We start from the raw sequence: 56,519 nt of genomic DNA, 5'->3' as shown, positions 1-56,519 counted from the left end.
GACACCCGCGCTGCGCCAGGCGATGGGCGATGCGGCGGTCAAGGCCGCGGCGTCGGTCAGCTACGTCGGCGCCGGCACCGTGGAGTTTCTCCTGGACGCAAACGGCGAATTCTTCTTCCTGGAGATGAACACGCGGCTGCAGGTCGAGCACCCGGTCACCGAACTGGTCACCGGCCAGGACCTGGTGGCCTGGCAGATCAAGGTCGCCGAGGGCCAGCCGCTGCCGCTGCGCCAGGAGCAGATCCAGCTCAGCGGCCACGCCATGGAGGTGCGCCTGTACGCCGAGGACCCGGCGCACGGCTTCCTGCCACAGACCGGCGAGGTGCTGCGCTGGGAGCCGGCCGAGCGCGAGGGCATCCGCATCGACCACGGCCTGCGCGAAGGCCAGCGCATCAGCCCTTTCTACGACCCGATGCTGGCCAAGGTGATCGCCTACGGCGCGACCCGCGACGAGGCGCGGCGCAAGCTGATCCGCGCGGTCGAGGACTGCGTGCTGCTGGGCGTGAACGGCAACCAGCGTTTCCTCGCCAATCTGCTCAGGCACCCGCAGTTCGCCGCCGGACGCGCCAGCACCGCCTTCATCGCCGAGCATTTCGCCGACGATGCCAGCCTGTTTCCGCAACGCGCTGCTACCGGCGAGCTGGCCTGCGCCGCCGCCCTGCTCTACCAGTCCCACGCGCAGGCGAACCGCCAGCGTACGGGCTGGCGCAATGCGGCGCAGGCGACAGCGTGCTTCCAGCTCGGGCAGGCCGAGCAGCGTCATCGGGTGGAGCTGCGCGTGATCGAACCCGGCGCGCAGCCGCAGCTCCTCGCCCAGGTTGGCGAAGCGCGTATCGCGCTGCGGCTGCTCGATGGCGACGGCCGCTGGGCGACCCTGGAAATCGATGGAGTCCGCCGGCGCCAGGCCTACCACCTGGCCGGCGACAAACTCTGGCTATACGGCGCATCCGGCAATCTGGAACTGGTCGATCTGACCCAGGCCGCGGCCGACCCTTCACAGGCGGAAGGCTCGACCACGCTCAAGGCGCCCATGGACGGCGCCATCGTCGAGGTCCTGGTGAGCGAGGGCGAGCGCGTCGCCAAGGGGCAACTGCTCGTCGTGCTGGAAGCCATGAAGATGGAGCACTCGCTCAAGGCCGGCCTCGACGGCATCGTCGTCCGGGTCCAGGCGAACAAGGGCGAGCAGGTGAAGAATCGCCAGATGCTGGTGGAGATCGAACCATCCGAAGCCTGACAAGGGCTTGCATAACAACAATGAGCGGAGAGCAACCATGTCCCTGTACGGCAAAACGCTATTCATCACGGGAGCCAGCCGCGGCATCGGCCGGGAGATCGCCCTGCGCGCGGCCCGTGACGGCGCCAACATCGTCGTCGCGGCAAAGAGCGCCGAGCCCCACGCCAAGCTGCCCGGCACCATCTTCAGCGTCGCCGAGGAAGTGGAGGAAGCCGGCGGCAGGGCCCTGCCGCTGCAACTCGACGTGCGCGACGAGAGCGCGGTGTCTGCCGCCATGGCGCAGGCGGCCGAACACTTCGGCGGGCTGGATGCGCTGGTCAACAATGCCGGCGCGATCAAGCTGCTCGGCGTCGAGAAGCTCGAACCCAAACGCTTCGACCTGATGTTCCAGATAAATACCCGCGCAGTGATGGTCTGCAGCCAGGCGGCGCTGCCCTACCTGAAGCAAAGCGCCAACGGGCACATCCTCAGCCTTTGCCCGCCGCTGAACCTGGCGGGCAAGTGGTTCGCCCAGCACGGGCCCTACACGGTGACCAAGTACGGCATGAGCATGCTCAGCCTGGGGATGCACGGGGAGTTCGGCCACTATGGCATCAGCGTCAACGCGCTCTGGCCGAAAACGATGATCGCCACCGCGGCGATCGAGTTCGAGCTGGGCAGCCGCGACGCCTTCCGGCGCGCCCGAACGCCGGCGATCATGGCCGACGCTGCCCACGCCATCCTCTGCACGGAAGGCCGGCAGCTCAGCGGGCGTTTGCTGATCGACGAGGAAATTCTGCGTGAACAGGGACAGAGCGAATTCGAGCAGTACCGCTTCGACCCCGAAGGCGGCAGCCTGATAAGCGATCTGTTTCTCGACTGACCGCAAGGCAGAACGGTCGGGGTGACGCGGGCGACTTACTGGCGGAAATGGAACTGCAGCTCGGCGCCTTCGATGCCGCTGTTGCGCTCCAGCTCATTGGAGATGACCCGCCCGCTGAGCTGGAACGGCTGCTGCACGTTCTCCTTCTCGGCGAACATCGGCGGCAGCAGGCCACTTTCCGACTTGGTGGTGGCCTTCTGCTTGGCTTCGGGCTCGAGGCTTTGCACCAGTTCGCGGGGCAGGCTCAGGTCCAGCTTGGGTTTGGCCAGCGTGACTTCCTCGACGGGCGTGTCTGCGGGCGTACCCTTCGCCTTGCCTTTGGATTTGACCACCGGCGCGGCCGGTGCAGGTGCCTGCGGCGCCGGCTTGGCTGCGGAGCTGTCGGCCACCACGGGCTTGGTCGCCACCGGCGGCGGCAGTTCCTTGCGCGGCGCGGCAGGTTCGACCTGGGTGACGGGCTTCGGCCTGGCAGGCTCGTTCGGCGGCCCGGCCGGCTTGTCGCCGCTGTCACAGGCGGCGAGCAGAAGCGCCAGGCAAAGGGTGGTCATTCGCGAAATCATGGCATCTATTCTATAGCGCTGAGGCCAGCCCAAGGGTTGACCCGATGGACAATTTCCTACAACAGGCTCACGGCATCCTGGCACAGCTGAGTCGCTAGCAGGCCCAAGGTTATGAACGCCCGCTCGGCCTCGCGGTTCCACGGAATTCCGCAGTTCAGACGGACGCAATGGTTGAACTGCTCGGTGTTGCTGAAGATCAACCCGGGCGCGATGCTGATGCCCTGCTGCAATGCCCGGACCTGCAGTTCCTTGGTATTCACCCGCGCCGGCAGACTGACCCAGAGGATGAAGCCGCCGTTGGGCCGGGTGATCTGCGTACCCTCCGGGAAATGCTGCTGCACCGCGAGCTGGAACGCACTGAGGTTCTTTCGGTACTCCTGGCGTATGTAACGCAGATGACGGTCATAGCCGCCGTTTTCAAGGTAGGCGGCGACCGCCATCTGCGTGACGCTGCAGGCCGAATGGGTGGTGAACGTCTGCAGCCGCTGGATATCGTTCTGGTATTTGCCGGCGACTATCCAGCCGATTCGCACGCCCGGCGACAGGGTCTTGGAAAAGCTCGAACAGTAGATCACCCGCCCGTGCCGGTCATGGGCCTTGAGTGCCTTCACCCCGCCCTGCTCGAACATCAGCTCGCCGTAGATATCGTCTTCGATGATTTGGATATCGAACTCGTTGGCCAAGCGCAGCAGTTGCTTCTGGCGGTCCTCCGGAATCGTTCCGCCCAGCGGATTGCTCAACCGCGCGGTGAGCACCAGCGCCTTGATCGGCCACTGGTTGGCGGCCAGTTGCAATGCCTCGAGACTGATCCCGGTGGTCGGATCGCTGGGGATCTCGATGACCTTGAGGCCGAGCAGGTCGGCCAGTTGCAGCAGGCCGTAATAGGTCGGCGACTCGGTAGCGATCAGGTCGCCCGGCTGGGTCAGCACGCGCAGCGACATCTGCAGGGCATCGACGCAGCCGTGGGTGATCACCACTTCCGACGGGTCGACCACCACGCCGGCATCGCGCATGCGGATCGCTACCTGCCGGCGCAGCGGCTCGAAGCCCGGGCTGAACATGTAGCTGAATGCCCGCGGGCTCTGGAACCGGGTGACCTTGGCCAACTGCTGGTGCAACGCGCGCACGGGCAGGTAATCCACGTGCGGCACCGCCGCTCCGAATGGAAACACGCCTTCGCGGCGCGACTCGGTGAGTACCTGGTTGATGATGCTCGCCCGCGTGACCAGCCCGGGCAACTCGACGCGGGCGATGTCCGGCGTCGGCGCGGTCAGCGCCGGCGTCTGGTGCACGTAGTACCCGGACTGCGGACGCGCGCGGATCAGTCCCTGGTCTTCCAGATTGGCATAGGCCTGCAGGACGGTCGCGTGGCTGACGCTGAGCTGCGAACTCATCTTGCGCACCGAGGGCACACGCTCGCCTGGCTGGTAGACACCACGGCGGATGTCCTCGGCCAGTTGCTGGGCGATGCGCTGGTAAAGCAGGAGGTTGGTCATGGCGGCGGTCCGTAGCGTGCGTAACAGTGTCGTGATAGTCCGATGTGCACCGGCACAGTTACCTCATTCTGCTGTCCGTTTCACAATTGCGCCAGCCTGCTGGTTCGTTAGCCCATAAAAAAACCCGGCGCTCGAGATGAACGCCGGGTTGGGCTCCGCGGCCACTCAGCGTTCGTCGCTGAGGTGCCCCTGCTCGTCGGAGAAGACGATCTCCACGCGGCGGTTCTGCGCGCGGCCGATGGAGGACGCATTCTCCGCGACCGGGTACGCCTCGCCGAGCGCCTGCACCCGCATGCGCTTGGCATCCACACCGAGGTCTTCGAGCATGTCGGCCACCGACTGGGCCCGCGCGCGGGAAAGCTCCAGGTTCATCTTGGCATCGCCGCGGGCATCGCTGTAGCCCTCGATGCGCACGATCCGACGCGGGTTGAGTTGCAGGAACTGCGCGAGCTTGAGCACGGTGCGGTTGGCCGAAGCCTTCAGCTCCGAGTGGCCGGTGTCGAACAGCACGTCGCCCAGCGTCATCACCAGCCCACGGTCGGTGTTGCTGGTCAGGACGCTGGCCATCTGCGCATCGAGCAGCGCGCCCTGCTGCTGCACGCTGAGCAACTTGGCCTCGCGCAGCGTCAGTTGCAGGCGTTGACGCTCGAGCTCCAGGGCGGCCAGGCGCTCGTTGTTCTGGGTCAGCTTGCCGTGCTCGGTGGCGATCGCGCTGTAGCGCTGGCTCAGGTAGGCGAAGTGAACGACATCGTCGTCGCTCCCCGAATAGCTGGACAACCGGTCGGCACGCGCCAGCGACTCGCCTGCGCGAATCACATCCTTGGGCGCCGCGTGCAACACCTCGGCGTTGTCCTTCACCGCATCGAACGCGGCATGCGCCTGTTCCAGCGACTGCTGTGCCTGTGGCGAAGTGGCGCAACCGGCAAGGGCAAGAAGGCAGACACCTCCCGCCACGGCGAGAAAACGGCTCATTGCTGCTCTCCCAGTTGCTTGCGCAGGCGGTTCAGTTTGCCGTGCAGGTCGGCCAACTGAGCCTCGCTCTTGCTGGTCAGCACCCGCGCCTCGGCGAGCCGTGCGTCCAGTTCGGCCTGCTCGGCCAGAACCCGCGCGCGCTTGTAGTCCTGGTCGGCGATGGCGCTCTGGGCGTCGGCCAGCTTGGTCTCGGCAAGCACCAGCTCGTCCATCTGTTCGACGGCACCGACGGCCTTGGCCTGGGCCACGGCTTGTTCGGTCAGGCGAATCTGTTCGGCGGGGATGGGATCGGTGGCGCAACCGGCGAGAAACATGAACGCCACGCCGGCGGCGAATAAGCGATTACTCAAAACGGATTCCTATGGAGTCGATTCACTGGCCGTCTGGGCGTTTTCCTGCTCCCAGCGCTCGAGATTGCTCTGCAGCAGGGTCTGCGGCAGACCGGCAGCGCTCAATTCTGTCATTTTCTTCGCCAGTTGTCCGCGCAACCAGGGCTCGTTGCAGGCCGAATCGTGGGACAGCGTGAGAAACAGCCCCTCGCTGGAAACCGGTGGAGAGAGCACTTCGAGCTGGTCGGCGATGTTCATCTTGCGCGCCAGCGCGAGCCCTGGGTACTGCTCGTAGATCACGTAATCGCTGCGCTCGAGCAGGAGCATCTGGAAGGCCTGGTTCAGGCTCGGCACCGTTTCCAGCTGCAGGTTTTCCTGGGCGAAGGTATCGAATGCCTGGCCGAAGCTGTTATTCACCAGGGTTCGCCCGCTGTGGCCACGCAGGTCGTCCCAGGCACTGTAGGGGAACGTCTCGCCCTGACGAATCCACACCACGCTGGGGGTCTCGTAAATGGCCGGATGGATGTAGTCCATGCTGTCCAGCCGCGCCGAGGTCAGGAAAGCTCCGGCGAGGAGATCGACGCGTCCGGTACGCACTTCATCCTGAGCACGTGACCAAGGGCCGGTGTAGATCACATCGATCGTGACCCCGAGTTCCTTGCCAATGTGCTTGAGCAGATCGGCGTTGGCACCGACCAATTGCTTGGGGTTCTTCGGGTCGCGCCACAGGTAAGGCGGATATTCGGGGTTGCCGGTAGCGACCAGACGCTCGCATTTGCCGGCGGCCATGAGCCAATTTGGAACAAGAGCGAATCCCAACAGCAACGATGTAAACCAGGCGTATCTGCCCATGCTGGATCTCGGCCGATAGTCAAAAACGGTCTTTCGTAGCAGGACGCCCTACCGCCTGTCCCCCGCTACGCTATCCGTCCTTGTACAAAATCCGCGGCGCCATGAACAGGAAATAATGACAATTCGGTGATCTGGGCACATTCCGCGCCCACAAAAAAGCCCGCTCGAAAGCGGGCTTTTTCAGGTCGGGCGTCGGATCAGAGCTGCTTTTCCAGCTCCGGCACGGCCTCGAACAGATCCGCCACCAGGCCGTAATCGGCCACCTGGAAGATCGGTGCTTCTTCATCCTTGTTGATCGCGACGATCACCTTGGAGTCCTTCATGCCGGCCAGGTGCTGGATCGCACCGGAGATACCGACGGCGATGTACAGCTGCGGCGCGACGATCTTGCCGGTCTGGCCGACCTGCATGTCGTTCGGCACGAAGCCGGCGTCGACCGCGGCGCGCGATGCACCCACGGCGGCGCCGAGCTTGTCGGCCAGCGAGTACAGGTGGCTGAAGTTGTCGCCGTTTTGCATGCCGCGACCGCCAGATACGACGATCTTCGCGGCCGTCAGCTCAGGACGGTCGGATTTGGCGAGTTCCTCACCGACGAAGGACGAAACGCCTGCATCGTGGGCAGCACCGACAGCCTCGACGCTGGCCGAACCGCCTTCTGCGGCGACGGCGTCGAAACCGGTGGCACGTACTGTGATGACCTTCACCGAGGCGTTCGATTGCACGGTGGCGATGGCGTTGCCGGCATAGATCGGGCGCTTGAAGGTGTCGGCCGACTCGACCGAGACGATCTCGGAGATCTGGTCGACGTCCAGCTTGGCGGCGACGCGCGGCATGATGTTCTTGCCGTTGGCGGTGGCCGCGCTGAGCACGTGGCTGTAGCCACTCGCCAGCTCGACGACCAGCGGGGCGACGTTTTCCGGCAGTTGATGCGCGTAGGCCGCGTTGTCGGCAGCCAGCACCTTGCTCACACCGGCGATCTTCGCGGCGGCAGCCGCCACGTCGGCAACGCCGTCGCCGGCGACCAGCACGTGGATGTCGCCACCGATCTTGGCGGCGGCGGCAACGGTATTCAGGGTCGAGGGCGCAACTGCGGTGTTGGCCTGCCCGACGGTGACGTAGTCAGCGATTACCAGGATCGTCATTTAGATTACCTTCGCTTCGTTCTTCAGTTTTTCGACCAGTTCAGCCACCGATTTGACCTTGATACCGGCGCTGCGTACGGCCGGTGCTTCGACTTTCAGGGTCTTGTTGGTGGAAACAACGGATACACCCAGCGCATCGGGCGTCAGGGTTTCCAGCGGCTTCTTCTTGGCTTTCATGATGTTCGGCAACGAGGCGTAACGCGGCTCGTTGAGGCGCAGGTCAGTGGTGACGATCGCCGGCAGGTTCAGCGCGACGGTCTGCAGGCCGTCGTCGATCTCGCGGGTGACGTTGACCTTGTCGCCGGAAACTTCGACCTTGGAGGCGAAAGTGCCCTGACCGTAGCCGGTCAGCGCCGCCAGCATCTGGCCGGTCTGGTTGTTGTCGCTGTCGATCGCCTGCTTGCCGAGGATCACCAGTTGCGGCTGCTCCTTGTCGACCACGGCCTTGAGCAGCTTGGCCACGCCCAGCGAGGTCAGTTCTTCGCTCGATTCGACCAGCACGGCGCGGTCGGCACCCAGTGCCAGTGCAGTGCGCAGCTGTTCCTGTGCGGCGCTCGGGCCGATGCTGACGACCACGATCTCGGTGGCCACGCCCTTCTCCTTCAGGCGAACCGCTTCTTCCACGGCAATTTCGCAGAAGGGGTTCATCGACATCTTCACGTTCGCAAGGTCAACGCCGGAGTTGTCCGCTTTGACGCGAACCTTGACGTTGTAGTCAACCACTCGTTTGACAGCTACAAGAACCTTCATGGATTCCTCGTTGTTCTCCGGTGAAAAAGAAACCCGTCAGACAGGCCTGATGGGCATTGCATGTCGGCCGGGACCGACCGTCGAACTGTACGTTAAGCGCAAAATGGCTCGTATCTTGACCGTATCGCCCAATCGGGTCAATACGAGGAAAAGATCCCAAAACAGCCGCCAAAGCCGATTCTATCAGGCTTTGCGCAGATTCAAACAAACGTTTGTATTGGACCCGCACGAGGGTGTGGATATAATGCGCGCAGCTCTGGTCAGGGAAAGACCGGCACCATCATAAAACCGAAGAGCCTTGATTAGGAGATAGCTGTGGAACGCGAATACATGGAATTCGACGTCGTCATCGTAGGCGCTGGCCCTGCTGGTCTGTCCGCCGCCTGTCGATTGAAACAAAAGGCCGCCGAAGCGGGCCAGGAAATCAGCGTCTGCGTGGTCGAGAAAGGTTCCGAGGTCGGCGCCCACATTCTATCTGGCGCCGTGTTCGAGCCGCGCGCCCTGAACGAACTCTTTCCCGACTGGAAAGCGCTCGGCGCCCCGCTCAACACGCCGGTGAAGCGCGACGACATCTATCTGCTGAATAGCGCGGACAAAGCCACCAAGGTCCCGAACTTCTTCGTGCCCAAACCGATGCACAACGAAGGCAACTACATCATTTCCCTCGGCAACCTGTGCCGCTGGCTGGCCCAGCAGGCGGAGAACCTCGGCGTCGAAATCTATCCGGGCTTCGCCGCCCAGGAAGCGCTGATCGACGAGAGCGGCATCGTCCGCGGCATCGTCACCGGCGATCTCGGTGTCGATCGCGAAGGCCACCCGAAAGAAGGCGTGTTCACCCCCGGCATGGAGCTGCGCGGCAAGTACACGCTGTTCGCCGAGGGCTGCCGCGGTCATATCGGCAAACAGCTGGGCAAGCGCTACAACCTGGCCAAGGATGCCGACCCGCAGCACTACGGTATCGGCATCAAGGAACTCTGGGAAATCGACCCGGCCAAGCACGAGCAAGGCCTGGTGGTACACACCTCCGGCTGGCCGCTGAACAAGGAAAACCCGGGCGGTTCGTTCCTCTATCACCTGGAGAACAACCAGGTCGTCGTCGGGCTGATCGTCGACCTCGCCTACAGCAACCCGCACCTGTCGCCGTTCGACGAGTTCCAGCGCTACAAGCACCACCCGGTGATCAAGCAGTACCTGGAAGGCGGCAAGCGTATTTCCTACGGCGCACGCGCGCTGGTCAAGGGCGGCTACAACTCGCTGCCGAAGATGGTCTTCCCGGGCGGCGCACTGATCGGCTGCGACCTCGGTACGCTCAACGCGGCCAAGATCAAGGGCAGCCACACCGCGATGAAGTCCGGCATGCTCGCCGCCGAAGCCATCGCCGAGGCGCTCGCCGCCGGTCGCGAGGCCGATGAACTGAACAACTACGTGGACGGCTTCAAGGCCAGCTGGCTGCATGACGAGCTGTACCAGACCCGCAACTTCGGCCCGGCGATGCACAAGTTCGGCCCGCTGCTCGGCCCGGCGTTCAGCTTCGTCGAGTACAACCTGCTCGGTGGCAAGTTGCCGTTGACCCTGCACGACACGCGCATGGACCACACCTGCCTGAAGAAAGCCTCCGAAGCGGAGAAGATCAGCTACCCGAAACCGGACGGCAAGATCAGCTTCGACAAGCTCTCCTCGGTGTTCCTCTCCAGCACCAACCACGAAGAGGATCAGCCGATCCACCTTAAACTGACCGATCCGAGCATTCCGATCGGCCAGAACCTCCCGCTGTACGACGAACCGGCCCAGCGTTACTGCCCGGCAGGCGTCTATGAGGTGGTGACTCAGGAAGATGGCGAGAAGCGCTTCCAGATCAACGCGCAGAACTGCGTCCACTGCAAGACCTGCGATATCAAGGACCCGGCGCAGAACATCACCTGGGTCGCCCCGGAAGGCACCGGCGGGCCAAACTACCCCAACATGTGAGTAATGAAAAAGGCCCCTCGGGGCCTTTTTTGTGGGTGCGAAAAGCGCAGGCATCAAGCCGGCAGCGGTCCGATGGGGAAGAAAACGCCGCTGCTCCAGACACCCAGCCAGCACTCGCCATCCTGATCGCGCGGCACCGCCAGCTCGACCATCTGGTAGAAGACATTGCGGTGAATCAGCGCATCCAGGTTGCCGCGCACCCGCAGATAAGGCGCAGGTTCCGCGGTGTCCTTGTCGAGCATCACCCGGATCGGATGCGCTTCACCGGCTACGATCTCCTCATCGACGTTGGTCATGAAGCGCAGCACCTGCCGCTCGCCCTCGCCTTCCACCTGCAACGTCAGCGCCACGAACGGCGCGTCGTCCACCGTGATGCCGACCTTTTCCACGGGCGTGATCAGAAAATAATCGTCGCCATCGCGCCGAATGATGGTGGAGAAGAGCTTGACCATCGGCTTTCGCCCGATCGGTGTTCCCAGGTAGTACCACGTGCCGTCCCGGGCGATACGCATGTCGATGTCGCCGCAGAAGTCGGGGTTCCACAAGTGCACGGGCGGCAGGCCTTTCTTTTCCCCCTTGGGGATCTGCGCCAGAAGATCGTTGGCCTTGCCTGATTCGCTCATGTTCACCTCGTGTTCAGGCCCAGCAGACGCTGGGCGTAATCGCGCAGTGGCGGCGCCAGCAAATCCTCCGGGCGTTGATCGTAGAACGTCAGAAAACCGCCCCGGTTGCGGATGCGTGCAGTGTCCACCAGGAAATTGGTGCTGGTTTCGACCAGCATCAGCTGGATCACCCCGCGGTCGATGCCCAGGCGGTCCAGCGCTTCCTGGTCCTCCCACTCTTCCACCGTGCCTATGCGGTCGTCGGCACTGGCGAAGCGGGCGTACAGCAGGTAATGCGCGCCGAAGCCGCGTGCCTCGGCCATCGCCTCGTCCAGCCCGAGCGGGCCGCGGGCGCGGCGAACCATCGGAAAATACTCGACGAAACCGTTGAAGGCTTCCTCGGCGACGACGTTAGGTCGCGGGTAGGCGCTACCGGGCGGAATGAAATGCCCCTGGGCGATGTAGATGAAGGAGTCGGGCTGCAGGCGCCGGTTATTGGCCCGCTCGGTGGCACTGTGATCGAGAATGCCGGCGTCGGCCAGCTGATAGCGGGTGCCCTCGGCCATGTCGCTGACCTTCATGCAGCCACTCAGGCAAAGCAGCACCAACCACGGAATCATGCGTCGCATCGAATCTTCTCCTGGCGCCGGCGACGGGAAACCGGCGGATGGGCGGTCAATGCAGCTTCCGCGCCATCACTACAACGGACCGAACATGCGGGGAGAAATTCAGCGAGCGAGTGGCCGCGCTACCCGCAGGAAGCGCCCGAAGTCTTCAGGCGGCAGGTGTATCGCCGTCGCGCTTGCGCTTGTTGCCCATGCGCACGCCGATGTCCATGAGGAACTGGAAGAAGCCTTCCTGATCCTCCAGCACATTGCTCCAGAACGGCGAGTGGTAGAGCGCGACGGCGCCGTGCACCAGCGCCCAGGCGGCGCAATAGTGAAAATACGGCGGCACGTTCTCCAGCTTGCCCTCGGCGATACGGCCTTCGATCAGACGGGTCAGACGCTGGAAGTTCGAGGCACGAATCTTGTGCAGCTCCTCGATCATTTCCGGCACCTGGTTGCCCTTGACGACCTTCTCCTCGAGCCGGTCGAACAGCCGGTAGCGCTGCGGATCGCGCATGCGGAACTCGAAGTAGGCGCGCGAAAGCGCTTCCTTGTCGTTGTCGAGTTTGTCCGAGTGGAACAGCTCGTTGAGGTCGCGCTCATAGTCGAGCATCAGGCGCAGGTAAATCTCCGCCTTCGACTTGAAGTGCTTGTAGATCGTGCCTTTGCCGATACCGACTGCGTCAGCGATCATCTCGACAGTGACGCTGTCTTCACCTTGCTCGAGGAACAGCTTGAGCGCGGTGTCGAGGATCTCCTGCTCACGGCGGCGGAATTCTCGGACCTTACGGGGTTCTTTCTGCATAGGAAGACTAAGGTGAAAATCGAAGCGGGATATTATGCCCAACCGGCCGCAAATTGCACGGAACATCCATCATGTATGCCTTTCAAGACGAGTTCCCGCAGGCTTCCGGCCTGCGTTATCTGAATCACGCTGCGGTCGCCCCCTGGCCAAAACGCGCGAGCCTGGCGATAAGCGCCTTCGCCGAAGAGAACGCCACGCACGGCGCGCGTGACTACCCGCAATGGCTGGACGTGGAACACCGTTTGCGCGAACGCCTGCGACGCCTGCTCAACGCGCCCGGCATCGCGGATATCGCGCTGGTGAAGAACACTTCCGAGGCGCTGTCCTTCGTGGCCTTCGGCCTCGACTGGCGCAGCGGCGATCAGGTGATCATCAGCGACGAGGAATTCCCATCCAACCGTGTCGTCTGGGAAGCGCTCAAGCCGCAAGGTGTCGAGGTGATCCAGGTCAGACTGGCCGGCAAGGACCCCGAAGCCGCGCTGCTCGCCGCCTGCGGACCACGAACGCGACTGATGGCCATCAGCGCGGTGCAATACGCCAGCGGGCTGCGCCTTGACCTGCCGCGCCTGGGCCAGGGCTGCCAGCAGAACGGCGTACTCCTGTGCATCGACGCTATCCAGCAACTGGGCGCCCTACCCTTCGATGTCCAGTCCAGCCACTGCGCCTTCGCCATGGCTGACGGACACAAGTGGATGCTCGGTCCGGAAGGCCTCGGCGTGTTCTATTGCCGCCGTGATCTGCGCGACCAGCTGAAGCTGCACGAATACGGCTGGCACATGCTGGAGCACGCCGGCGACTACGACCGCGTCGACTGGGAACCGGCACGCAGCGCTCGCCGCTTCGAATGCGGCAGCCCGAACATGCTCGGCGCCATGGGCCTGGAAGCCAGTCTGTCGCTGCTCGAAGAGATCGGCATGGACGCGGTGGGCAAGGCGCTGGAAGAGCGCGTGCAATGGCTGCAGGAAGGGCTGCAGGCAATTCCCGGCGTCCGCCTGCACAGCCCGCTGAACCCGGCCCGCCGCGCCGGAATCCTGACCTTCAGCCTGAACGGCTGCGACAACGCCGGGCTTTTCGCCCATCTGAAGGATCATCAGGTGGTCTGCGCCCAGCGAGGCGCCGGCATTCGCTTGTCGCCGCACTTTTACACCGAAACGCGGGTAATCGAGGAGACCCTGAACGTGCTGCGTCAGAAGGTAGAGGGGTGAGTGCTCAGCAAACGCAGCGGTATTCCAAATCTGTTTAAAAAACGATCAGCATTCGCTGGACGCCACGCCGACCTGGTCAATAATCCAATCACCGGATGCAGCGTTTTCCCCCGAACGCCGAACGGGCAGGCGCCGTGGACCGCGCGTCCTGATGCAACTCCTAAATGGTCTTGACCCGGATTCACCCCCAGAACCCGGGTTTTTTTTGCCTGCTCAGAACCGCGCGAGCGGGAACAGCCGCTTGAAGTTGGCCGTGGTCTGCTCGGCCAGCGTGTCAAAGCCGACCCCGCGCAGCTCGGCGAGGAACTCCGCCACCTCACGTACGTATTGCGGCAGGTTGGGCTTGCCGCGATGGGGGATCGGTGCGAGGTACGGCGAATCGGTTTCCACCAGTAGGCGATCCGCCGGCACCTGCCGCGCCACTTCGCGCAGTGCGTCGGCGTTGCGGAAGGTGACGATGCCCGACAGCGAGATGTAGAAGCCGATATCCAGCGCCGCCTTGGCCATTTCCCAGTCCTCGGTGAAGCAGTGCAGCACGCCGGCCTGGGGCAGCGCCGCCTCGCGCAGCAGCGCGAGGGTGTCCGCCCGCGCTTCGCGGGTATGCACGATGACGGGCTTGCCGGTGATCTGGGCCGCCTGCAGGTGCAGACGGAATGCCTGCTGCTGCAGCTCGGCCGCCTCCGGTTCGTAGTGATAGTCCAGACCGGTCTCGCCGATGGCGGCGACGCGCGGATGCTCGAGTTCGGCCAGCAGCCAGTCGAGAGCCGGCGCGGCGCCGGGCTGAAGGTCCAGCGGATGCACGCCAACCGAACAGTGCACATCGGCATAACGCTCGGCCAGCGCCTTCACGGCCGCGGCGTTGTCCGCGCTCACGCCGATGCAGAGGAAATGTCCGACACCGCGCGCGCGCGCCGCCTCCAGCGCGGCATCGAGAGAGCCGCCGTGGGCAGCCAGATCGAGGCGGTCGAGGTGGCAATGAGAGTCGACGAGCATGGCAAATCTACGAGGATGAGGAAGGTATGGCGGGCGCCAGCGGGTTGGTTTACATCGTGTGGGTCGGGCGATCGGACTTCAACGCGCCGGCGAGGTAGGTCTCGATCTTGTTGCGGGCGGTGTTGTCACCCTCGTTGAACTGCACACCTACACCGGCGGCACGGTTGCCCTGGGCCCCCTTCGGCGTGATCCAGACCACCTTGCCGGCCACCGGAATCTTCTCCGGCTCGTCCATCAGGTTCAGCAGCATGAACACTTCGTCACCGAGCTTGTAGCTCTTGTTGGTGGGGATGAACAGACCGCCGTTCCGGATGAAGGGCATGTAGGCGGCATACAACACGGATTTGTCCTTGATGGTCAGGGACAGGATTCCGTTACGCGGACCCAGGTTCGGTGGCAGGCTCATGCGGTATCCCAATGCGGTAGTTGACGCGATTCTAGCCCGGCCCAGGCAGGCTTGCCCACTGCACGAGGAGAGCCTCGAGAAGCAGCACACGGTTCAGGTTGGCTTTGCCGAGAACCTTCTGCCGCTGCGCCAACAGCCAGTCCTGCATCGACAACAGTTTGCCCTGCGGAGTTTTGTCCGCCAGATACTGAACGACCTTGCGCATGTCCGCCGGCCCGAGCCCGTCTTCATCACGGGTCAGTTGGTAGCGCAGCATCAGCTGCGCCCACTGATGGAACCAGTCGAACAGCAGTTGCAGCGGTACGGCATTCCAACCCTCGGCCAACTGGCTGGCGCCCTGCTGCTGCTTGAGCAGCTTCTTCACCCCGTCGACGACCTGCGCACGCAGCTCGAGCACACCCTGCCCATGCAGGCGCTTGGCCGCCAGCGGCGAGCCGCCGGCCAGCTCGAGCAGCTCGGCGAGCATCTCCGACGTCGCCTCCGGAAGGTTGGCAGAGAGCCAGGCCAGACTCTGCCCGGCACTCGGCAGCGGGCAGGCCTGCTGTACGCAGCGACTCCTGACCGTGGGCAGCAGGCGGCTGGGCTGATGGCTGATCAGCAGCAGCACGGTGTTTCCCGAGGGCTCCTCGAGGCTCTTGAGCAGCGCGTTGGCGGCGTTGAGGTTCATCGCCTCGACGGGCTCGACGAGGATCACCTTGCGCCCGCCGAGTTGCGCCGTCTGCACCACGAAGGACACCAGTTCACGCACCTGGTCGACCTTGATCGGCTTGTCGGCCTCTTCGGGCTCCAGCACGAAATTGTCCGGATGGGTGCCTGCCGCCAACAGATGGCAGGCCTTGCATTGACCACAGGCATCGGCGCCCTGCGGTTGCAGGCAGAGCAGCCGCGCCATCAGCCGCTCGGCGAAGGCGCGCTTGCCGATTCCGGCCGGGCCGTGCAGCAGATAGGCGTGCGCATGCTGGCTGCGCGTGGCCATCTGCTGCCAGAGCGCGGCCTGCCACGCAAAGGCTTCAGCCACGGGCGAACTCCAGCAGCTCGGGCAGCAGCCCATCGAGCGCGCGCTGTACGGCGTCCAGCGGCTGCGCCGCATCGACGATGCGGTAGCGCGCCGGCACGGCGGCGGCGCGGGTGAGATAGGCCTGGCGCACCGCTTCGAAGAAGCCACGGCCCTCCTGCTCGAAGCGATCGAGACGGCCACGCGCGGCGGCGCGCGACAGGCCTATTTCCACCGGCAGGTCGAAGATCAGCGTCAGTTGCGGGCGCAGGTCGCCCTGGACGAATGCCTCGAGTTCGGCAATACGCGCCGTGGACAAGCCGCGACCGCCGCCCTGGTAGGCGTAGGTGGCATCGGTGAATCGATCGCAGAGCACCACGCAACCGCGCGCCAGCGCCGGGCGGATGACCTCGGCCAGATGCTGCGCGCGAGCGGCGAACACCAGCAGCAGCTCGGTATCGGCCGCCATGGGCTCGTCGCTGGGTGCCAGCAACAGCTCGCGGATGCGCTCGGCCAGCGGTGTGCCGCCCGGCTCGCGGGTCAGCAGCACCTCGACGCCGCTCGTCCGCAGGCGCTCGGCGAGGTACTCGCGATTGGTGCTCTTGCCGGCGCCTTCCGGGCCTTCCAGGGTAACGAACAGGCCGCTCACGGGGCTTCCTTTTGCTGGGATTGCGGGGGAACGGGAATCGGCGCCGGACTGGAACGGTAATCGGCGCGGCGCTTTAACTGGTACTCGCGCACCGCACGGTTGTGCGACTCCAGGTCGTCGGAGAAAAGATGGCTGCCATCGCCCCGGGCGACGAAGTACAGGCTGCTACCGGGTTCCGGATGCAGGGCGGCGTGGATCGCCTCGCGGCCGACCAAAGAGATCGGTGTCGGCGGCAGCCCGGCGACCATGTAGGTGTTGTAGGGGTTGGCCTCGCGCAGGTGGGCGCGCGTCAGCTTGCCGTTGTAGCGCTCGCCCAGGCCGTAGATCACGGTCGGATCGGTCTGCAGCAGCATGCCCAGACCCAGGCGGCGGATGAACACGCCGGCGATCTGCCCGCGCTCGGACGGCACGCCGGTTTCCTTCTCCACCAGCGAGGCCATGATCAGCGCCTGGTAGGCGTCGGCGTACGGCAAGCCTTCGGCGCGCTGCGCCCATTCCTCGTCGAGCACCTGTTGCAGGCGCTGCCTGGCCTGCTTCAGCAGGTCGATGTCCTTGGTGCCGCGCACATAGCGATAGGTGTCCGGGAAGAAGCGCCCTTCAGGATGTGCGCCGGATTCGCCCAGGCGCGCCATCAGCTCGCGGTCGTCCATGCCGGCGAGGGTCTGCTCCAGCTTGGTCTGTTTTTCCAGCGCCTGGCGCACCTGATGGAAATTCCAGCCCTCCACCAGCGTCAGGCTGTACTGAACGACCTCACCATGCTGCCAAAGGCGAAGCAGATCCGCGGCGCTCATGCCCGGCGTGAGACGGTACTCGCCGCTGTGCAGGCTCTGCCCGGACAGATTGAAACGCCAGTAGAGGCGAAGCCAGAACGAATCGCGCAACACCGCTTCGCTCTCCAGCTCACCCAGCAGGCCACCTGGCGTACTGCCGCCGGGCACCTCGAGCAGGCGCTCCTCGGCGAGGGCCAGCGGCTGCTGCAGCGCCTCGCGTTGTCGCCAGGCGCAGAAACCCAGCGCAAGACCGCCCAGCAATACGCCAACCTCGAGCAGAATCAACAATTTGCGTATCACGAATCAGAAATCCAGAAGCGTGCGGAGGATGCCCTGCAGTTTACGGGTGAGCGCTCCGGCGGGCCAGACATGTCCCTCCAGACGGCACACGGGCCAGATCCCATAAAGGCTGTTGCAGAGAAACACTTCGTCGGCAGCGAGCAACTCGCCGTAATCGACATCCCGGATCTCGACTACGATCTGCTGTTCCGCCGCCCGCTCCAGCAGCCAGGCGCGCATCACCCCGGCGACACCGCAGCGGCTCAGCTCGGCGGTAATCAATCGGTCCTCACGGACCAGGAACAGGTTGCTGAAAACCCCCTCCACCACCCGTCCCGACATGTCCCGCATCAGCCCCTCGGCATAGCGCGGCTCCTGCCACTCGCCACGGGCGATGACCTGCTCGAGCCGGTTCAGGTGCTTCATACCGGCCAGCAACGGCTGCTCGGCCAGGCGCGTGCGACAGGGAAACAGTTCAACGCCCTGAGTGACGTTGGCTGGCGGATAGGAGGGCCAGGGACTGCCGAACAACAACCGGCGCGGCGTGGGCGCGGCAGGCGGCGCATAACCGCGGGCACCGTCGCCGCGGGTGACGACCAGCTTGGCGACTCCCTCGCCCAACTGCGTGGAGAAAGCCAACAGCTCGGCGCGCAGCAACGCCTGGTCGAGGGGGATGGACAGCCGTCGGCAGCCGTCGGCCAGCCGCGCGAGATGATGTTCGAGCAGCCGTGGGCGGGCGCTGCGCACGGCGATGGTCTCGAAAAGCCCATCGCCGTAGGCGAGGCCGCGATCCAGGCTGGACAGCGTCTCGCTGGGTCGACCGTCGACCCAGCGGAGCATCAGTCGGCGAACCGGCTGAACACCAGCGAGCCGTTGGTGCCGCCAAAGCCGAAGGAGTTGGTCAGTACGACGTCGATCGGCCGTGCCTTGGCCTGGTTCGCCACGAAATCGAGGTCGCAGCCCTCGTCCGGTTCGTCCAGGTTGATGGTCGGCGGCGCAACCTGGTCACGGATCGCCAGCACGCTGAAGATCGCCTCGACCGCGCCCGCCGCACCCAGCAGGTGACCGGTCATGGACTTGGTCGAACTGACCGAGAGCGCGTAGGCGTGATCGCCGAAGACGCTCTTGATCGCCATCGCCTCGGCGAGATCGCCAGCCGGCGTGGAAGTGCCGTGGGCGTTGATGTACTGCACCTGCTCCGGATTCAGCGAAGCGTCGCGCAGCGCGTTGCGGATGCAGCGGGCGGCACCGGCGCCGTCGTCGGGCGGCGAAGTCATGTGGTAGGCGTCGCCGCTCATGCCGAAGCCGACCAGCTCGGCATAGATGGTCGCGCCGCGCGCCTTAGCATGCTCGAGTTCTTCCAGCACCAGCGCGCCGGCGCCGTCGGACAGCACGAAGCCGTCCCGGCCCTTGTCCCAGGGACGGCTGGCGCGCTGCGGATCGTCATTGCGCGTGGACAGCGCCCGTGCGGCGGCGAACCCGCCGATGCCGAGGCCGCTGGCGGCCATCTCCGAGCCGCCGGCGATCATCACGTCGGCTTCGCCATAGGCGATGTTCCGCGCGGCCATGCCGATGCAATGGGTGCCGGTGGTACAAGCGGTGGCGATGGCGTAGTTCGGCCCCTGGATACCCAGATGAATGGACAGGAAGCCGGACACCATGTTGATGATCGAACCGGGCACGAAGAACGGCGAAATGCGCCGCGGTCCCTGTTCGATCAGCGATTTGCAGTTGTTCTCGATGTTGGTCAGGCCGCCGATACCGGAGCCCATGGCCACGCCGATGCGCTCACGGTTGGCATCGGTGACCTCCAGCCCGGAATCGCGAACCGCCTGGAAGCTGGCGGCCAGTCCGTACTGGATGAACAGGTCGATCTTGCGAGCTTCCTTGGCCGAGAGGTATTCCTCGACATTGAAATTCCTCACCGAGCCCCCGAAGCGGGTGCTGTAGGCGGAAAGGTCCATGTGCTCGATGGGAGCGATGCCACTGCGGCCGGCGAGAATTCCTTCCCAGCTGCTCGGCACATCGGTCCCCAGCGGTGACAACATACCCACACCGGTGACCACGACGCGTCTGCGCGACACTGCTATATCCTCTTCTTATCGTGCGCCCTGGAATGGCGCTTAAAGAAAAGCCGCACGCCCCGAAAGGCAGTGCGGCTTTTCCCAGTCGGAAAGTCGACGATTACGAGATCACTGCGCGTGCGCGTTGATGTAATCGATGGCTTCCTGAACAGTGGTGATCTTCTCAGCTTGCTCGTCCGGGATCTCGGTCTCGAATTCCTCTTCCAGAGCCATCACCAGCTCGACGGTGTCAAGAGAGTCCGCGCCCAAGTCTTCGACGAAGGAAGCACTGTTGGTCACTTCCTCTTCTTTGACGCCGAGTTGCTCAGCGACGATTTTCTTGACGCGTTCTTCGATGGTGCTCATGTTTTGTTTTCACTCCTAGTGGACAAGTCCCGGCAGCTGGGCTGCGGGTAAGTGTATAGAAAGGGTTTTCCGCTTTTCAAGCTGAACGCCACCGACCTTCCCTGAGCCGCACGACGCCGCCTATTCTACCAGCGATAATTGGGAGCGGATTCTAGACCGTTCCTGTGACAGATTCCTTAAGGATTCCGTCACATTAGCTCATGTACATGCCGCCGTTGACAGGAATGGTCGCACCGGTGACATAGGACGCGCCATCCGACGCAAGGAAAGCCACGACGTTGGCGATTTCCTCAGCCTGTCCCAGACGACCCAGCGGAATCTGCCCAAGCAACGCATCACGTTGCGCTTCCGGCAATTCACGGGTCATGTCGGTATCGATGAAACCCGGCGCTACCGCATTGACGGTAATCGCCCGCGAACCGACTTCACGCGCCAGCGCGCGACCAAACCCCTCGAGACCGGCTTTGGCTGCGGCATAGTTGGCCTGGCCACCGTTGCCCATGGCGCCGACGACTGAACCGATGTTGATGATACGGCCCCAGCGCGCCTTGGTCATGCCGCGCAGAACAGCCTTGGACAGGCGAAACAGGCTGTTGAGGTTGGTATTGATGACGTCGAACCACTCATCGTCCTTCATGCGCAACATCAGATTATCACGCGTGATCCCTGCATTATTGACGAGGATCGATGGCTGACCGAGATGCTGCTGGATGTGTTCCAGGGTGCTCGATACCGACTCGCTGTCGGTTACGTCGAGGACCAGACCGGCGCCTTCGATGCCGTTCTGCTTGAGGGTTTCAGCGATGCGTTCGGCGCCGGCGGGCGACGTGGCAGTGCCGATCACGATCGCACCCTGGCGACCCAATTCGAGTGCGATGGCCTGGCCGATACCGCGACTCGCGCCGGTAACCAGCGCCACCTTACCTTGCAAACTCATACTCTTCTCCATGCTCAGGCCAGCGCCGCGCGTGTCGCGGCGAAGGCTTCGGGGGTATCCAGATTGTGCGTGCGGAGGTCTTTCACGCAGCGCTTGTTCAGGCCGCTCAACACCTTGCCAGGACCGCACTCGACGAGATCGGTCACACCCTGTTCGCTCAAGCGAACGATTGACTCGACCCAGCGGACCGGGCTGTACAGCTGCGCCAGCAGGTCGCGCTGAAGCGCTTCCAGATCGGCAGGCACCGCCGCGCTGACGTTCTGCACCAGCGGAATGCTCGGCGCCTGCCAGGCAATCGCCTGAACCGACTCGGCAAAGCGCTCGGCAGCCGGCCGCATCAGTTCGCAGTGTGACGGCACGCTCACCGGCAGAGGCAGCGCGCGCTTCGCGCCGCGGGCCTTACAGGCCTCCATGGCACGCGCCACGGCAGCCGCACCGCCTGCGATCACGACCTGGCCGGGGGCATTGAAATTCACCGCGCTGACCACTTCGCCCTGAGCCGCCTCGGCACAGGCAGCCAGAACGTCGGCGTCATCGAGCCCGATGATCGCCGCCATCCCGCCCTGCCCGGCCGGCACTGCCTGCTGCATCAACTGTCCACGACGCTCGACCAGCTTCACCGCTGCGGCGAACGGCAGGCTGCCGGCAGCCACCAGGGCGGAATACTCGCCGAGGCTGTGCCCGGCAACGAAGGCGGGCGTGGCGCCACCCTCGGCCAGCCACAGGCGCCAGAGCGCGATCGATGCCGCGAGGATGGCCGGCTGGGTTTTGTCGGTTTCGTTGAGACGCTCCACGGGGCCCTGCTGGATCAACGCCCAGAGGTCATAGCCGAGCGCATCGGACGCTTCGGCAAAAGTCTGCAGAACGGTTCCCGGCTGCGCGCCGTGCTCAGCCAGCATGCCTAGCGACTGCGAGCCTTGACCAGGAAATACGAATGCGAGGGGTGCGGACATTGCAACGGGCCCTTTTGGAATCTCTTATCGGAAAAACGCCCGACATGCAGTCCGCTTGCCGGCGTCGCGAATCATCTTTGGATGTCAGAGGATCGGAAACGGTCACACATCCTACAGCAACAGATCTTCGAGGCGCCCATGCAGACGCCGAGGCAGGTTCTCCCGCACCTCTATGACCGCGCGGCGAATAGCGCTCTGAAAACCCTCCTGCCCGGCGGAGCCGTGACTTTTCACCACGATCCCCTGCAACCCGAGAAAGCTCGCGCCATTGTGTCGGGCGGGCGCCAGCTCGGCCTGAAGCCGGCGCAGGAGCGGCAAGGCGAGAACCCCCACCAACCGTGAGGTGACGCCCGATCGAAACAGCGCCTCGAGCCGCGACGACACGAGCGAAACCAGGCCTTCACTGGACTTGAGCAGGATATTGCCAACGAAACCGTCGCACACCACCACATCGGCTTCTCCACGGTAGAGACCGTCACCCTCGACGTAACCGATGAAGTTGAGCCCCTCCTCCTTCTGCAGCAGGCTGGCGGCCAGCTTGACCTGCTGGTTGCCCTTGATCTCTTCGGTACCGATGTTGAGCAGCGCAACGCGCGGATGCGGAGTGCCCAGGGCCTCGGCGGCGACCACGCCCATCACGGCGAACTGATAGAGGTGCTCGGCCGAACAATCGACGTTCGCACCCAGGTCGAGCAGATGACAGCTTCCCGTGCGGGTAGGAATGGCGGTGACCATCGCCGGGCGATCGATACCCGGAAGGGTTTTCAACAGGTGCCGCGACAGCGCCATCAGCGCACCGGTATTGCCGGCACTGACACAGGCCTGGGCGTATCCGTCGCGCACCAACTCCAGAGCGACGCGCATGGACGAGTCGGGCTTGCCACGCAATGCCTGGGACGGCCGTTCGTTGGTACCGACAACTTCCCCGGCATGCTTTATGTGCAGGCGCGAGCGATCGACACCAGGATAGCGTGCAATGATTTCTTCGAGGAGAGCGGTCTGGCCGACGAGGACCACGTGAAGCGAGGGGGATTCAGCCAGGCAGGCGATGCTGGCTGGAACAATGAAGCGGGGACCGAAGTCCCCACCCATTGCATCAATCGCGATGATCGGAGCGGACAAGATTACTCGTCGGCGCCCTTGTCGATCACTTTGCGACCGCGGTACACACCTTCCGGGGAAACGTGGTGACGCAGGTGAACTTCACCGGTGGTCTTTTCCACGGACAGGGCGTTCGACTCGAGACCGTCGTGCGAACGACGCATGTCACGGGCGGAACGGGATTTTTTGTTCTGCTGAACAGCCATACTGATTTAACTCCTAAACGTTTGGGTCACGCTTCAACTGGGCCAGTACGCTGAACGGGTTGGACCGCGAAACCTCGTCCTCGCTCGGTTCAGGCTCATCGAGCCCCGCCGGCGGCTGGCAATCTTCATGGACCGGAACGATAGGCAAGGCGAGCAGCAACTCATCCTCAACCAGCGTCAGCAGATCCAGGGGCTCCTCCCCCACCTCCAGCGCGTCATAGCCTTTCGGCACTGACTGGTCGGAAGCCCCTTCCTTGACCACGGCGTAAATGTATTCGCCATGGATCGGCAGAGCGGCGATCTCCAGACAACGCTGGCAGATCATCTTTACCTCAGCGTTGAACTCGCTGCGAATGAACGCAGCGCGACGCTCGTTGCGATCGAACACCAGCCTGACATGCACCGTACCGGCGTTATCAGCGAGTTGAGCGCTCAGACGCGGCAAGCTTGCCTGCTGCAGATCACCCTCAAGGGTGGTACCGCGATCTGCAAGCTTGCGTGGATCAACCTGAGGTGGAATCGGCCCATTCAACATAGGCGCGAGATTCTAGGGATGTAGGTCGTCGCTGTCAAAGAAAATCCACCCTGTCCGCTCTCGGATGTGACCGTTAAAATCCCTGCGAACAACAGGAGAAAACGCATGCTGCCCTTGGTTCTCGCATCCAGCTCCGCCTACCGCCGCGAATTGCTCGAACGTCTGGGCCTGCCATTCAGTTGGTCCGCGCCGGCGATCGACGAAACCCGGCGACCTAACGAGGAAGGCGAAGCCCTGGTACTGCGCCTTGCCGAGGAAAAAGCGCGCGCCCTCGCCCACCTGCACCCGCAACACCTGATCATCGGCTCGGACCAGGTGGCCGTGCTGGACGGACAGATTCTTGGCAAACCGATGAATTTCGCTCGCGCCCAAGCGCAATTGCGTGGTGCCAGCGGCAGCAGCGTGGTGTTTCTCACCGGGGTGGCATTGCTCAACACCGCCACCGACGAATGCCAGGTGGACTGCGTGCCGTTTACCGTGCACTTTCGCGAGCTCGACGACGAGCGGATCGGGCGCTATCTGGAAGCCGAAAGCCCCCTTGACTGCGCCGGCAGCTTCAAATCGGAAGGATTGGGCGTCAGCCTGTTTCGCGCGACCGAAGGCAGCGATGCGACGAGCCTGGTCGGCCTGCCACTGATTCGCCTGGTGGACATGCTGCTGGCCGAAGGCGTACGGATTCCTTGAATCCGCACGCCCTAGCTATATAAGAAGCAGCGATCAGCGCAACGAAGGACCCTGGAAGCCCATCCACATCGCCAGATTGTCGGCGACGCTGGCACCGATCTTCTTGGCGAAACGGTCGAAAGGCGTTTCCTCGACGGTGTAATCCTTGATTTCCTTCTCACCGATGACTTCGCGCGCAACGTAACTGGTGCTGCCAAGACCATCGATCAGGCCCAGTTGCAGCGCCTGTTCTCCCGACCAGATCAGACCGGAAAACAGTTCCGGATGATCCTTGTCCTTCAAGCGATCGCCACGCCCCTTCTTCACACTGTCGATGAACTGGCGATGGGTCGTCTGCAACACGCCCTGCCAGAACTCGGCTTCATCCGCCTTGGGTGGCTGGAAGGGATCGAGAAACGCCTTGTGCTCGCCGGAGGTGTAGACGCGACGATCGACACCCAGCTTCTCCATGGTTCCGACGAAACCGAAACCCGCGGCAGTGACACCGATGGAGCCTACCAGGCTGGATTTATCGGCGTAGATCTCGTCGGCCGCACTGGCGATGTAATAGGCACCGGAGGCGCCCAGGTCGGAAATGACCGCATAGACCTTGATCGCCGGCTTCTCGGCGCGCAGGCGACGGATTTCGTCATAGATATAGCCGGACTGCACCGGGCTGCCGCCTGGACTGTTGATGCGCAGGATCACACCCTTGGTGCTTTCGTCCTCGAAAGCGGCGCGCAGGCTGCCAATGATGTTGTCTGCGCTGGCGGCCTCCTTGTCGGCGATCATCCCGCGCACATCGACCACCGCGGTATAGCTGCCGCTGGACGATCCGGCCTTGCGCAAGTTGAGCATCGGCGAAAACAGCGCAAGCATGCCGAACAGATAGACGAAGGTCAGCAGCTTGAAGAAGATGCCCCAGCGGCGCGAGCGGCGCTGTTCCTGGACGCTGGCAAGCAGCGCTTTTTCCAGCAGCTTCCAGCTCTTTTCGTCGCCCGTGGAAGCCGAAGCCTTCCAATCATCCGACATTCTCGTACTCCTTGATCAGTGAGCCATTGGCGGCGCCGTCGAGCCAGCGGCGCAGTTCGGAAAACTCGTTGATGGCGAGCTTCGGCGCAAACGCGAGCAGTTCGCTCAGCGACTGGGCACCGTAACCGACCGCCACCGAATCGATGCCCGCGCGGCGCGCCATGTCCAGATCGAACGAGGAATCGCCGACCATCAGCGCCTTTTCCGGCGGCACGCCGCAGTGGGCAAGGATCTCGTTGAGCATCAGCGGATCCGGCTTACTGGCCGTTTCGTCGGCGCAGCGGGTGATCTCGAAGTAATCCAGCCAGCCATGCCCCGCCAGCACCCGATCCAGCCCACGGCGGCTCTTGCCGGTGGCGACCGCCATGCGCAGGCCACACCGGCGAAAAGACTCCAGACACTCGACCACCCCGGGAAACAAGGGAGATGGACACATGTCCAGCGCCATGTAGCGCTCGGCGTAACGCTGCCTGAACACTTCCACCCGGCCGACCTCGACCAGTTCCGGATAAAGCGTGGCAATAGCCTCCGGAAGACCGAGCCCGATAATGCCTTTGATCGCCTCGTCGCTGCGCTCACCCAATCCGTCAAGGCTCGCCGCCGCGCGCATCGAATCGACGATACGACCGATGGAATCGCACAAGGTGCCGTCCCAGTCGAAGATCAGCAGCTCGTAATCAGGCACCCAGGCGCTCCAGGGTGCGCTCCCAGACTTCATCCACCTCGGCCTCGACCTTCAACTCGCCACCCTCGGGCAGCGGTACGGTCAGCGCATAGGCATGCAGGAACAGCCGCTTGCCGCCCAGTTCGCGGATCTCGCGGGTGAACTCCTCGTCGCCGTACTTGCTGTCGCCCGCGATCGAGTGCCCCGCGTACTTGGCATGAACGCGAATCTGGTGAGTGCGACCGGTGATGGGACTGGCCTCGACGAGGGTGGCGAACTCGCCGAAGCGACGCAGCACACGAAACACCGTGAGCGCTTCCTTCCCCTCGGGATTGACCTCGACCATGCGCTCGCCGGAGCGCAGGTTGTTCTTCAGCAAGGGCGCGCTGATCTTCTTCTTCGCCGCCGGCCAGCTGCCGCGCACCAGCGCCATGTAGCGCTTGTCGACACCGTCGCCGCGCAACGCCTCGTGCAGGTGACGCAGCATGCTGCGCTTCTTGGCGATCATCAGCAGGCCGGAGGTATCGCGATCCAGCCGATGCACCAGCTCGATGTCCTTGGCGTCGGGACGCAACTGGCGGAATGCCTCGATCACGCCATAGTTCAATCCGCTACCGCCGTGCACGGCGATGCCGGCCGGCTTGTTCAGCACGATCAGGGCCTTGTCTTCGTAGACGATGGCTTTTTCGAGACGCTCGAGCAAACCCAGCGCCAACGGCGCGGGCTCGTCCCGCTCGGCCAGGCGCAGCGGCGGCACGCGCACGACATCGCCGGCCTGCAGCTTGTATTCGGGCTTGATCCGCCCCTTGTTCACACGCACTTCGCCCTTGCGAAGAATGCGGTAAATCAGGGTTTTGGGAACGCCCTTGAGCTGAGTGCGAAGAAAGTTGTCTATACGTTGGCCGGCAAATTCCGGCGAGACCTCCAGCAGTTGAACGCCGGTGGTCGGTTGGGCGGGAGTCGTCATCGCGCAATGATAGCAATTTTTCATGGAATTGAAGCACTTAATGATTACTGCTATAGTCCCGAACGCCGCCAAAAGCGGCCTGGCCTGGTGGACACCCGCTGAATCGTTCGTCCACCGCCGCTAGCAACCCATGCCAGGACGTGAGGCCGTCCGACGAAGTTACCCGCCGTATTGTCGCGGGTAGCTCGAAACCCAGCCTTGAGCCCATACGCGCTGCCCCGTAGGAGCATCGCGATAAATGAAACCCGCTGCGGATTCTGCGAGCGGCACCCGATTTTCAAGGGATACGTGTAGGGTGGAGATGCACAATCATCGGACTGCGTAGCTTCAGGCTTTATTCAAGACGCTTCATCTCGTCCGCTGTCGATGATTGATTCCTCCTCCTGACAAAGTGCTTTTGTTACGACAGAAGCAGGAGACGTCGTCGCGAACCCGGCCCCGTTGGCCTGGCATCGCTGGACACTACAGCGGTAAGCCGCTGTTGACGCGCACCTGACACCGACCGCGAGAGTCGTGTGTGCCGAACGCCGTTTCCGGCAGCCCGGAAACCGAACGGTATTACATGAAAAGAATGCTGATTAACGCGACTCAACCCGAAGAGTTGCGTGTCGCGCTGGTAGATGGCCAGAAACTCTACGACCTCGACATCGAATCGGGCGCCCGTGAGCAGAAGAAGGCCAACATCTACAAAGGCCGAATCACCCGCGTAGAACCCAGCCTGGAGGCCGCCTTCGTCGACTTCGGCGCCGATCGCCACGGCTTCCTGCCCCTCAAGGAAATTTCCCGCGAATACTTCAGCAAGGCCCCCGAAGGCCGCGTGAACATCAAGGAAGTACTCAAGGAAGGCCAGGAAGTCATCGTCCAGGTCGAGAAAGAAGAACGCGGCAACAAGGGCGCTGCCCTGACCACCTTCATCAGCCTGGCCGGTCGTTATCTGGTGCTGATGCCGAACAACCCCCGTGCCGGCGGCATCTCCCGCCGCATCGAAGGCGAAGAGCGCAACGAACTGCGCGAAGCGCTGAACGGCCTCGACGCCCCCGCCGACATGGGCCTGATCGTACGTACCGCAGGCCTCGGCCGTTCCAGCGAAGAACTGCAATGGGACCTCGACTACCTGCTGCAACTCTGGACCGCGATCAAGGAAGCTTCTGTAGGACGTAGCGCACCTTTCCTGATCTATCAGGAATCCAACGTCATCATCCGCGCCATTCGCGACTACCTGCGCCAGGACATCGGTGAAGTGCTGGTCGACAGCGTCGAAGCCCAGAACGAAGCGCTGAGCTTCATCCAGCAGGTGATGCCGCAGTACGCCAGCAAGATCAAGCTGTATGAAGACAGCGTTCCGCTGTTCAACCGCTTCCAGATCGAAAGCCAGATCGAAACCGCCTTCCAGCGCGAAGTGAAGCTGCCGTCCGGCGGCTCCATCGTCATCGACCCGACCGAAGCCCTGGTGTCCATCGACATCAACTCGGCGCGTGCGACCAAAGGCGGCGATATCGAAGAAACCGCGCTGCAGACCAACTTGGAAGCGGCCGAAGAGATCGCCCGCCAGTTGCGCCTGCGCGACATTGGCGGCCTGATCGTCATCGACTTCATCGACATGACCCCGGCGAAGAACCAGCGCGCCGTGGAAGAAAAAGTCCGCGAAGCCCTCGAAGCCGACCGCGCACGCATCCAGATCGGCCGCATCTCGCGTTTCGGCCTGCTGGAAATGTCGCGTCAGCGCCTGCGCCCGTCGCTGCGTGAGACCAGCGGCATCGTCTGCCCGCGCTGCAACGGCCAGGGCATCATTCGCGACGTCGAATCACTGTCGCTGGCGATCCTGCGCCTGATCGAAGAAGAAGCCCTGAAGGACCGCACCGCCGAAGTCCGTGCCCGCGTTCCGTTCCAGGTAGCCGCTTTCCTGCTCAACGAGAAGCGCAACGCGATCACCAAGATCGAGCTGCGTACCCGCGCGCGCATCTTCATTCTGCCGGACGACCACCTGGAAACCCCGCACTTCGAGGTGCAGCGCCTGCGCGACGACAGCCCCGAGCTGCTCGCCGGCCAGTCCAGCTACGAAATGGCGGCGGTCGAGGAAGAGGAAGTCCAGCCGGTCAGCGCCACGCGCACCCTGGTTCGCCAGGAAGCGGTGGTCAAGACCGTTTCCCCCGAGCGCCCTGCCCCGGCACCGAGCGCTCCGGTCGCTGCCGCACAACCGGTCGCCAGCGCGCCAGAACCGAGCCTGTTCAAGGGCCTGGTGAAGTCCCTGGTCAGCCTGTTCGCCGGCAAGGAAGAACCGGTCGCCCAGCCGGTCGAGCAGAAGCCTGCCGCGCAGCGTCCGCAGCGCAGCGATGAACGCCGCAATGGTCGTCAGCAGAACCGCCGTCGCGACGGTGGGCGTGACAACCGCGAGCGTGCCGGCAGCGAAGAGCGCAAACCGCGCGAAGAACGCCAGCCCCGTGAAGAACGCGCAGCGCGCGAAGAGCGTGCACCTCGCGAGGAACGCGCTCCACGCGAAACCCGCGAGCCGCGTGAAGAGCGCGCACCGCGCGAAGGCCAGGAGTCTCGTCGCGAGCGTACCCCGCGCGAACCGCGTGAAGCCCGTAACACCGAGGAACGTCCGACCCGCGAGCTGCGTGAACCGCGCGAGCCTCGTGAGCCGCGCGAAGAGCGTCCGGCACGTGAGCTGCGTGAGCCCCGCGAACTGCGTGAACCCCGTGAGCCGCGTGAAGAGCGTCAGCCACGTGAAGCCGGCGAAGGCCGTCGCGAACGCACCGAGCGCGCCCCGCGTGAAGAGCGTCAACCGCGCGCCGAGCAACCGGTAGTGGCCGACGAGGAACTGCTGAACAGCGAAGAAGTGGTCGAGGAAAGCAACGAAGGCAGCGATGACGACCGTCCGCGTCGCCGCTCGCGTGGCCAGCGTCGTCGCAGCAATCGTCGCGAGCGTCAGCGTGACGCCAATGGCGAGATCATCGAGAACGCCGAGGAAGGTGAAAGCGCGGAAACGTCGAACAATGCGCCTGCCGCTGCCGACATCGCCGTCGCGGCTGCCGTGGCCAGCTCGCTGGCTGCAGCGCCTGCCGAAGGCGACGAGCCGGCAAGCACGCAGGCCCAGGTCGAGGCTGCGCCTGTCGCCGACGACGCGCCGGTTGCCGAAACCACCTACGTTCAACCCATCGCCGAAGTCAGCGAGCCTGCCGCCGTGGCATCCGCCGAAACACCGGTACAGACCCAGGACAGCGAACTGCCCGTTCCGGTCGAAGCCGAGCCGGCGGCTCCGTTGGTAAGCGAAGCACCGGCGCCCGTCGAGCAGATCGTCGAGCCGGTCAGCAAGCCGATCAACGAGCCCGTTGCCGAAGTCGAAACGCCGAGCGAAGTCGCCGTTGTCGAGCCGGTCGCTCCGATCATAGAAGCCCCGCAGGCTGAAAGCGTCGTGGTCGAACAGGCTGCCGGCGGGCGTGCACCGAACGATCCGCGTGAAGTGCGTCGCCGTCGTCTGGAAGCCGAGCGTCTCGCGCGTGAAGCTGCCGAAGCCGCCACCGTCGGTGAAACCGCCTCGCAGGTCGAAGTGGCCTCGGTCGGCGAAGCACAGGCCGAGCCGGTCGCCGAGTACGCTTCCGAACTGGGTCAGGCGCCGGTTGCTGCCGAGCCGATGATCGAGGCCGAAGAACCGGCTGCACCCCTCGAAGCCATCCAGCCGGCGGCCGAGACCGAGATCGAGGTCGCCCCGCAGACGCTGGAAGCGCAAGCCGAACAGGCTGCTACCCGCGCACCGGAGCCGACCGAGGTGGAAGCCCAGGACGAAGACGAGGACAAACCGAAGGTTTGATCGAGTCCGAGTAACGAAAAAGGGGATGCCATTGGCATCCCCTTTTTTGTTTCCCCGGCGGATGGCGCGCCACGCGCCACAGGAGGCATCGCCATGAACGGGCGAAGTCAGAGCAGGTTCGGTTCCATTTCCAGTTCGACGCCGAAACGCTCGGCGATATCCGCCTGGATGCTTCGTGCCAGCGCCAGCAACTGATTACCGCTGGCCGCGCCATAGTTCACCAACACCAGGGCCTGCAGACGGTGCACACCGGCATCGCCCTCGCGGAAGCCTTTCCAGCCGGCACGATCGATCAGCCAGCCGGCCGCCAGCTTCACCTGGCCATCGGGCTGCGCGAACGCCACCAGATCGGCATGCTCGGCACGCAGGCGGGCGGCCTGCTCGGCGCTCACCAGCGGGTTCTTGAAGAAGCTGCCGGCGTTGCCAAGCACGGCGGGATCGGGCAGTTTCTCGCGGCGAATGGCGCAGACCGCGCGGCTGACGTCCGCTGGCGTCGGCGCACTGACGCCCTGCTCCGCCAGCTTCTGCCGCAACGGGCCGTAATCGAGGTGCAGGGTTGCGGTACGACTCAAGGCGAAACGCACGCGCAGGATCAGCCAGCGCCCGCTTTCGCGCTTGAAGCGGCTGTCCCGGTAACCGAAGGCGCACTCGTCCAGGCTGAATTCGCGCAGTTCGCCGGTCTGCCGATCCAGCGCGGTCAGGCCGGCGAACACGTCCTTGATCTCGACGCCGTAGGCACCGATGTTCTGCATCGGCGCGGCGCCGACCGTGCCGGGAATCAGGCTGAGGTTTTCCAGGCCGGCCAGGCCCATGTCCAGGGTGGCAAGGACGAAGTCGTGCCAGGGTTCGCCGGCCTCCGCCTCGACCAGCACGTGCTGGCCGTCATCGACCAATACACGAATGCCCCGGCTGGCCAGGCGCAGCACCAGCGCATCGATATCGCCTGTCAGCAGCAGGTTGCTGCCGCCGCCGATGGGCAGCAGGGGCAGCCCTTCGTGCGCGGCGATCCGCAACGCCTCGCGCACCTCGTCATCGTCTCGCGCATCGGCGAACAGCCGCGCCCGCACGTCGACGCCAAAGGTATTGAAGGGTTTGAGCGAAACATCGTGCTGCAGCGACAGGCTCACAACTGTGCCCTCAGGTCGGCGAGCAAGGCGGCGCCGGCGCACTCGATGAGGTCGAGCACCCGGTCGAAACCCTCGGCGCCGCCGTAATAGGGATCGGGAACCTCCTGTTCGGCCTGGCCGCAACGGCGCAGGAAAAGGTCCAGTTGCGCCCGCGACGTGGCGGGGCGCAGCGCCTGCAGGTCGCGCAGGTTGCTCCGGTCCATCGCCAGGATCAGGTCGAAACGCTGGAAGTCGGCGACCTCGAACTGGCGGGCGCGGAGATCGTCGAGCACATAGCCTCGCTGCCGGGCCGCGCGCGCGGTACGGCTGTCGGGCGCCTTGCCGACGTGCCAGTCGCCGGTGCCGGCGGAGTCGACCTCGATCTCGTCCTGCAGACCGGCAGCGCGCACCTGATGACGGAACACGCCCTCCGCGGTCGGGGAACGGCAGATATTGCCGAGGCAGACGAACAGCACCTTCACGGCTCAGCCTCCCAGCAGACGGCGAACCCGCTGCAGGTCTTCCGGCGTATCCACCCCGGTGGGCGGCGCCTCCAGCGCATCGCCGACATGGATACGCACCCCGTGCCAGAGCGCACGCAGCTGCTCCAGCGACTCGGCGCTTTCCAGCCAGCAGGGCCCCCAGGCGACGAAGTCGAAGAGGAAACGCGCGCGGTAGGCATAGATGCCGATGTGGCGGCGGTAGGGAATGCCATCCGGCAGCTGCTCGCGGCTGACGGCGAAGGCATCGCGCGCCCAGGGCAGCGGCGCGCGGCTGAAGGTCAGCGCGAGGCCGTCGAGGTCGCTGACGACCTTGACCACGTTGGCATTGAACAGGGACGCGACGTCCTCGATCGGCTCGGCCAGGGTGGCGATGCCGGCCTCGGGATGCGCCGCGAGGTTGCCCGCGACCTGGTCGATGATCACCGGCGGAATCAGCGGTTCGTCGCCCTGCACGTTGACCACGATGGCGTCGTCGGCCAGGCCGAGTTGCGTCGCCACCTCGGCCAGTCGGTCGGTGCCGGAGTTGTGATCGGCGCGGGTCAGCAGCACGTCGGCACCGAACGCGCGACAAGCCGCGACTATGCGCTCATCGTCGGTGGCGATCACCACGCGCCGGGCCGCGCTCTTGCGGGCCTGCTCCCAGACGTGACGGACCATCGGCTTGCCGGCGATCTCCTGCAACGGCTTGCCAGGCAGGCGGCTGGAGGCATAGCGCGCCGGGATGACCACGGTGAAATCGGCAGTCATCTTACTTGTCCAGGCGCTCATCGACGTTGAGGCTGCGCGCTTCGCTCTCCAGCATCACCGGGATGCCGTCGCGGATCGGATAGGCCAGGCCGGCGCCCTTGCTGATCAGCTCGGTCTTGTCCTCGCTGAGCTTCAACGGGCCCTTGCAGACCGGGCAGGCCAGGATGTCGAGCAGTTTTAGGTCCATGGAAAGTTCCTCGGGAGTCAGAGACGTTCGGGTAGCAGGTGCGCCAGTCGGGAATCGAACCAGGCGATGAAGGCGCTGGAAGGCTGCGCTTCGACCGCCAGGTACCACCAGTCCTCGGCGGCGAAGTCACGGCATTTCACCGCGTCCTTTTCGGTCATCAGCAGTGGCAATGCGGGGCTGAACTGCAGCTGCTCCGCCGTGTAGCGGGCGTGATCGGCGAAGGCGTGCTCGATGGGGCGCCAGTTTAGCGCCTCGAGAGTGGCGAAGAAACGCCGGGGGTTGCCGATGCCGGCCAGGGCATGCAACGCCTGCCCCGGCGGAAAATGATCGAGCGGACGGCGCTCGCCGCTGCGCAGGTTGACCAGCGCCGAAGGATGCAACTGCAGGGCGAAACCCTCGGCGCTGTCCTCGCCTGCACCGTTGAACAGCACCGCGTCGACCTCGGCGAGGCGCTCGGCCGGCTCGCGCAGCGGGCCGGCGGGCAGGCAGCGACGGTTGCCGAGACCACGCGCGGCGTCGATCAACACCAGTTCGAGGTCGCGCGCCAGGCGATAATGCTGCAGGCCATCGTCGCAGAGGATCAGGTCGGGCGCTTCGTCGGCCACCAGCGCGCGCACCGCGCGCGCGCGATCGGGGTCGATCACCAGCGCCACGCCGCTGCGCTGGACGATCATCAGCGGCTCGTCGCCCGCCTGTTCGGCGCTCTGCCCGGCACGCACGCGCCAGGGCAGTTGCGGAGGCCGGGCGCCGTAGCCGCGACTGACCACGCCGACGCGCAGGCCGTGCGCGCGGCAGTGCTCGATCAGCCAGAGGATCATCGGCGTCTTGCCGGTGCCCCCCACCGTGACGTTGCCGACCACGATCAAGGGTACCGGCGCCCGGTAGATCGAGCCCTCTCCAGCAAGAAAACGCGCGCGCTTACGCCGCACCACGCCACGGTAGAGCGCCTCCAGCGGACGCAGCAGTGCCAGCGCCGGATGTCCGCGGTACCAGGCGTCGAGCAGGCTATCGCGCAGGACCATCAGGGTTTCGCCGTGGCCTCGACCGTGGTCAGGCGCAGATGGGAGAAGCCGAGCTTGCCGGCGGCATCCATCGCGGTGATGACCGCCTGGTGGGGGGTCTTGCCGTCGGCGCTGATGGTCAGCGGCAGGCTGTTGTCGCCGGCGGATTCCTTCTGCAGCGCGGTCATCAGGCCGTCCAGGTCGTTCTTCAGCAACGCCTGGCCGTTCAGCGCGTAGCTGCCGGTGGCGTCGATGAGGATTTCCAGCTGCTTGAGCTCCGAGGGCGTGGTCTGCTCGCCGCTGACCGCCTCGGGCAAGTCGACCTTGAGGTTGGTCTCGCGGGTGAAGGTGGTGGTGACCACGAAGAACAGCAGCAGGACGAACACGATATCGATCAACGACACCATGTTGAGCTCGATGTTTTCCCGCACGCGACGTCTGCGAAACTTCACGCCTTGCCCTCGTTGAAGTCGACGTCGCGATCACCGTGCACCACCTCGACCAGCTTGATCGCCTCCTGCTCCATGCCGACCACCAGCTCGTCGACGCGACGCACCAGGAAGCGGTGGAAGAACAGCGCCGGGATGGCGACGATCAAGCCCGCCGCGGTGGTCACCAGCGCCTTGCCGATACCACCGGCGAGGCCGGCGGCGTTGGTCTGGCCGGCGGCATTGAAGGCGCTGAAGATCTCGATCATGCCGAGCACGGTACCCAGCAGGCCGAGCAGCGGCGCCATGCCGGCGATGGTGCCGAGGGTGTTGAGGTAGCGTTCCAGCTCGTGGATCACCCGCGAGGCGGCTTCCTCGATGCTTTCCTTCATGATCTCGCGGCCGTGCTTGGAGTTGGCGAGGCCGGCGGCGAGCACTTCACCCAGCGGCGAAGAGGCGCGCAGCTCCTTGAGCCGCAGGCTGCCCAGCTGGCCTTCCTGGATCCAGCGCCAGACCTGCCCGACCAGGTGCGGCGGCGAGACGCGGCTCGCGCGCAGGGTCCAGAGACGTTCGGCAGCGATGGCCAGGGCGACCACGGAGCTGAGGATGATGGGCAGCATAATCCAGCCGCCCGCTTTGACCAGTTCCCACACGGCAACGACCCCCTTCGCGAAAAATGGCGCCACTCTAGCATAGGGTTCCCAAGGCTTGAGCAACTGCGCAACGCGGCGTCTCAAGGCGCGTGTCTGGCGGGGCTTTGCGCGGCCTCGGGAGGAAGCGGGCCGCGCCAGAACCGACGCTGCGCGCGCAGCGGCCAGGCGGGCTCGAAGGCACCCAGTTCGATGCGCAGAGCGCCCTCCTCGACGTTGTCGTGGAGCGCGATGGCGAGCGCCCGGTAACGCGCGACGACCGTCAGATGCGGGTGGCCGAAGGCATTGTGCTGCCCGCGGGAGAACAGCACCGCGCGCGGCTGCACCGCCTGCAGGAAGGCCATCGACGAAGAACTGCGGCTGCCGTGATGCGGCGCCAGCAGCCACTCGGCACGCAGGTCACGGCCGGCATCGATCAACGCGCGCTCGGCCTGGATATCGATGTCGCCGGTGAGCAGCATGCGCTCGCCATTGGCCTCGACCTTCAACACGCAGGACGCCTGGTTGCCCGTCGTCGCCCCACCCCAGCGCCAGGTGCTGAAGCGCACGCCGTCCCACTGCCAACGGGCGCCGTCGACGCACGACCGGGCCTGGAGCGATGCGGGCAAGCGGTCCGGCTCGCCGCTGATGACCTCCGCCGGCGCCAGGCCACGCTGGATCGCCAGGGCGCCGCCGGCATGGTCCGAATCGGCATGGCTGAGCAGCAGCCGGTCGAGCCGGCGCACGCCCAGCTTGGCCAGCGACGGCAGCACCACCCGCTCGCCGAGGTCGAAATCGCCATAGCGCGGGCCGGCGTCGTAGAGCAAGGCGTGGCCGCGCGTGCGAATCAGGACCGAAAGCCCCTGCCCCACGTCGAACTGCCAGACCTCGGCCCGCCCCTCGGGCGGCGCGCCGGACGGTGGAAACAGCATCGGCAACAGCAATGCCAGGCCGAATGCCCGCAACGGCACCCCGCTGGGCAGCAACAACAGGAAGGCGCCGAAGGTGCCGAGCAGCCAGGCCCACAGCGGAACCGCCGTCGGCAGCCAGGCAGGCCACCAGCGCGCCATGGGCGCCAGGATCAGGAACAGCAACTCGAGCAGACCGCCCGCCAGCTGGAACAGCCCTTCGCCCAGCCAGGGAACCGGTAGCAGCAGCGTGCCCAGCAGCGCCGGTGGCAACACGACGAAGCTGACCCAGGGCACCGCGATCAGATTGGCAAGCGCGCCGCTGATGCTGACCGGCAGCCCGAGCGCCAGCAAGCCGGGCAGCAGGCCGATGGTCATCACCCACTGCGCCCGCCCCAGCGTGCACCAGGCGCTCCAGGCACCGAGGCGACCGGCGAAGGTCAGGGCGAGGATCGCCACCGCGCCGAAGGACAGCCAGAAACCCGCCTGCAGGCTGGCGAGCGGCTCGATCAACAGCACCAGATCGAAGGCCAGCAGCAGCGCGGTCCACACGCCGAGGTGGCGAAAACGCAGGCGCCAGACCAGCACCACCGCGAGCATGATGCAGGCACGGCGGATCGGCACCTCGAAGCCGGCCAGCAGCGAGTAGCCGAGCGCCGCGGAGAAACCCAACGCGCAGGCCCAGGGCAGCCAGGGCAGACGCTGCGGCCACAGCCCGTGACGCGCCAGCTGGACGATCAGCCCGTAGACCAGCCCGGCCATCAGGCTGACGTGGCCACCGGAGATCACCATCAGGTGAATCGTTCCGGTGTCCTGCAGCAGTTGCCAGTCGGCGCTGGAAAGGCCGGAGTCGTCGCCCAGCACCAGCGCCGTGAGCCCGCCCTGGCGCCCGAACGCCGGCAATGCCAGCAGCCGTTGTCGCAGGCCATCGCGCCAGGCACCGATGCCCTGGGCCGGCGCCAGGCGCTCGCCGCTCTTCACCGTGCCGGTGGCGCCGATACGCTGGGCCAGCAGCCACGCCTCGTAATCGAAGAATTGCGGATTGACCAGCCCATGCGGGCGCTTCAGGTGCACCGCCAGGCGCCAGCGTTCACCCGCCCGCAGCGCCGGGCCGCCGTACCAGGCCAGGCGCATCCGCTGCGGCAGCCGCACGCGGCGCGATTCGGCCCCCGCCAGCTCGAAGCGCACCACCTCGTCGGACACCGCTGGCAGGCCGACGACCTGTCCTTCCAGCCACAGCGTACGGTCGTCCAGTTCCGGCGCCAGACGATCGTCCAGCGCCAATTGTGCGGACACGCAGGCCCAGGCCAGCCCGAGACAGAACAGCGCCAGACGATGGCGACGAAAGCCCAGCGACAGCAGGCCGATCAGCGCGAGACCGATCAGCCAGGGGGTTTGTGGCAAGACGGGGAGAAAACGCGGAAGCAGCAGCCCCGCGGCGAGCGCAACCATCCCTGTGCGCATGCTGGATCGACTCCGTGATACGGCCGCGGGATGCGGCCAGGCGGGTGAAACGATCCATGCAGGTTAGCCGCGCCCCACGAGCAGGGCGCTGCCGTGGGTCACTCGTACCGCAGCGCTTCGGCGGGCTCCGTGCGCGAGGCGCGCCAGGCCGGATAGAGCGTGGCGAGGAAGCTGAGGATCAGCGCCACCGCGCAGATCAACACCACGTCGGAGACTTCCAGCTTCGAGGGTAACGAGCTGATGAAATACAGGTCGGAGCTGAGGATGCGCATGCCCAGCGCACCTTCGAGCCAGGCGATCAGGCTGCTGATGTTAATGGCGGCGAGCACGCCGAGCACGCCGCCGATCAGCGTGCCGATGCAGCCGATCACGCTGCCCTGGACCATGAAGATCGCCATCACCTGGCGCGGCGTGGCACCGAGGGTGCGCAGGATGGCGATGTCGGCACGCTTGTCGGCGACCACCATGATCAGCGTGGCGATGATGTTGAACGCCGCCACCGCGATGATCAGCATCAGCAGCAGGCCGATCATGGTCTTCTCCATCTTCATCGCGCTGAACAGGCTGCCCTGGGTGTGGGTCCAGTCGTCGGCGCGGTAGCCCTGGCCCAGGCCGCCGGCGATCGCAGTGGACACCTCGGGCGCGCGGTAGAGGTCCTTCAGCGCCAGCCGCACGCTCTGCACCTGGCCCGGCTGCAGGCGCTGGATTTCTCCGGCATCGGCGATGTGCACCAGCGCCAGCGAGCCATCCAGCTCGGCGCCCACCTTGAACAGCCCGACCACGGTGAGCCGCTGCATGCGCGGGCTGATGCCGCCGGGCGCGCTGCTCAGCTCGGGGACGATCAGGGTGACCTTGTCGCCCATGCGCAGGCCGAAACGGCGCGCGGTGATCTCCCCGAGCACCACGCCGAACTGCTCGGCCTTGAGGTCGTCGACGCTGCCCTGGACCATGTGCTGGCCGATGATCGAGACCTTGGGTTCTTCCTGCGGATCGATTCCGTTGACCTGCAACGGCTGCATCGCACCCTTGAAGGAAATCATCCCCTCGAGTTCGGCGAAGGGCACCGCGCCGGTGACTTCTGGGTTCTTCATCGCCGCGTCGGCAACGACCTTCCAGTCGTCCAGCGGCTTGTCGGCGAACAAGGTGGCGTGGGACACCATGCCGAGAATCCGCGAACTCATCTCCTGCTGGAAGCCATTCATCACCGAGAGCACCACGATCATCGCCAGCACGCCGAGCGCCAGGCCGATCATCGAGGTCAAGGAGATGAACGAGATGAAGTGGTTGCGGCGCTTGGCCCGCGTGTAGCGGAGCCCGATGAAGATCGAGAGCGGGCGGAACATCAGGCGGCCACCAGCTTGCCGTCTTCCAGGCGCAGCACGCGGTCCATCTGCTGCGCCAGTTGCAGGTCGTGGGTAACGACCAGGAAGGCGGTCTGCGAGGAGCGGCTGAGCTCCAGCATCATCTCCTGGATGCCGTGGGCGGTGTGGTTGTCGAGGTTGCCGGTGGGCTCGTCGAGCAGCACCAGCGCCGGATTGTTGACCAGCGCCCGGGCGATGGCCACGCGCTGGCGCTCGCCGCCGGACAGCTCGGCCGGCTTGTGCTCGAGGCGATGGGCGAGGCCGACGCGCTCGAGCAGCGTGGTAGAGCGCTGGCGCGCTTCGGCAATGGAGGTCTTGCCGATCAGCAGCGGCATGCAGACGTTCTCCAGTGCAGTGAACTCCGGCAGCAGGTGGTGGAACTGGTAGACGAAGCCCAGCGCGCGGTTGCGCAGCAGGCCGCGCGCCTTCTCGTTCAGCGCGGACAGTTCCTCGCCGGCCAGCCAGACGCTGCCCTGGCTCGGCGTATCCAGCCCGCCGAGCAGGTTGAGCAGCGTGCTCTTGCCGGAACCGGAGGTGCCGACGATGGCGATGCGCTCACCCGGATGCAGCTCCAGCTGCACACCGGCCAGCACGTCGACCGCCACCGGGCCCTGTTCGTAACGCTTGCCCAGGTTGCGGCAACTCAGGACTGCCTTATCACTCATAACGCAAAGCCTCCGCTGGTTGGGTGCGCGAGGCACGCCAGGCCGGATAAAGGGTGGCGAGAAAACTCAGGACCAGCGCGGCGGAGCAGACCAGGACGACGTCCTCGGCCATCAGCCGCGAGGGCAGGTAATCGATGAAATACACCTCGGCGCTGAGGAATTTGTGCCCCAGCAGCCGCTCGAGGCCGGCGATCATCGCGCTGACGTTGAGCGCCGCGAGGATGCCGAGCACCGCGCCGATCAGCGTGCCGACCACGCCGATCACGGTGCCCTGGACCATGAAGATCGCCATGATCTGCCGCGGCGTGGCGCCCAGGGTGCGCAGGATGGCGATGTCCGACTTCTTGTCGGTCACCACCATCACCAGCGTGGAAATGATGTTGAACGCGGCGACCGCGACGATCAGCAACAGCAACAGGCCGATCATCGCCTTCTCCATGCCGATGGCCTGGTAGAGGTTGCCGTGGGTGCGCGTCCAGTCGCGAGCGTAGTAATCCGGGCCGAGCCTGTTGGCGAGCTGGTAGGCCACGCGCGGCGCCTGGAACAGGTCGTGCAACTTGAGGCGCACGCCCTGCACCTGGTCCGGTTTCCAGCGCTTGAGGCGCGCGGCGGCGTCCAGGTGGGTCAGCGCCAGGTAGCCGTCCAGCTCGCCGGCGCCGACGTGGAAGATCCCGACCACGGTGAAGCGCTTCATCCGCGGGAACATCCCGGCCGGCGTCACCGCGACTTCCGGGGCGACGAAGGTCAACTTGTCACCGATGTCGACACCGAGCTTCTGCGCCGCGCGATCGCCGATGACGATGCCGAAGCCGCCCGACTGCAGGGCGTCGAGGTTGCCTTTTCCCGGCAGGAAGAACTGGTCGATGATCGAAACCCGATGCTCGAACTGCGGGTCGACCGCATCGATCAGCACCTTCTGCACCTGGCCGTTGTTGGTCAGCAGGCCCTGCATCTGGGTGAACGGCGCCACCGCGGCGACCTGCGGATTGGCCTCCGCGAGCGTAGCCAGCGCGTGCCAGTCGGGAATCGGTTGCGGGGATTCGAGGGTCGCGTGCGGCACCATGCCGAGCACGCGGGTGCGCATCTCGTAGTCGAAACCGTTCATCACCGACAGCACCACGATCATCACCAGCACGCCAAGGGCGAGCCCGATCATCGAGGTCAGGGAAATGAAGGAAACGAAATGGTTGCGCCGCTTGGCCCGCGTGTAGCGCGCGCCGATGAAGATTGACAGGGGTCTGAACATGTCGGGGGCTTGTTCGCTGGAAAGGGAACGTCCATCAAGTGACGAAACGAACGCGGACGAAGTGTGCAGGCAAACGACGCAGTGCAGAGGCTGGAGGTGTTACGTCATGTTGAATGCGTGCGCCGTGTGACAACGGCACTCCCCTGTCCGGTTCCCGTACGCCGCGAATGCAAGGTACGAAATGCGGCTTTTGACAGCCGATGTAGCAGGGCACGATGCGCGGCCTTACACTCAGCCAATCACTGCTGCCATGGGACCGCCATGCCGCCCTCAGACACCGATGATCGCCGCGAATACTACCGTATCGACGACACGATCGCATTGGAATTTCACCTTCTGTCGGGCGCCGAAGCCCAGACCCGGGAGGCGTTGCACGACGCCTCGCCGCTGTTCAACCTGCTCAGCGACCTGCACCTGGCGGACTTCGAATCGCAACAGTTGCTGCGCCACATCGGCGAGCGCGACCGCACCCTGGCCAACTACCTCAAGGTGATCAACAAGCGCATCGACCTGCTCGGCCAGGCGCTGGCGCAGAATCTCCTGCGTGACGTCGGCTCACCGAAGCAGGTGAGCCTGTCCGAGGGCGGCATCGGCTTCGACAATCCGCGGGAAATCCCGGTGGGCAGGCAGCTGGCGATCAAGATGGTGTTGATGCCCCAGGCGCTTGGCCTGCTGCTGCGCGCCGAAGTGATCCATTGCCAGGAAAAGGCCGACGGGCAATTCGAGATCGGCACCGAGTTCGAAGGGCTCACCGAAGCCCAGCGCCAGTTGCTCGCCCGGCACATCCTGCAGAAGCAGGCACTGGACCGGCGCCAGGCGCTGCAACGCCCCAGTACCGACGCATGAAGCGCGCGCTTCTGCTGATCGCCCTGCTCTGTGCGGGCGGGTTGCGTGCCCAGACCCTCGAAATCCCCCTCGGGGAACAGGGTCGGGCGGACCTCGCCCTGCCCGCCCGCGGCGATTCGCAACGCGCCGTGCTGGAACGCTTCGGCCTGGCCGACGAGGAGCACCCGGCCGTCGGCCGACCGCCGATCACCCGCTGGGACTATCGCGAGTTCTCCGTTTACTTCGAAAGCGGCCGGGTGATCGACAGCGTCCGTCACCACCAGCCCCACAACCTCAAGGAATGACCTCTTGACCCTGATCTACGGCCATCGCGGCGCCAAGGGCGAAGCCCCCGAGAACACCCTCGCCGGCTTCCAGAAATGCCTGGAGCACGGCGTGCGCCGCTGCGAACTGGACCTGCACCTGTCGCGCGACGGCGAGCTGATGGTGATCCACGACCCGACCCTGAAACGCACCACCGGCCGCCGCGGCAAGGTGGTCGAACACGACGCCGACGAGTTGGTCGACTACGACGCGCGCCAGGGCGGTCCGGGCTGGCTGCAGCCGGCGCCGATTCCGCGACTGGCCGAGCTGTTCGAGAAATGCCCGTTCGAGCACTGGCAGCTGGAGGTCAAGAGCGCTTCGCGGGTGCGCGCGGCGCGTACCGTGCTGGCGATCCAGGAACTCGCTACGCGCCATGGCCTGATCGACAAGGTCACCGTCACCTCCAGCTCACGCGAAGTGTTGCGCGCCCTCAACCGCCTGACGCCGGAAATCTCCCGCGGCCTGGTGGCCGAGTACAACTGGCTCGATCCGCTGAAAGTCGCCAAGCAGCATGGCTGCAGCCTGCTCGCGCTGAACTGGACGCTGTGTACCCCCGAGCGGCTGCAGAAGGCGCAGAAACAAGGCCTGCACGTCTCGGTATGGACGGTGAACGAACCGGCCCTGATGCGCCGTCTCGCCGACTTCGGCGTCGACAGCATCATCACCGACTTCCCGGGCACGGCGGTTTCGACGCTGCAGCGTTGATTACGAGTGGTGGGCTGAAGCCCACCCTACAGGGGGTACGCCGTAGGGTGGGCTTCAGCCCACCAGCCCCCCCTAAAGACCCCATCCCCCGGCCATAAAAAAACCGATCCTCGCGGATCGGTTCTCTCGGCCTGTTCAGAAACTTTCCCGATTCGGCCATTGCCACGTGCGGGAGTCGCCGAAGGGATTCTCCCCGGCCGGCTCAGGCCACCGGCCGGAGTTGCTCAAAAAAGCCGGTTGAGCCCGTCGAACGCCGCGACCCGGTAGGCTTCGGCCATGGTCGGGTAGTTGAAGGTGGTGTTGACGAAGTACTTCAGGGTGTTCGCCTCGCCCTGCTGGTTCATGATCGCCTGGCCGATGTGGACGATTTCCGAGGCCTGATAACCGAAGCAGTGCACGCCGAGGATCGCCAGCGTCTCGCGGTGGAAGAGAATCTTCAGCATGCCCACCGGCTCGACGGCGATCTGCGCGCGCGCCATGCCCTTGAAGAAGGCCTTGCCGACCTCGTAGGGAATCTTCGCCTGGGTCAACTCACGCTCCGTCTTACCCAGCGAGCTGATCTCCGGAATCGTGTAGATGCCGGTCGGCACATCGTCGACATGCCGCCAGCTGTCGTTTTCGACGATGCTCCCCGACGCCGAGCGGCCCTGGTCGTAGGCGGCGCTGGCCAACGCCGGCCAGCCGATCACGTCGCCCGCGGCATAGACGTTGGAGGCGCTGGTGCGGTAGTGCTCGTCGACGTCGATCTGCCCGCGGCTGTTGACCTTCACGCCGATGTTCTGCAGGCCGAGACGGTCGGTGTTGCCGGTCCGCCCGTTGCACCAGAGCAAGGCGTCGGCCTTGATCTTCTTGCCGGACTTCAGGTGCAGGATCACCCCGTTGTCCAGCCCCTCGATGCGCTCGTACTCCTCGTTATGGCGTATCAACACGTTGTTGTTGCGCAGGTGATAACTCAGCGCATCGGAGATTTCGTCGTCGAGGAAGCTGAGCAACTGGTCGCGGTTGTCGATCAGGTCGACCAGCACGCCAAGCCCGCTGAAGATCGAGGCGTATTCGCTGCCGATCACCCCGGCGCCGTAGATGATCAACCGCCGCGGCGTATGGTTCAGTTGCAGGATGGTGTCGCTGTCGTAGACCCGCGGGTGGCTGAAGTCGATGTCCACCGGACGATAGGGTCGCGAGCCGGTGGCGATGACGATCTGCTTGGCCACCAGCCTTTCCACCACGCCGTTCAGGCAGACCACTTCGACGGTCTGCTCGTCGGCGAAGCTGGCGGTGCCGAAGAAGGTGTCGATGCGGTTGCGCGCGTAGTAGCCGGTGCGCGAGGCGACCTGCTTGGCGATGACGCGCTCGGCGTCCTTGAGCACATCGGGGAAAGAGAACCAGCGCGGTTCGCCGATCTGGCGAAAGATCGGGTTGGTATTGAACTGCATGATCTGCCGGACGGAGTGACGCAGCGCCTTGGAGGGTATGGTGCCGAGGTGGGTACAGTTGCCGCCGACCAGGGGACGATCATCGATCACCGCGACCTTGCGCCCTGCCTTCGAAGCGTTCATCGCCGCGCCTTCACCCGCGGGGCCGGAACCCAGTACCACCACGTCGTAGCTGTAGACCGCCATATTTACTCCTTGAACGAGTCGGAACGCGTCACGCCTCCCGACAGGGTCGCGGCGCCAGGGGCTACCGCTTCTTTCGATGCCCGCTCCCCCGGCGACCACATCGCATGCCCGCTGGCAGCAGGTTCACGAGCGTCAGGCTGGAACGTAGGCGAATCGATTCGCGCAGCACATTAGCGCTTGGTGGCGTCGTAGGCGAGCTTCGCGTCCACTACATCGTCGGCACCGCGGTTGACCTCTTCGCAGATCTGCCGGTCACCGCCACAGATCGAACACTCTTTCTCGATACCTAGCGCGGCGATGCCGCCGCAGGAGCCTGCGAGCGGCTTGCGCCCGGCCATCACGCCGATCGCCATACCGCCCACGACCAGCAACATGACAGTGAATGCAGCGAGCCAGATCATGGTTCGTCCCCCTGCTCCACCAGCAAACGATCGAAGGCGGAGCTGCTATGAGTAACGAAGCCGTCACCCTGGTGAGTCACGAAGAACGCGGCGATCTGCTCGCGCTCGGCGAAAGCGGCGCCGGCTTCGGGACCGAGCACCATGAGCAGGGTAGACAAGCCGTCGGCACGCAATGCTGCACGGTCGATGACGGTCACCGCGGCCAGCGAATGGCGAATCGGTGCCGCGCTGCGGGGGTCCATGGTGTGCGAGTAGCGCTGGCCGTCCTGTTCGAAGTAGTTGCGGTAGTCCCCGGAGGTGGAAACGCCGTAACCATCCAGCGCAAGGATCTTCTGCGCGACCCGGGCATCGGTCTGCGGCGCCTCGATCGCGATGCGCCAGGGCGAGCCGTCAGGTTTGCGACCAACCGCCTTGAGTTCGCCGGTGGCCTCCACCAGGTAACTCTTCACACCAAGCTGCTGCAACCGCGCGGCGATACGGTCCACCGCATAACCGGCGGCGATGCTATTGAAGTCGACCTGGATCGGGCCGTCCTTGCACAACCGGTCATCCCGGATGCTCAGCCGCTGGTGGCCGAACTGCGCACGCACCGCCTGCAGCTCATCGGCGCTCGGCACCCGGTCACCCTTCGCCCGCGGGCCGAACCCCCACAGGTTGAGCAAGGGCTCCACGGTCAGGTCGAAGGCACCGTCGCTGGCTTGGGACAGCGTCTCGCCAAAGCGCACCAATTGGAGTACGTCGTCCGGCATCTTCTGGCAGGTGCCAGCCGGTGCATCGTTGAACCGCTCGATGTCCGAGTCGTCACGGTAGGTCGACATGTGCCGATCGACGTCGGCGAGGATGGTTTCGACCTGCGGCTGCAACTCCTGCACCGAGGGCATGCCGCTGCCGCGCACGTACTTCACCGAGTAGGTGCTGCCCATGGTCGGCCCGCCGAAACTCTCCAGCGAGTCGCCACAGCCGGCGAGCGCCGTGCTCAGCACCAGCAGAACGGCCAGACGCAGCGGCGATCTAGCCACCGAAGTCGTCCAGCAGGATGTTCTCGCGCTCGACACCCAGCTCGGTCAGCATCTTGATCACCGCGGCGTTCATCATCGGCGGGCCGCACATATAGAACTCGCAGTCCTCGGGGGCCGGATGGTCCTTGAGGTACTGCTCGTACAGCACGTTGTGGATGAAGCCGGTGTAGCCACTCCAGTTATCCTCGGGCTGCGGATCGGAAAGCGCCAGGTGCCAGGTGAAGTTCTCATTCTCCTCCTGCAGCCGGTCGTACTCCTCCACGTAGAACGCCTCGCGTAGCGAGCGCGCGCCGTACCAGAAGCTGATCTTGCGCTTGCTGCCCAAGCGCTTGAGCTGGTCGAAGATGTGCGAACGCATCGGCGCCATGCCGGCACCACCGCCGATGAAGACCATCTCGGCCTCGGTGTCCTTGGCGAAGAACTCGCCGAAGGGCCCGTAGACCGTGACCTTGTCGCCCGGCTTGAGGTTGAACACCCAGGACGACATCTGCCCCGGAGCAATGCCCTGCTTGCCTGGAGGCGGAGAAGCGATACGGATGTTGAACTTGACGATGCCCTTCTCGTCCGGGTAGTTGGCCATGGAATAGGCGCGGATCACCGGTTCCTCGACCCTCGACACGTGCTGCCACTGGTTGAAGCGATCCCAGTCGCCGCGATATTCCGGCTGAACGTCGAAGTCCGTGTAGGAAACCTCGTGCGGCGGACACTCCAGTTGCACGTAGCCGCCGGCGCGGAAGTCGACGCTCTCGCCCTCGGGCAGGCGCAAGGTCAGTTCCTTGATGAAGGTGGCGACGTTGGGATTGGACTCGACGGTGCACTCCCACTTCTTCACGCCGAAGACCTCTTCCGAGACCTCGATGCTCATGTCCTGCTTGACGGGCGTCTGGCACGACAGGCGCCAGCCTTCTCGGGCCTGGCGCTTGGAGAAATGCGACTCCTCGGTGGGCAGCATCTCGCCACCGCCGGACTCGACGATGCACTTGCACTGGGCACAGGTGCCGCCGCCGCCACAGGCCGACGAGAGGAAGATATTGTTCGCCGCCAGGGTCTGCAGCAGCTTTCCGCCGGCCGGCACGGTGATGGTGCGCTCGCCGTTGATCTGGATGCTGACGTCGCCGCTGGACACCAGCTTGGCACGGGCCATCAGGATCACCGCCACCAGCGACAGGACGATGGCGGTGAACATGCCGATGGCGAGGAAAATCTCGTAATTCATCTGTGCGTCCCTTCCGTTACAGCTGCACGCCGGAGAACGACATGAAACCCAGCGACATCAGGCCGATGGTGATGAAGGTGATACCCAGCCCCTGCAACCCCTCCGGCACATCGCTGTACTTGAGCTTCTCGCGGATACCGGCGAGCAGCGCGATGGCGAGCGCCCACGACAACCCGGAGCCCACGCCGTAGACGGTGCTTTCGGCGAGGTTGTAGTCACGTTCGACCATGAACAGCGAGCCGGCCATGATCGCGCAGTTCACCGTGATCAGCGGCAGGAACACGCCGAGCGCGTTGTAGAGCGAGGGCACGTACTTGTCCAGGAGCATCTCGAGGATCTGCACGATGGCGGCGATCACGCCGATGTAGCTGAGCAACCCGAGGAAGCTGAGGTCCACCTCCGGGAGCCCGGCCCAGGCAAGCGCGCCATCCTTGAGCAGATAGGTGTAGATCAGGTTGTTCGCCGGCACGGTGATGGTCTGCACCAGCACCACGGCGATACCCAGGCCGATGGCGGTTTCCACTTTCTTCGAGATGGCGATGAAGGTGCACATGCCGAGAAAGAAGGCCAGTGCCATGTTCTCGACGAAGATCGAACGCACCAGCAGGCTGACGTAATGTTCCATCAGTATGCCTCCTCGCGGGAAACCTGCGGCGCGATGCGGTAGCTCGGCGCCTCGCGCTGTTCCTTCTTCCAGCTACGCAGCGCCCAGATGATCAGCCCGATCAGGAAGAACGCCGACGGCGGTAGCAGCAGCAGGCCGTTGGGCTGATACCAGCCGCCGTCCTTGACCAGCGGGATGATCTCGATACCGAGCAGCTTGCCGGCGCCGAACAGCTCACGAACGACGCCTAGCACGATGAGCATCGCGCTGTAGCCCAGGCCGTTACCGATGCCGTCGAAGAACGACAGCAGCGGCGGGTTGGCCATGGCGAAGGCTTCGGCGCGGCCCATCACGATGCAGTTGGTAATGATCAGCCCGACGAACACCGAAAGCTGCTTGGCCAGGCTGAAGGCATAGGCCTTGAGGACCTGGTCGACCACGATCACCAGCGAGGCGATGATCACCATCTGCACGATCATGCGGATCGAACTGGGAATCTGACGGCGGATCATCGAGATGAACAGGTTGGAAAAACCGGTCACAAGCGTCAATGCGACGGACATTACCAACGCCGTCTTCAGGTTCGAGGTGACCGCCAGAGCCGAGCAGATACCGAGGATCTGCAGGCCGATCGGGTTGTTGTTGAAGACGGGATTAAGCAGGACTTCTTTTATTGTCGGCTGCGCCACGATCAGGCCTCCCCGGCTTTAAGGTTGGTGATGAATGGGCCGAACCCGTTCTTGCCGAGCCAGAAATGTACGAGGTTGTTCACCCCGTTGCTGGTCAGGGTTGCGCCGGCAAGAGCGTCGACTTGGTGAGTGGCATTGGGACTCTGCGGGTCCACGCCGCCTTTGATGACCTGGATGGCCAGCTTGCCGTCCTCGTCGTAGAGTGTCTTGCCCGTCCATTGGGCACGCCATTTCGGGTTGTCCACCTCCCCGCCGAGGCCCGGCGTTTCGCCATGCTGATAGAAACCGAGGCCCACCAGCGTATCGAGATCGCCCTTGACCGCCATGAAGCCATACAGCGTCGACCACAGGCCATAACCGCGCACCGGCAGCACCAGCGTGTTCAGCTTGCCCCCGTCTTCCACCAGGTACACGGTGCTGTAGCGCTCCCGCCGCTTGATCGAAGCGATGTCCGCCGCGCCTTCCAGCGCCTCGGATTCCTGCGGGTCCTTCGCTGCCTTCAGCGGATCGTAGGTGGCAGGGTCCTTCTCGTCGGTGAAGTGCCCGGTTTCCAGATCCACCACCCGTGGGCGGATACGCTCGGCGAACAGCGCCTTGACCTCATTAGCCGACATGCCCGCCCGGCCAAGCCCGGCGATGGCAAGGATGCTGCGCTGCTTGTCTAGCTGGCGGTTTTCCACCTGGGTCGGGCGCAGCGCCACCGCTGCGCCAGCGACGAACACCGAGCAGACGAGGCACACCAGCACCGCCACGAGCAGTGTCCGCAGCGTAGATTCCTTCTGACTAGACATTACGTGCCAGCCTCCGCTTGATGTTGGCCTGCACGACGAAGTGGTCGATCAGCGGCGCACACAGGTTGGCGAACAGGATCGCCAGCATCATGCCTTCGGGGAAGGCCGGGTTGACCACGCGAATCAGCACCACCATCAGGCCGATCACCGCGCCGAAGATCCACTTGCCGGTGTTGGTCATGGACGCCGAAACCGGGTCGGTCGCCATGAAGATCATGCCGAAGGCGAAACCGCCGATCACCAGATGCCAGTACCAGGGCATGGCGAACATCGGGTTGGTCGCCGAACCGATGGCGTTGAACAGCAGACTGGTGGCAATCATCCCGATCATCACGCCGGCGACGATACGCCAGGCGGCGATGCGCGTGATCAACAGCACCGCGCCGCCGATGAGGATCGCCAGGGTGCTGGTCTCGCCGATCGAACCCTGCATGAAGCCGAGGAAGGCATCGCTCCAGGACAGGTTGCCAGCGAATTGCTCGACTCCACCGCTCGCCGCCTGGCTCAGCGCCGTGGCCCCGGCGAAGCCGTCCACCGCCGTCCACACCGCATCCCCGGACATCTGCGCCGGATAGGCGAAGAACAGAAAGGCACGCCCCGTCAGGGCCGGGTTCAGGAAGTTCTTGCCGGTGCCGCCGAACACCTCCTTGCCCAGCACCACACCGAAGCTGATGCCCAGCGCCACCTGCCAGAGCGGAATGCTCGGCGGCAGGATCAGCGCGAACAGGATCGAGGTGACGAAGAACCCTTCATTGACCTCATGGCCACGCATCGAGGCGAACAGCACCTCCCAGAAGCCGCCAACGATGAAGGTCACCGCGTAAATCGGCAGGAAATACACCGCGCCCTGGATGATGTTGTCCCACAGGCTGGCGGGGTCGAAGCCAGCCAGGCTGCCGATCAGGCCGAAACGCCAGCCCTCCTGGGCGGCGAGCAGCTCAGGGCTGGCGGCGTAGATGCGGTTGGCCTGGAAGCCGAGGTTCCACATGCCGAACAGCATCGCCGGGAAGGTGCAGGCCCAGACGATGATCATCATGCGCTTGAGGTCGATGCCGTCGCGCACGTGGGACGTGCCACGGGTAACGCTGGCCGGGCTGTAGAAGAATGTGTCGACCGCTTCATAGAGCGCGTACCACTTCTCGTACTTGCCGCCTTTTTCGAAGTTGTGCTCGATCTTGTCGAGGAATGCGCGGATACCCATGAGGTCAGCCCTCCTTCTCGATGCGTGCCAGATTATCCCGCAGAATCGGGCCGTACTCGTACTTGCCGGCGCAGACGTAGCTGCACAGGGCCAGGTCTTCCTCGTCCAGCTCCAGGCAGCCAAGCTTCTGTGCCATCTCGGTATCACCGACGATCAACGAACGCAGCAACTGGGTCGCGAGGATGTCCAGCGGCATCACCTGTTCGTAGTTGCCTACCGGCACCATCGCCCGCGCGCTACCGTTGGTCGAAGTGGTGAACGTGAATTTGCCACTCTTGAACAACCGCGAAACGAACATATTCAACACCGAATGGCGATCACGGCCCGGACGCAGGTAATGCAGCAGCTCGCGCTGATGCCCTTCGGCCAGGCAACTGATCTGCTGGTGATAGCGGCCGAGAAAGGCGAAGGCGCCGTGGGCCGTGCGCCCGCCAAACACCGAACCGGAGATCACCCGGCTGACACCAGGAAGCAGCTCGCCAGCGGTCAGCTCGTCGAGGTTTGCGCCCAGGCGGGTCCGCAGCAACCGCGGCTGCTCCACGGCAGGCCCGCCCAGCGCCACCACGCGCTCCGTCCACAGGCGGCCCTCGACGAACAGCTTGCCGATGGCAATGACGTCCTGATAGCCCAGACTCCAGACGCTCTTCGTACTGCTCACCGGGTCGAGGAAGTGGATATGCGTGCCGGCCAGTCCGGCCGGGTGCGGACCGGCGAACGCCTCTCCACGCACGCCGGGCAGGCTCTCGCCGGGCAACTCGGCACCCGGACGTTTGCACAGATGGACGCCGGCGAGACGGGTCAGAACGGTCAGACCATTGGCGAACGCCTCGGGCTGCTCGCCGATCACCAGCAGCGGGTCAGCAGCCAGCGGATGGGTGTCGATGGCAGTGACGAAGATCGAGTGCGGCGTCGCGTCGACTGCCGGCACCTTGCTGTACGGGCGAGTTCGCAATGCCGTCCACAAACCGGACCGCTGCAGGAGGCGACGCACCTCGGCGGACTCCAGCTGCCCGAGCCGCTCCGCCGGACAGGCCTCGAACCGCACTGCGTCGTCGCCGTCGACGTCGATCACCACCGACTGAAGAACGCGCTTCTCACCACGATGGATGGCGCTGACCACACCGGCTGCCGGGGCGGTGAAGCTCACGCCAGGCGACGCCTTGTCCGAAAACAGGACCTGGCCGAGTTGAACCCGGTCCCCTACCTGAACAGCCATGCTTGGCTTCATACCGTGATAGTCCGGACCTATCACCGCGACACTGCGTATCGGCCTGGCAGGCTCGATGCGCTGTGCTGGCGCGCCACTGATAGGCAGCTCCAACCCTTTCTTTATCGTAATCATGGGAGGCCTGAATTCCATTTTTTTCAAAGTATTACACGCATCTCGGCGCATGCTCTAGAGCACGGCGAACTCCTGATGGGCGATCACCCCAATTGAGTTTCCGCAGTAAAAAAGCGCTCGATGATAGCTTCGCTCTAACAAAGATGCGGGGAAGAAATGCTACAAAAGCCACCGAATGATACTTTTGCGCGTGCCAGCGAGGGCGAAAAACGGCGCCGGAGGCCATTCCGGCTGCACCAAATGCAAAACGGGAGCCAAGGCTCCCGTTTTGTATCAGGCAAGGTGCTGTATCAGCGCGGGAACGCCGGCGGGTTGACCCCGGCAATGTCTTCCATCACGCGAACGACCTGGCAGCTGTAGCCGAACTCGTTGTCGTACCAGACGTACAGGACGACACGGTTGTCGCTGCAGATGGTGGCTTCGGCATCGACCACGCCGGCGTAGCGCGAACCGACGAAGTCGGTGGAAACCACTTCCGGCGAATTGACGAAGTCGATCTGGTTGTGCAGATCCGAATACAGCGCCATGTAGCGCAGGTACTCGTTCATCTCTTCGCGGCTGGTGCCCTTCTCCAGGTTCAGGTTGAGGATCGCCATGGAGACGTTCGGCGTCGGCACGCGGATCGCGTTGCCGGTCAGCTTGCCAGCGAGTTCCGGCAGCGCCTTGGCCGCAGCGGTGGCGGCGCCGGTCTCGGTGATCACCATGTTCAGCGCGGCGCTGCGACCACGGCGGTTGCCCTTGTGGAAGTTGTCGATCAGGTTCTGGTCGTTGGTGTACGAGTGAACCGTTTCGACGTGGCCGTTGACGATGCCGAACTTGTCGTTGACCGCCTTGAGCACCGGCACGATGGCGTTGGTGGTGCAGGACGCCGCGGAGACGATCTTGTCTTCGTCGGTGATCTGGCCATGGTTGATGCCATGGACGACGTTCTTCAGCTTGCCTTTGCCTGGTGCGGTGAGCACCACGCGGTCCACGCCCGGGCACTTGAGGTGCTGGGACAGGCCTTCGGCATCGCGCCATTTGCCGGTGTTGTCGACCAGCAGCGCGTCCTGGATGCCATAGGCGGTGTAGTCGACGGTCGAGGGATCGTTGGAGTAGATCACCTTGATCAGGTTGCCGTTGACGTTGAGCGTGTTGTTCTCTTCGTCGACGATGATGGTGCCGTAGAACGAGCCGTGCACGGAGTCGCGGCGCAGCAGGCTGGCGCGCTTGGCGAGGTCGTTTTCGGCGCCCTTGCGAACGACGATGGCGCGCAGGCGCAGGCCTTCGCCGCCGCCAGTCTTCTCGACCAGGATGCGTGCCAGCAGACGACCGATGCGGCCGAAGCCGTAGAGGACCACGTCCTTGCCCTTGTGCGGGGTTTCGTTCTGCTTGCCGATGACATCGGCGAGTTCTTCGCGGACGAACTGCTCGACGCTGCGGTCGCCTTTGCCGTCCTTGAATTTCGCGGCCATCTTGCCCAGATCGACCGAAGCGGCGCCCAGCTTGAGCTCGCTCATGGTCTTCAGGATCGGGAAGGTGTCATGGACCGAGAGTTCGGTCTCGTCTGCCTGGCGGTGGCGCGTGAAGCGATGCGCCTTGAGGATCTCGATGACCGAACGGTTGATCAGGCTGCGGCCATAGATGGAGATCACCACATTGTTGTTGCGGTAGAGCTGGCCGATCAGCGGAATCATGGTTTCCGCAAGAGCCTCACGATCGATCCATTCACCAAGACACTGGTCGGGCTTCTGATTCACGGGCAGTACCTTCCATATGTAGGGGCTGTAAAAAGGGGCTACATTATGCCGACGCTCAGATCGGCCGGCAATCGCAGCGACCATGACACTGACAGCCGTCGCCCCGGATAGTTACAATCCCTGCGCTCAACTTTCTCTCCGGAGCCAAGACCCCACGTGCCTGTATTGCGCCTCCCGCTTCTCCCGTCCGCCGCCGGCAAGCAGTACTGGGGCAACCTGCCTGGTGCCGCGCTCTCCCTGGCCATCGCCGAGGCCGCCAGCGCCGCCAAACGTTTCACCCTGCTGCTGACGAACGACAGCCAGAGCGCCGAACGCCTGCAGGAGGAACTGCGCTTCTTCGCCCCGCAACTGCCGGTGCTGCACTTTCCCGACTGGGAAACCCTGCCCTACGACCTGTTCTCGCCGCACCAGGACATCATTTCCCAGCGCATCGCCGCGCTCTATCGCCTGCCCGAGTTGCAGCACGGCGTCCTGGTAGTACCGATCACCACGGCCCTACATCGGCTCGCGCCCACGCGCTTCCTGCTCGGCACCAGCCTGGTGATGGACGTCGGCCAGAAGCTCGACGTCGAGATGCTGCGCGCGCGCCTCGAAGCCGCCGGCTATCGCTACGTCGACACCGTCTACGAGCACGGCGAGTTCACCGTGCGCGGCGCGCTGATCGACCTGTTTCCGATGGGCAGCTCGCTGCCCTACCGCATCGACCTGTTCGACGACGAGATCGAGACGCTGCGTACCTTCGATCCGGAGACCCAGCGCTCGATCGACAAGGTCGAGTCGATCCGCCTGCTGCCGGCGCGCGAATTCCCGCTGGACAAGAAGGCGGTGACCGACTTCCGCGGTCGCTTCCGCGAGCGCTTCGACGTCGACTTCCGCCGCTGCCCGATCTATCAGGACCTGGCCAGCGGCATCACCCCGGCCGGCATCGAGTACTACATCCCGCTGTTCTTCGAGGAAACCGCGACGCTGTTCGACTACCTGCCGCAGGACACCCAGGTGTTCTCGCTGCCGGGCATCGAGCAGGCCGCCGAGCAGTTCTGGAACGACGTGCGCAACCGCTACGAGGACCGCCGCGTCGACCCGGAGCGCCCGTTGCTGCCGCCGGCCGACGTATTTCTGCCGGTGGAGGATTGCTTCGCCCGCCTGAAGAACTGGCCGCGGGTGGTCGCCGGCCAGCAGGACCTGGAAACCGGTGTCGGCCGCGAGCGCTTCCCCGCATCCGCCCTGCCCGACCTGGCCATCGAGGCCAAGGCCAGCGAGCCGCTGGGCGCGTTGCGGCGCTTCCTCGACGAATTCTCCGGCCGCGTGCTGTTCACCGCCGAGACCGCCGGGCGCCGCGAGGTGCTGCTGGAGCTGCTCGCGCGGCTCAAGCTGAAACCGCAGCAGGTCGAGGGCTGGGCCGATTTCGTCGCCGGCGAGGAGCGCCTGGCGATCGCCATCGCGCCGCTGGACGAAGGCCTGCTGCTGGAGACGCCGGCGCTCGCGCTGGTCGCCGAAAGCCCGCTGTTCGGCCAGCGGATCATGCAGCGCCGGCGCCGCGACAAGCGGCAGCACGATGGCGACAACGTCATCAAGAACCTCACCGAACTGCGCGAGGGTGCGCCGGTCGTGCACATCGACCACGGCGTCGGCCGCTACCTCGGCCTGATCACCCTGGAGATTGAGGGCCAGGCCGCGGAATTCCTCGCCCTGCAGTACGCCGAGGAAGCCAAGCTCTACGTGCCGGTCGCCAGCCTGCACTTGATCGCCCGCTACACCGGCAGCGACGATGCCCTGGCGCCGTTGCACCGGCTCGGTTCGGAAACCTGGCAGAAGGCCAAGCGCAAGGCCGCCGAGCAGGTCCGCGACGTTGCTGCCGAACTGCTCGACATCTATGCCCGCCGCGCCGCCCGCGAAGGTTACGCATTCGACGATCCGAAGATGGATTACGAAACCTTCAGCGCCGGCTTCCCCTTCGAGGAGACGCCCGACCAGCAGACTGCCATCGAGGCGGTGCGCGAGGACATGCTGGCGCCCAAGCCGATGGATCGACTGGTCTGTGGCGACGTCGGCTTCGGCAAGACCGAAGTGGCCATGCGCGCCGCCTTCATCGCCGTGCACAGCGGCCGTCAGGTGGCGGTTCTGGTGCCCACCACCCTGCTCGCCCAGCAGCACTACAACAGCTTCCGCGACCGCTTCGCCGACTGGCCGGTGAAGGTCGAGGTGATGAGCCGCTTCAAGTCGGCCAAGGAGGTCGGCGAGGCCGTGCAGCAGTTGGGCGAAGGCCAGGTGGACATCGTCATTGGCACGCACAAGCTGCTGTCCGAGGACGTCAAGTTCAAGAACCTCGGCCTAGTGATCATCGACGAGGAACACCGTTTCGGCGTCCGCCAGAAGGAACAGCTCAAGGCGCTGCGCAGCGAGGTGGACATCCTCACCCTCACCGCCACGCCGATCCCGCGCACGCTGAATATGGCGGTGGCCGGGATGCGCGACCTGTCGATCATCGCCACGCCGCCCGCGCGCCGGCTCTCGGTGCGGACCTTCGTCATGGAGCAGAACAAGCCGACGATCAAGGAAGCGCTGCTGCGCGAGCTGCTGCGTGGCGGCCAGGTCTACTACCTGCACAACGACGTGAAGACCATCGAGAAGTGCGCCGCCGACCTGGCCGAACTGGTGCCCGAGGCGCGCATCGGCATCGGCCACGGGCAGATGCACGAGCGCGAGCTGGAACAGGTGATGGGCGACTTCTATCACAAGCGCTTCAACGTGCTGGTGGCCTCGACCATCATCGAGACCGGCATCGACGTGCCCAATGCCAACACCATCATCATCGAGCGCGCCGACAAGTTCGGCCTGGCCCAGCTGCACCAGTTGCGCGGGCGCGTCGGGCGCAGCCATCACCAGGCCTACGCCTATCTGCTCACGCCGCCGCGCAAGCAGATGACCGACGATGCGCAGAAGCGCCTCGAAGCCATCGCCAACGCCCAGGACCTCGGCGCCGGCTTCGTCCTGGCGACCCATGACCTGGAAATCCGCGGCGCCG

General features: G+C 64.7%; 57 protein-coding genes (1 of these 57 running past the window's edge). 10 read left to right on the top strand and 47 right to left on the bottom strand.

Translation table 11 applies throughout. The annotated features are described in order from the left end of the window. Together B3E91_RS02175 and B3E91_RS02170 are read left to right on the top strand one after the other, a co-directional pair. Positions 1-1,234, top strand: partial view of an acetyl-CoA carboxylase biotin carboxylase subunit gene (locus tag B3E91_RS02175; protein WP_287028171.1) — the 3' portion only. The gene continues 746 nt to the left of window position 1, outside the view; only the last 1,234 of its 1,980 coding nucleotides appear in the window; its start codon lies off the left edge, out of view; its stop codon occupies positions 1,232-1,234. Between the two features lie 37 nt (positions 1,235-1,271). Next, complete coding sequence (locus tag B3E91_RS02170) at positions 1,272-2,096, top strand: SDR family oxidoreductase (protein WP_287028169.1); 825 nt, start codon at positions 1,272-1,274, stop codon at positions 2,094-2,096. A gap of 35 nt (positions 2,097-2,131) precedes the next feature. Here B3E91_RS02170 and B3E91_RS02165 read toward each other — a convergent pair whose 3' ends face one another. From B3E91_RS02165 to B3E91_RS02135, 7 genes are all read right to left on the bottom strand, one after another. Beyond that, positions 2,132-2,644, bottom strand: a complete 513-nt coding sequence (locus tag B3E91_RS02165) for a hypothetical protein (RefSeq protein ID WP_287028168.1) — start codon at positions 2,642-2,644, stop codon at positions 2,132-2,134. Positions 2,645-2,712: 68 nt separating this feature from the next. Further along, positions 2,713-4,152, bottom strand: a complete 1,440-nt coding sequence (locus B3E91_RS02160) for a PLP-dependent aminotransferase family protein (protein WP_090231243.1) — start codon at positions 4,150-4,152, stop codon at positions 2,713-2,715. 165 nt (positions 4,153-4,317) lie between these two features. Next, positions 4,318-5,124, bottom strand: coding sequence for an OmpA family protein (locus B3E91_RS02155; protein ID WP_287028167.1), 807 nt, complete (start codon positions 5,122-5,124; stop codon positions 4,318-4,320). Beyond that, complete coding sequence (locus B3E91_RS02150) at positions 5,121-5,474, bottom strand: DUF4398 domain-containing protein (protein ID WP_287028166.1); 354 nt, start codon at positions 5,472-5,474, stop codon at positions 5,121-5,123. Before B3E91_RS02150 ends, B3E91_RS02155 begins: the two co-directional genes overlap by 4 nt. Positions 5,475-5,483: 9 nt before the next feature. Then, a complete protein-coding gene (locus B3E91_RS02145) occupies positions 5,484-6,305 on the bottom strand; it encodes a substrate-binding periplasmic protein (RefSeq protein WP_390896934.1) in 822 nt (273 codons plus the stop codon). A gap of 197 nt (positions 6,306-6,502) precedes the next feature. Further along, positions 6,503-7,447, bottom strand: a complete 945-nt coding sequence (locus tag B3E91_RS02140; protein WP_287028164.1) for an electron transfer flavoprotein subunit alpha/FixB family protein — start codon at positions 7,445-7,447, stop codon at positions 6,503-6,505. Beyond that, positions 7,448-8,197 (bottom strand): electron transfer flavoprotein subunit beta/FixA family protein, encoded by a 750-nt coding sequence (locus tag B3E91_RS02135; protein WP_273233112.1) that lies wholly within the window; start codon positions 8,195-8,197, stop codon positions 7,448-7,450. 315 nt (positions 8,198-8,512) lie between these two features. On the opposite strand from B3E91_RS02135, the gene B3E91_RS02130 reads away from it, so the two are divergent. Then, positions 8,513-10,165, top strand: a complete 1,653-nt coding sequence (locus B3E91_RS02130; RefSeq protein ID WP_287028163.1) for an electron transfer flavoprotein-ubiquinone oxidoreductase — start codon at positions 8,513-8,515, stop codon at positions 10,163-10,165. 53 nt (positions 10,166-10,218) lie between these two features. Here B3E91_RS02130 and B3E91_RS02125 read toward each other — a convergent pair whose 3' ends face one another. From B3E91_RS02125 to B3E91_RS02115, 3 genes are all read right to left on the bottom strand, one after another. Beyond that, on the bottom strand, positions 10,219-10,788 hold the full coding sequence (locus B3E91_RS02125) for a DUF1285 domain-containing protein (protein WP_287028162.1): 570 nt from the start codon (positions 10,786-10,788) through the stop codon (positions 10,219-10,221). 2 nt (positions 10,789-10,790) lie between these two features. Continuing rightward, positions 10,791-11,387 carry a DUF4823 domain-containing protein gene (locus B3E91_RS02120; RefSeq protein WP_390896938.1) on the bottom strand — a complete coding sequence of 199 codons (597 nt, stop codon included), beginning with the start codon at positions 11,385-11,387 and terminating at the stop codon, positions 10,791-10,793. A gap of 154 nt (positions 11,388-11,541) precedes the next feature. Further along, positions 11,542-12,180 carry a TetR/AcrR family transcriptional regulator gene (locus B3E91_RS02115; protein WP_090231251.1) on the bottom strand — a complete coding sequence of 213 codons (639 nt, stop codon included), beginning with the start codon at positions 12,178-12,180 and terminating at the stop codon, positions 11,542-11,544. Positions 12,181-12,251: 71 nt separating this feature from the next. On the opposite strand from B3E91_RS02115, the gene B3E91_RS02110 reads away from it, so the two are divergent. After that, on the top strand, positions 12,252-13,385 hold the full coding sequence (locus B3E91_RS02110; protein ID WP_287028160.1) for an aminotransferase class V-fold PLP-dependent enzyme: 1,134 nt from the start codon (positions 12,252-12,254) through the stop codon (positions 13,383-13,385). A gap of 213 nt (positions 13,386-13,598) precedes the next feature. Here B3E91_RS02110 and B3E91_RS02105 read toward each other — a convergent pair whose 3' ends face one another. The 13 genes from B3E91_RS02105 to B3E91_RS02045 all read right to left on the bottom strand — a co-directional run bounded on the left by B3E91_RS02105 (position 13,599) and on the right by B3E91_RS02045 (position 23,637). Beyond that, positions 13,599-14,378 (bottom strand): TatD family hydrolase, encoded by a 780-nt coding sequence (locus B3E91_RS02105; RefSeq protein ID WP_287028159.1) that lies wholly within the window; start codon positions 14,376-14,378, stop codon positions 13,599-13,601. 49 nt (positions 14,379-14,427) lie between these two features. Then, positions 14,428-14,784, bottom strand: coding sequence for a PilZ domain-containing protein (locus B3E91_RS02100; protein ID WP_090231254.1), 357 nt, complete (start codon positions 14,782-14,784; stop codon positions 14,428-14,430). Positions 14,785-14,815: 31 nt separating this feature from the next. Then, positions 14,816-15,835 (bottom strand): DNA polymerase III subunit delta', encoded by a 1,020-nt coding sequence (locus B3E91_RS02095; protein WP_414708181.1) that lies wholly within the window; start codon positions 15,833-15,835, stop codon positions 14,816-14,818. Further along, a complete protein-coding gene (tmk, locus tag B3E91_RS02090) occupies positions 15,795-16,427 on the bottom strand; it encodes a dTMP kinase (protein WP_273233100.1) in 633 nt (210 codons plus the stop codon). Before tmk ends, B3E91_RS02095 begins: the two co-directional genes overlap by 41 nt. Then, positions 16,424-17,497 (bottom strand): endolytic transglycosylase MltG, encoded by a 1,074-nt coding sequence (mltG, locus tag B3E91_RS02085; RefSeq protein WP_287028157.1) that lies wholly within the window; start codon positions 17,495-17,497, stop codon positions 16,424-16,426. Before mltG ends, tmk begins: the two co-directional genes overlap by 4 nt. Before the next feature lie 3 nt (positions 17,498-17,500). Beyond that, positions 17,501-18,316 carry an aminodeoxychorismate lyase gene (gene pabC, locus B3E91_RS02080; protein WP_287028156.1) on the bottom strand — a complete coding sequence of 272 codons (816 nt, stop codon included), beginning with the start codon at positions 18,314-18,316 and terminating at the stop codon, positions 17,501-17,503. Continuing rightward, entirely contained in the window at positions 18,316-19,560 is a 1,245-nt protein-coding gene (fabF, locus tag B3E91_RS02075) for a beta-ketoacyl-ACP synthase II (protein WP_273233097.1), read from the bottom strand. Before fabF ends, pabC begins: the two co-directional genes overlap by 1 nt. A 108-nt stretch (positions 19,561-19,668) precedes the next feature. Next, positions 19,669-19,905 carry an acyl carrier protein gene (acpP, locus tag B3E91_RS02070; protein ID WP_003283670.1) on the bottom strand — a complete coding sequence of 79 codons (237 nt, stop codon included), beginning with the start codon at positions 19,903-19,905 and terminating at the stop codon, positions 19,669-19,671. 193 nt (positions 19,906-20,098) lie between these two features. Beyond that, positions 20,099-20,842, bottom strand: a complete 744-nt coding sequence (fabG, locus tag B3E91_RS02065) for a 3-oxoacyl-ACP reductase FabG (RefSeq protein WP_287028154.1) — start codon at positions 20,840-20,842, stop codon at positions 20,099-20,101. Between the two features lie 14 nt (positions 20,843-20,856). Next, on the bottom strand, positions 20,857-21,795 hold the full coding sequence (gene fabD / locus B3E91_RS02060; protein ID WP_287028153.1) for an ACP S-malonyltransferase: 939 nt from the start codon (positions 21,793-21,795) through the stop codon (positions 20,857-20,859). A 111-nt stretch (positions 21,796-21,906) separates the two neighbouring features. Beyond that, positions 21,907-22,917: a phosphate acyltransferase PlsX gene (gene plsX, locus B3E91_RS02055; protein ID WP_287028152.1), complete on the bottom strand. Its 1,011-nt coding sequence runs from the start codon at positions 22,915-22,917 to the stop codon at positions 21,907-21,909. 2 nt (positions 22,918-22,919) lie between these two features. After that, positions 22,920-23,102 (bottom strand): 50S ribosomal protein L32, encoded by a 183-nt coding sequence (gene rpmF, locus B3E91_RS02050; protein ID WP_090231262.1) that lies wholly within the window; start codon positions 23,100-23,102, stop codon positions 22,920-22,922. A gap of 13 nt (positions 23,103-23,115) precedes the next feature. Beyond that, the gene (locus B3E91_RS02045; RefSeq protein WP_287028151.1) at positions 23,116-23,637 is read right to left on the bottom strand and encodes a YceD family protein; all 522 of its coding nucleotides are present in this window, start codon (positions 23,635-23,637) and stop codon (positions 23,116-23,118) included. 105 nt (positions 23,638-23,742) lie between these two features. Between B3E91_RS02045 and B3E91_RS02040 the strand changes: the two genes are divergently transcribed. Further along, positions 23,743-24,321, top strand: coding sequence for a Maf family protein (locus tag B3E91_RS02040; protein ID WP_287028150.1), 579 nt, complete (start codon positions 23,743-23,745; stop codon positions 24,319-24,321). A gap of 33 nt (positions 24,322-24,354) precedes the next feature. On the opposite strand, the gene sppA is transcribed toward B3E91_RS02040, so the two are convergent. From sppA to rluC, 3 genes are read right to left on the bottom strand one after another with little or no spacing between them, the layout of a single operon-like run. After that, entirely contained in the window at positions 24,355-25,332 is a 978-nt protein-coding gene (sppA, locus tag B3E91_RS02035) for a signal peptide peptidase SppA (RefSeq protein ID WP_287028149.1), read from the bottom strand. Next, complete coding sequence (locus B3E91_RS02030) at positions 25,322-26,050, bottom strand: HAD-IA family hydrolase (protein ID WP_287028147.1); 729 nt, start codon at positions 26,048-26,050, stop codon at positions 25,322-25,324. Before B3E91_RS02030 ends, sppA begins: the two co-directional genes overlap by 11 nt. Further along, entirely contained in the window at positions 26,010-26,963 is a 954-nt protein-coding gene (gene rluC, locus B3E91_RS02025; RefSeq protein ID WP_273233061.1) for a 23S rRNA pseudouridine(955/2504/2580) synthase RluC, read from the bottom strand. Before rluC ends, B3E91_RS02030 begins: the two co-directional genes overlap by 41 nt. A gap of 562 nt (positions 26,964-27,525) precedes the next feature. Between rluC and rne the strand changes: the two genes are divergently transcribed. Further along, on the top strand, positions 27,526-30,774 hold the full coding sequence (rne, locus tag B3E91_RS02020) for a ribonuclease E (RefSeq protein ID WP_287028146.1): 3,249 nt from the start codon (positions 27,526-27,528) through the stop codon (positions 30,772-30,774). A gap of 107 nt (positions 30,775-30,881) precedes the next feature. On the opposite strand, the gene murB is transcribed toward rne, so the two are convergent. The 11 genes from murB to B3E91_RS01965 form a co-directional block, all read right to left on the bottom strand. After that, positions 30,882-31,901 carry a UDP-N-acetylmuramate dehydrogenase gene (murB, locus tag B3E91_RS02015; protein ID WP_273233058.1) on the bottom strand — a complete coding sequence of 340 codons (1,020 nt, stop codon included), beginning with the start codon at positions 31,899-31,901 and terminating at the stop codon, positions 30,882-30,884. Then, positions 31,898-32,362: a low molecular weight protein-tyrosine-phosphatase gene (locus B3E91_RS02010; protein ID WP_287028145.1), complete on the bottom strand. Its 465-nt coding sequence runs from the start codon at positions 32,360-32,362 to the stop codon at positions 31,898-31,900. Before B3E91_RS02010 ends, murB begins: the two co-directional genes overlap by 4 nt. Positions 32,363-32,365: 3 nt before the next feature. Beyond that, the gene (gene kdsB, locus B3E91_RS02005) at positions 32,366-33,130 is read right to left on the bottom strand and encodes a 3-deoxy-manno-octulosonate cytidylyltransferase (RefSeq protein ID WP_287028144.1); all 765 of its coding nucleotides are present in this window, start codon (positions 33,128-33,130) and stop codon (positions 32,366-32,368) included. Position 33,131: 1 nt separating this feature from the next. Then, positions 33,132-33,317 (bottom strand): Trm112 family protein, encoded by a 186-nt coding sequence (locus B3E91_RS02000; RefSeq protein ID WP_090231271.1) that lies wholly within the window; start codon positions 33,315-33,317, stop codon positions 33,132-33,134. A gap of 17 nt (positions 33,318-33,334) precedes the next feature. Next, on the bottom strand, positions 33,335-34,339 hold the full coding sequence (lpxK, locus tag B3E91_RS01995; RefSeq protein ID WP_287028142.1) for a tetraacyldisaccharide 4'-kinase: 1,005 nt from the start codon (positions 34,337-34,339) through the stop codon (positions 33,335-33,337). Further along, entirely contained in the window at positions 34,339-34,770 is a 432-nt protein-coding gene (locus tag B3E91_RS01990; RefSeq protein WP_273233053.1) for an ExbD/TolR family protein, read from the bottom strand. Before B3E91_RS01990 ends, lpxK begins: the two co-directional genes overlap by 1 nt. Then, positions 34,767-35,399 carry a MotA/TolQ/ExbB proton channel family protein gene (locus tag B3E91_RS01985; protein WP_287028141.1) on the bottom strand — a complete coding sequence of 211 codons (633 nt, stop codon included), beginning with the start codon at positions 35,397-35,399 and terminating at the stop codon, positions 34,767-34,769. The genes B3E91_RS01990 and B3E91_RS01985 overlap by 4 nt, the downstream gene beginning before the upstream one ends. 80 nt (positions 35,400-35,479) lie before the next feature. Then, on the bottom strand, positions 35,480-37,747 hold the full coding sequence (locus B3E91_RS01980) for a DNA internalization-related competence protein ComEC/Rec2 (protein WP_287028140.1): 2,268 nt from the start codon (positions 37,745-37,747) through the stop codon (positions 35,480-35,482). 98 nt (positions 37,748-37,845) lie between these two features. Continuing rightward, positions 37,846-39,090 (bottom strand): lipoprotein-releasing ABC transporter permease subunit, encoded by a 1,245-nt coding sequence (locus tag B3E91_RS01975; protein WP_287028139.1) that lies wholly within the window; start codon positions 39,088-39,090, stop codon positions 37,846-37,848. Then, positions 39,090-39,773 carry a lipoprotein-releasing ABC transporter ATP-binding protein LolD gene (lolD, locus tag B3E91_RS01970; protein ID WP_287028138.1) on the bottom strand — a complete coding sequence of 228 codons (684 nt, stop codon included), beginning with the start codon at positions 39,771-39,773 and terminating at the stop codon, positions 39,090-39,092. Before lolD ends, B3E91_RS01975 begins: the two co-directional genes overlap by 1 nt. Next, positions 39,766-41,019: a lipoprotein-releasing ABC transporter permease subunit gene (locus tag B3E91_RS01965; protein ID WP_287028137.1), complete on the bottom strand. Its 1,254-nt coding sequence runs from the start codon at positions 41,017-41,019 to the stop codon at positions 39,766-39,768. The genes lolD and B3E91_RS01965 overlap by 8 nt, the downstream gene beginning before the upstream one ends. Before the next feature lie 261 nt (positions 41,020-41,280). Here B3E91_RS01965 and B3E91_RS01960 point away from each other — a divergent pair, with 261 nt between their 5' ends. Genes B3E91_RS01960 through B3E91_RS01950 form a run of 3 tightly spaced genes read left to right on the top strand, consistent with a single transcriptional unit; the run spans position 41,281 to position 42,873 of the window. Then, the gene (locus tag B3E91_RS01960; protein WP_273233042.1) at positions 41,281-41,865 is read left to right on the top strand and encodes a PilZ domain-containing protein; all 585 of its coding nucleotides are present in this window, start codon (positions 41,281-41,283) and stop codon (positions 41,863-41,865) included. Continuing rightward, positions 41,862-42,149 carry a phosphodiesterase gene (locus B3E91_RS01955; RefSeq protein WP_090231280.1) on the top strand — a complete coding sequence of 96 codons (288 nt, stop codon included), beginning with the start codon at positions 41,862-41,864 and terminating at the stop codon, positions 42,147-42,149. The genes B3E91_RS01960 and B3E91_RS01955 overlap by 4 nt, the downstream gene beginning before the upstream one ends. A 4-nt stretch (positions 42,150-42,153) precedes the next feature. Next, positions 42,154-42,873: a glycerophosphodiester phosphodiesterase gene (locus tag B3E91_RS01950; protein WP_273233041.1), complete on the top strand. Its 720-nt coding sequence runs from the start codon at positions 42,154-42,156 to the stop codon at positions 42,871-42,873. A 224-nt stretch (positions 42,874-43,097) separates the two neighbouring features. Here the strand turns inward: B3E91_RS01950 and sthA are convergent, their stop codons facing one another. From sthA to B3E91_RS01900, 10 genes are all read right to left on the bottom strand, one after another. After that, the gene (gene sthA / locus B3E91_RS01945) at positions 43,098-44,492 is read right to left on the bottom strand and encodes a Si-specific NAD(P)(+) transhydrogenase (protein WP_273233040.1); all 1,395 of its coding nucleotides are present in this window, start codon (positions 44,490-44,492) and stop codon (positions 43,098-43,100) included. 170 nt (positions 44,493-44,662) lie between these two features. Continuing rightward, positions 44,663-44,893 (bottom strand): (Na+)-NQR maturation NqrM, encoded by a 231-nt coding sequence (gene nqrM / locus B3E91_RS01940; protein ID WP_273233039.1) that lies wholly within the window; start codon positions 44,891-44,893, stop codon positions 44,663-44,665. Then, the gene (locus B3E91_RS01935; protein WP_273233038.1) at positions 44,890-45,912 is read right to left on the bottom strand and encodes an FAD:protein FMN transferase; all 1,023 of its coding nucleotides are present in this window, start codon (positions 45,910-45,912) and stop codon (positions 44,890-44,892) included. Before B3E91_RS01935 ends, nqrM begins: the two co-directional genes overlap by 4 nt. Beyond that, positions 45,905-47,128 carry an NADH:ubiquinone reductase (Na(+)-transporting) subunit F gene (gene nqrF, locus B3E91_RS01930; protein WP_273233037.1) on the bottom strand — a complete coding sequence of 408 codons (1,224 nt, stop codon included), beginning with the start codon at positions 47,126-47,128 and terminating at the stop codon, positions 45,905-45,907. The genes B3E91_RS01935 and nqrF overlap by 8 nt, the downstream gene beginning before the upstream one ends. Before the next feature lie 16 nt (positions 47,129-47,144). Next, on the bottom strand, positions 47,145-47,753 hold the full coding sequence (nqrE, locus tag B3E91_RS01925; protein ID WP_273233035.1) for an NADH:ubiquinone reductase (Na(+)-transporting) subunit E: 609 nt from the start codon (positions 47,751-47,753) through the stop codon (positions 47,145-47,147). Next, positions 47,753-48,427 (bottom strand): NADH:ubiquinone reductase (Na(+)-transporting) subunit D, encoded by a 675-nt coding sequence (locus tag B3E91_RS01920; RefSeq protein WP_273233138.1) that lies wholly within the window; start codon positions 48,425-48,427, stop codon positions 47,753-47,755. Before B3E91_RS01920 ends, nqrE begins: the two co-directional genes overlap by 1 nt. Continuing rightward, positions 48,424-49,212: a Na(+)-translocating NADH-quinone reductase subunit C gene (locus tag B3E91_RS01915; protein ID WP_273233033.1), complete on the bottom strand. Its 789-nt coding sequence runs from the start codon at positions 49,210-49,212 to the stop codon at positions 48,424-48,426. The genes B3E91_RS01920 and B3E91_RS01915 overlap by 4 nt, the downstream gene beginning before the upstream one ends. Then, a complete protein-coding gene (locus B3E91_RS01910; protein ID WP_287028136.1) occupies positions 49,205-50,413 on the bottom strand; it encodes an NADH:ubiquinone reductase (Na(+)-transporting) subunit B in 1,209 nt (402 codons plus the stop codon). Before B3E91_RS01910 ends, B3E91_RS01915 begins: the two co-directional genes overlap by 8 nt. A 4-nt stretch (positions 50,414-50,417) precedes the next feature. Beyond that, positions 50,418-51,755: a Na(+)-translocating NADH-quinone reductase subunit A gene (locus B3E91_RS01905; RefSeq protein WP_287028175.1), complete on the bottom strand. Its 1,338-nt coding sequence runs from the start codon at positions 51,753-51,755 to the stop codon at positions 50,418-50,420. 290 nt (positions 51,756-52,045) lie between these two features. Beyond that, on the bottom strand, positions 52,046-53,494 hold the full coding sequence (locus B3E91_RS01900) for a glyceraldehyde-3-phosphate dehydrogenase (RefSeq protein WP_273233028.1): 1,449 nt from the start codon (positions 53,492-53,494) through the stop codon (positions 52,046-52,048). A 156-nt stretch (positions 53,495-53,650) separates the two neighbouring features. Between B3E91_RS01900 and mfd the strand changes: the two genes are divergently transcribed. Next, positions 53,651-56,519: transcription-repair coupling factor (gene mfd, locus B3E91_RS01895; protein ID WP_287028134.1), on the top strand; the 2,869-nt coding region annotated here is incomplete at its 3' end.

This window comes from Pseudomonas sp. UBA6310 (assembly GCF_002438225.1).
In the GTDB taxonomy this organism is placed as follows: domain Bacteria; phylum Pseudomonadota; class Gammaproteobacteria; order Pseudomonadales; family Pseudomonadaceae; genus Pseudomonas_O; species Pseudomonas_O kuykendallii.
Note: the sequence above shows the minus strand (reverse complement) of the source record. Positions and strands in the feature narration are given on the sequence as shown.

Bases quoted from the DNA above. Each gene is read 5' to 3' on its own strand.
- lolD (WP_287028138.1), bottom strand. From the start codon at position 39,773: ATGAGTGATAAGGCAGTCCTGAGTTGCCGCAACCTGGGCAAGCGTTAC.
- B3E91_RS02115 (WP_090231251.1), bottom strand. From the start codon at position 12,180: ATGCAGAAAGAACCCCGTAAGGTCCGAGAATTCCGCCGCCGTGAGCAG.
- B3E91_RS02170 (WP_287028169.1), top strand. From the start codon at position 1,272: ATGTCCCTGTACGGCAAAACGCTATTCATCACGGGAGCCAGCCGCGGC.
- B3E91_RS01955 (WP_090231280.1), top strand. From the start codon at position 41,862: ATGAAGCGCGCGCTTCTGCTGATCGCCCTGCTCTGTGCGGGCGGGTTG.
- B3E91_RS01965 (WP_287028137.1), bottom strand. From the start codon at position 41,019: ATGTTCAGACCCCTGTCAATCTTCATCGGCGCGCGCTACACGCGGGCC.
- B3E91_RS01960 (WP_273233042.1), top strand. From the start codon at position 41,281: ATGCCGCCCTCAGACACCGATGATCGCCGCGAATACTACCGTATCGAC.
- B3E91_RS02135 (WP_273233112.1), bottom strand. From the start codon at position 8,197: ATGAAGGTTCTTGTAGCTGTCAAACGAGTGGTTGACTACAACGTCAAG.
- lpxK (WP_287028142.1), bottom strand. From the start codon at position 34,339: ATGGTCCTGCGCGATAGCCTGCTCGACGCCTGGTACCGCGGACATCCG.
- sppA (WP_287028149.1), bottom strand. From the start codon at position 25,332: ATGTCGGATGATTGGAAGGCTTCGGCTTCCACGGGCGACGAAAAGAGC.
- nqrM (WP_273233039.1), bottom strand. From the start codon at position 44,893: ATGATCTGGCTCGCTGCATTCACTGTCATGTTGCTGGTCGTGGGCGGT.
- B3E91_RS02125 (WP_287028162.1), bottom strand. From the start codon at position 10,788: ATGAGCGAATCAGGCAAGGCCAACGATCTTCTGGCGCAGATCCCCAAG.
- B3E91_RS01905 (WP_287028175.1), bottom strand. From the start codon at position 51,755: ATGATTACGATAAAGAAAGGGTTGGAGCTGCCTATCAGTGGCGCGCCA.
- B3E91_RS02145 (WP_390896934.1), bottom strand. From the start codon at position 6,305: ATGGGCAGATACGCCTGGTTTACATCGTTGCTGTTGGGATTCGCTCTT.
- fabG (WP_287028154.1), bottom strand. From the start codon at position 20,842: ATGAGTTTGCAAGGTAAGGTGGCGCTGGTTACCGGCGCGAGTCGCGGT.
- B3E91_RS02000 (WP_090231271.1), bottom strand. From the start codon at position 33,317: ATGGACCTAAAACTGCTCGACATCCTGGCCTGCCCGGTCTGCAAGGGC.
- B3E91_RS02040 (WP_287028150.1), top strand. From the start codon at position 23,743: ATGCTGCCCTTGGTTCTCGCATCCAGCTCCGCCTACCGCCGCGAATTG.
- nqrE (WP_273233035.1), bottom strand. From the start codon at position 47,753: ATGGAACATTACGTCAGCCTGCTGGTGCGTTCGATCTTCGTCGAGAAC.
- B3E91_RS02045 (WP_287028151.1), bottom strand. From the start codon at position 23,637: ATGTTGAATGGGCCGATTCCACCTCAGGTTGATCCACGCAAGCTTGCA.
- kdsB (WP_287028144.1), bottom strand. From the start codon at position 33,130: ATGACTGCCGATTTCACCGTGGTCATCCCGGCGCGCTATGCCTCCAGC.
- B3E91_RS02100 (WP_090231254.1), bottom strand. From the start codon at position 14,784: ATGAGCCTGCCACCGAACCTGGGTCCGCGTAACGGAATCCTGTCCCTG.
- B3E91_RS02155 (WP_287028167.1), bottom strand. From the start codon at position 5,124: ATGAGCCGTTTTCTCGCCGTGGCGGGAGGTGTCTGCCTTCTTGCCCTT.
- B3E91_RS01910 (WP_287028136.1), bottom strand. From the start codon at position 50,413: ATGGGTATCCGCGCATTCCTCGACAAGATCGAGCACAACTTCGAAAAA.
- rne (WP_287028146.1), top strand. From the start codon at position 27,526: ATGAAAAGAATGCTGATTAACGCGACTCAACCCGAAGAGTTGCGTGTC.
- pabC (WP_287028156.1), bottom strand. From the start codon at position 18,316: ATGCTCCGCTGGGTCGACGGTCGACCCAGCGAGACGCTGTCCAGCCTG.
- B3E91_RS02160 (WP_090231243.1), bottom strand. From the start codon at position 4,152: ATGACCAACCTCCTGCTTTACCAGCGCATCGCCCAGCAACTGGCCGAG.
- acpP (WP_003283670.1), bottom strand. From the start codon at position 19,905: ATGAGCACCATCGAAGAACGCGTCAAGAAAATCGTCGCTGAGCAACTC.
- nqrF (WP_273233037.1), bottom strand. From the start codon at position 47,128: ATGAATTACGAGATTTTCCTCGCCATCGGCATGTTCACCGCCATCGTC.
- B3E91_RS02095 (WP_414708181.1), bottom strand. From the start codon at position 15,835: ATGGGCTGCTGCCCGAGCTGCTGGAGTTCGCCCGTGGCTGAAGCCTTT.
- B3E91_RS02030 (WP_287028147.1), bottom strand. From the start codon at position 26,050: ATGAAGTCTGGGAGCGCACCCTGGAGCGCCTGGGTGCCTGATTACGAG.
- B3E91_RS02105 (WP_287028159.1), bottom strand. From the start codon at position 14,378: ATGCTCGTCGACTCTCATTGCCACCTCGACCGCCTCGATCTGGCTGCC.
- rpmF (WP_090231262.1), bottom strand. From the start codon at position 23,102: ATGGCTGTTCAGCAGAACAAAAAATCCCGTTCCGCCCGTGACATGCGT.
- B3E91_RS02110 (WP_287028160.1), top strand. From the start codon at position 12,252: ATGTATGCCTTTCAAGACGAGTTCCCGCAGGCTTCCGGCCTGCGTTAT.
- B3E91_RS01980 (WP_287028140.1), bottom strand. From the start codon at position 37,747: ATGCGCACAGGGATGGTTGCGCTCGCCGCGGGGCTGCTGCTTCCGCGT.
- rluC (WP_273233061.1), bottom strand. From the start codon at position 26,963: ATGACGACTCCCGCCCAACCGACCACCGGCGTTCAACTGCTGGAGGTC.
- B3E91_RS01975 (WP_287028139.1), bottom strand. From the start codon at position 39,090: ATGTTCCGCCCGCTCTCGATCTTCATCGGGCTCCGCTACACGCGGGCC.
- B3E91_RS01915 (WP_273233033.1), bottom strand. From the start codon at position 49,212: ATGTCTAGTCAGAAGGAATCTACGCTGCGGACACTGCTCGTGGCGGTG.
- B3E91_RS02120 (WP_390896938.1), bottom strand. From the start codon at position 11,387: ATGATTCCGTGGTTGGTGCTGCTTTGCCTGAGTGGCTGCATGAAGGTC.
- B3E91_RS02140 (WP_287028164.1), bottom strand. From the start codon at position 7,447: ATGACGATCCTGGTAATCGCTGACTACGTCACCGTCGGGCAGGCCAAC.
- sthA (WP_273233040.1), bottom strand. From the start codon at position 44,492: ATGGCGGTCTACAGCTACGACGTGGTGGTACTGGGTTCCGGCCCCGCG.
- fabD (WP_287028153.1), bottom strand. From the start codon at position 21,795: ATGTCCGCACCCCTCGCATTCGTATTTCCTGGTCAAGGCTCGCAGTCG.
- B3E91_RS02165 (WP_287028168.1), bottom strand. From the start codon at position 2,644: ATGACCACCCTTTGCCTGGCGCTTCTGCTCGCCGCCTGTGACAGCGGC.